This window comes from Blastococcus sp. SYSU DS0828, assembly GCF_054050975.1.
In genome coordinates this window covers 1-56167 of sequence record NZ_JBJHAK010000021.1, presented here as the reverse complement: position 1 = coordinate 56167, position 56167 = coordinate 1, and the positions used below count along the sequence as shown (strand labels likewise).

At 75.5% G+C, this 56167-nt stretch carries 54 protein-coding genes, 1 pseudogene and 1 riboswitch (1 of these 56 cut by a window edge); of the genes and pseudogenes, 30 read left to right on the top strand and 25 right to left on the bottom strand.

Annotated elements, in window-relative coordinates:
* From ACI79Q_RS15895 to ACI79Q_RS15885, 3 genes are all read left to right on the top strand, one after another.
* On the top strand, positions 1-949 hold the 3' portion of the coding sequence (locus ACI79Q_RS15895) for an NlpC/P60 family protein (protein ID WP_456614993.1). The gene continues 131 nt to the left of window position 1, outside the view; the window shows 949 of its 1080 coding nt (coding positions 132-1080); its start codon lies beyond the left edge, outside the window; the stop codon is at positions 947-949.
* Between the two features lie 240 nt (positions 950-1189).
* A complete protein-coding gene (locus ACI79Q_RS15890; RefSeq protein WP_456614992.1) occupies positions 1190-2455 on the top strand; it encodes a M48 family metallopeptidase in 1266 nt (421 codons plus the stop codon).
* Positions 2452-3576 carry a glycosyltransferase family 4 protein gene (locus ACI79Q_RS15885; protein ID WP_456597199.1) on the top strand — a complete coding sequence of 375 codons (1125 nt, stop codon included), beginning with the start codon at positions 2452-2454 and terminating at the stop codon, positions 3574-3576. Before ACI79Q_RS15890 ends, ACI79Q_RS15885 begins: the two co-directional genes overlap by 4 nt.
* A 42-nt stretch (positions 3577-3618) precedes the next feature.
* On the opposite strand, the gene ACI79Q_RS15880 is transcribed toward ACI79Q_RS15885, so the two are convergent.
* Positions 3619-5412 (bottom strand): AMP-dependent synthetase/ligase, encoded by a 1794-nt coding sequence (locus ACI79Q_RS15880; protein ID WP_456589533.1) that lies wholly within the window; start codon positions 5410-5412, stop codon positions 3619-3621.
* A 157-nt stretch (positions 5413-5569) separates the two neighbouring features.
* On the opposite strand from ACI79Q_RS15880, the gene ACI79Q_RS15875 reads away from it, so the two are divergent.
* From ACI79Q_RS15875 to ACI79Q_RS15860, 4 genes are read left to right on the top strand one after another with little or no spacing between them, the layout of a single operon-like run.
* Positions 5570-6001, top strand: coding sequence for an SRPBCC family protein (locus tag ACI79Q_RS15875; RefSeq protein WP_456589532.1), 432 nt, complete (start codon positions 5570-5572; stop codon positions 5999-6001).
* 5 nt (positions 6002-6006) lie between these two features.
* The gene (locus ACI79Q_RS15870) at positions 6007-7155 is read left to right on the top strand and encodes an ArsA family ATPase (RefSeq protein ID WP_456614991.1); all 1149 of its coding nucleotides are present in this window, start codon (positions 6007-6009) and stop codon (positions 7153-7155) included.
* Positions 7152-7499, top strand: coding sequence for a hypothetical protein (locus ACI79Q_RS15865; protein ID WP_456589530.1), 348 nt, complete (start codon positions 7152-7154; stop codon positions 7497-7499). Before ACI79Q_RS15870 ends, ACI79Q_RS15865 begins: the two co-directional genes overlap by 4 nt.
* Positions 7496-8485, top strand: a complete 990-nt coding sequence (locus ACI79Q_RS15860; RefSeq protein WP_456589529.1) for an ROK family glucokinase — start codon at positions 7496-7498, stop codon at positions 8483-8485. Before ACI79Q_RS15865 ends, ACI79Q_RS15860 begins: the two co-directional genes overlap by 4 nt.
* Here the strand turns inward: ACI79Q_RS15860 and ACI79Q_RS15855 are convergent.
* The 3 genes from ACI79Q_RS15855 to ACI79Q_RS15845 are packed head-to-tail and all read right to left on the bottom strand — an operon-like array spanning position 8482 to position 11218.
* A complete protein-coding gene (locus ACI79Q_RS15855; RefSeq protein WP_456589528.1) occupies positions 8482-9720 on the bottom strand; it encodes an ornithine cyclodeaminase, nickel-pincer nucleotide-dependent in 1239 nt (412 codons plus the stop codon). The two genes, ACI79Q_RS15860 and ACI79Q_RS15855, sit on opposite strands and share 4 nt — an antisense overlap.
* Before the next feature lie 2 nt (positions 9721-9722).
* Positions 9723-10403: a hypothetical protein gene (locus ACI79Q_RS15850; protein WP_456589527.1), complete on the bottom strand. Its 681-nt coding sequence runs from the start codon at positions 10401-10403 to the stop codon at positions 9723-9725.
* A complete protein-coding gene (locus tag ACI79Q_RS15845; protein ID WP_456599761.1) occupies positions 10400-11218 on the bottom strand; it encodes an alpha/beta hydrolase in 819 nt (272 codons plus the stop codon). Before ACI79Q_RS15845 ends, ACI79Q_RS15850 begins: the two co-directional genes overlap by 4 nt.
* Positions 11219-11328: 110 nt before the next feature.
* On the opposite strand from ACI79Q_RS15845, the gene ACI79Q_RS15840 reads away from it, so the two are divergent.
* The 5 genes from ACI79Q_RS15840 (at position 11329) to ACI79Q_RS15820 (ending at position 14999) form a co-directional block, all read left to right on the top strand.
* Positions 11329-12090 carry a lysophospholipid acyltransferase family protein gene (locus ACI79Q_RS15840; RefSeq protein WP_456589525.1) on the top strand — a complete coding sequence of 254 codons (762 nt, stop codon included), beginning with the start codon at positions 11329-11331 and terminating at the stop codon, positions 12088-12090.
* A 154-nt stretch (positions 12091-12244) separates the two neighbouring features.
* Entirely contained in the window at positions 12245-12727 is a 483-nt protein-coding gene (locus ACI79Q_RS15835) for a polyadenylate-specific 3'-exoribonuclease AS (protein ID WP_456614990.1), read from the top strand.
* A 55-nt stretch (positions 12728-12782) separates the two neighbouring features.
* A complete protein-coding gene (locus ACI79Q_RS15830; RefSeq protein ID WP_456589523.1) occupies positions 12783-13991 on the top strand; it encodes a PucR family transcriptional regulator in 1209 nt (402 codons plus the stop codon).
* Between the two features lie 107 nt (positions 13992-14098).
* A complete protein-coding gene (locus ACI79Q_RS15825) occupies positions 14099-14572 on the top strand; it encodes an STAS domain-containing protein (protein WP_456589522.1) in 474 nt (157 codons plus the stop codon).
* A gap of 118 nt (positions 14573-14690) precedes the next feature.
* Positions 14691-14999: a GlsB/YeaQ/YmgE family stress response membrane protein gene (locus tag ACI79Q_RS15820; RefSeq protein WP_456589521.1), complete on the top strand. Its 309-nt coding sequence runs from the start codon at positions 14691-14693 to the stop codon at positions 14997-14999.
* A gap of 63 nt (positions 15000-15062) precedes the next feature.
* Here ACI79Q_RS15820 and ACI79Q_RS15815 read toward each other — a convergent pair whose 3' ends face one another.
* Positions 15063-17213: a methyl-accepting chemotaxis protein gene (locus ACI79Q_RS15815; RefSeq protein ID WP_456614989.1), complete on the bottom strand. Its 2151-nt coding sequence runs from the start codon at positions 17211-17213 to the stop codon at positions 15063-15065.
* A 240-nt stretch (positions 17214-17453) separates the two neighbouring features.
* On the opposite strand from ACI79Q_RS15815, the gene ACI79Q_RS15810 reads away from it, so the two are divergent.
* A complete protein-coding gene (locus ACI79Q_RS15810; RefSeq protein WP_456614988.1) occupies positions 17454-18791 on the top strand; it encodes a class II 3-deoxy-7-phosphoheptulonate synthase in 1338 nt (445 codons plus the stop codon).
* A gap of 108 nt (positions 18792-18899) precedes the next feature.
* Positions 18900-19901: a threonine aldolase family protein gene (locus ACI79Q_RS15805; RefSeq protein ID WP_456589518.1), complete on the top strand. Its 1002-nt coding sequence runs from the start codon at positions 18900-18902 to the stop codon at positions 19899-19901.
* A 109-nt stretch (positions 19902-20010) separates the two neighbouring features.
* Here ACI79Q_RS15805 and ACI79Q_RS15800 read toward each other — a convergent pair whose 3' ends face one another.
* From ACI79Q_RS15800 to ACI79Q_RS15785, 4 genes are all read right to left on the bottom strand, one after another.
* A complete protein-coding gene (locus tag ACI79Q_RS15800) occupies positions 20011-20910 on the bottom strand; it encodes a deoxyribonuclease IV (protein ID WP_456589517.1) in 900 nt (299 codons plus the stop codon).
* A gap of 4 nt (positions 20911-20914) precedes the next feature.
* Complete coding sequence (gene pknB / locus ACI79Q_RS15795; RefSeq protein ID WP_456589516.1) at positions 20915-22900, bottom strand: Stk1 family PASTA domain-containing Ser/Thr kinase; 1986 nt, start codon at positions 22898-22900, stop codon at positions 20915-20917.
* Between the two features lie 148 nt (positions 22901-23048).
* On the bottom strand, positions 23049-24515 hold the full coding sequence (locus tag ACI79Q_RS15790; RefSeq protein ID WP_456599767.1) for a glycine hydroxymethyltransferase: 1467 nt from the start codon (positions 24513-24515) through the stop codon (positions 23049-23051).
* Between the two features lie 23 nt (positions 24516-24538).
* Positions 24539-24623: riboswitch (ZMP/ZTP riboswitch) on the bottom strand.
* 4 nt (positions 24624-24627) lie between these two features.
* Positions 24628-25782, bottom strand: coding sequence for an alpha-hydroxy acid oxidase (locus ACI79Q_RS15785; protein WP_456614987.1), 1155 nt, complete (start codon positions 25780-25782; stop codon positions 24628-24630).
* 13 nt (positions 25783-25795) lie between these two features.
* Between ACI79Q_RS15785 and ACI79Q_RS15780 the strand changes: the two genes are divergently transcribed.
* From ACI79Q_RS15780 to ACI79Q_RS15770, 3 genes and pseudogenes are all read left to right on the top strand, one after another.
* Positions 25796-26119 (top strand): Rv2175c family DNA-binding protein, encoded by a 324-nt coding sequence (locus tag ACI79Q_RS15780; protein WP_456589513.1) that lies wholly within the window; start codon positions 25796-25798, stop codon positions 26117-26119.
* 43 nt (positions 26120-26162) lie between these two features.
* On the top strand, positions 26163-26507 hold the full coding sequence (locus tag ACI79Q_RS15775; protein ID WP_456589512.1) for a lycopene cyclase domain-containing protein: 345 nt from the start codon (positions 26163-26165) through the stop codon (positions 26505-26507).
* Positions 26426-26713: pseudogene (locus ACI79Q_RS15770) on the top strand (hypothetical protein); the annotation flags it as partial. The gene ACI79Q_RS15775 and the pseudogene ACI79Q_RS15770, both read left to right, overlap by 82 nt.
* Here the strand turns inward: ACI79Q_RS15770 and ACI79Q_RS15765 are convergent.
* From ACI79Q_RS15765 to ACI79Q_RS15755, 3 genes are read right to left on the bottom strand one after another with little or no spacing between them, the layout of a single operon-like run.
* Positions 26710-27663: a phytoene/squalene synthase family protein gene (locus ACI79Q_RS15765; protein WP_456589511.1), complete on the bottom strand. Its 954-nt coding sequence runs from the start codon at positions 27661-27663 to the stop codon at positions 26710-26712. The pseudogene ACI79Q_RS15770 and the gene ACI79Q_RS15765 sit on opposite strands and share 4 nt — an antisense overlap.
* On the bottom strand, positions 27660-29156 hold the full coding sequence (crtI, locus tag ACI79Q_RS15760; RefSeq protein ID WP_456589510.1) for a phytoene desaturase family protein: 1497 nt from the start codon (positions 29154-29156) through the stop codon (positions 27660-27662). The genes ACI79Q_RS15765 and crtI overlap by 4 nt, the downstream gene beginning before the upstream one ends.
* Entirely contained in the window at positions 29156-30352 is a 1197-nt protein-coding gene (locus ACI79Q_RS15755) for a polyprenyl synthetase family protein (protein ID WP_456589509.1), read from the bottom strand. The genes crtI and ACI79Q_RS15755 overlap by 1 nt, the downstream gene beginning before the upstream one ends.
* A 133-nt stretch (positions 30353-30485) precedes the next feature.
* Here ACI79Q_RS15755 and metF point away from each other — a divergent pair, with 133 nt between their 5' ends.
* Entirely contained in the window at positions 30486-31391 is a 906-nt protein-coding gene (gene metF, locus ACI79Q_RS15750) for a methylenetetrahydrofolate reductase [NAD(P)H] (protein ID WP_456589508.1), read from the top strand.
* 40 nt (positions 31392-31431) lie between these two features.
* A complete protein-coding gene (locus ACI79Q_RS15745) occupies positions 31432-32634 on the top strand; it encodes an AI-2E family transporter (RefSeq protein ID WP_456589507.1) in 1203 nt (400 codons plus the stop codon).
* A 39-nt stretch (positions 32635-32673) separates the two neighbouring features.
* On the opposite strand, the gene ACI79Q_RS15740 is transcribed toward ACI79Q_RS15745, so the two are convergent.
* The 5 genes from ACI79Q_RS15740 to ACI79Q_RS15720 all read right to left on the bottom strand — a co-directional run bounded on the left by ACI79Q_RS15740 (position 32674) and on the right by ACI79Q_RS15720 (position 38122).
* Positions 32674-33309, bottom strand: coding sequence for a hypothetical protein (locus ACI79Q_RS15740; protein WP_456614986.1), 636 nt, complete (start codon positions 33307-33309; stop codon positions 32674-32676).
* Positions 33310-33362: 53 nt separating this feature from the next.
* Positions 33363-34037: an HNH endonuclease signature motif containing protein gene (locus ACI79Q_RS15735; RefSeq protein ID WP_456614985.1), complete on the bottom strand. Its 675-nt coding sequence runs from the start codon at positions 34035-34037 to the stop codon at positions 33363-33365.
* Between the two features lie 163 nt (positions 34038-34200).
* A complete protein-coding gene (locus tag ACI79Q_RS15730; protein ID WP_456614984.1) occupies positions 34201-35691 on the bottom strand; it encodes a DUF222 domain-containing protein in 1491 nt (496 codons plus the stop codon).
* Between the two features lie 125 nt (positions 35692-35816).
* Positions 35817-36584 carry a crotonase/enoyl-CoA hydratase family protein gene (locus ACI79Q_RS15725; protein WP_456614983.1) on the bottom strand — a complete coding sequence of 256 codons (768 nt, stop codon included), beginning with the start codon at positions 36582-36584 and terminating at the stop codon, positions 35817-35819.
* The gene (locus ACI79Q_RS15720; protein ID WP_456614982.1) at positions 36581-38122 is read right to left on the bottom strand and encodes a class I adenylate-forming enzyme family protein; all 1542 of its coding nucleotides are present in this window, start codon (positions 38120-38122) and stop codon (positions 36581-36583) included. Before ACI79Q_RS15720 ends, ACI79Q_RS15725 begins: the two co-directional genes overlap by 4 nt.
* 76 nt (positions 38123-38198) lie before the next feature.
* Here ACI79Q_RS15720 and ACI79Q_RS15715 point away from each other — a divergent pair, with 76 nt between their 5' ends.
* The 4 genes from ACI79Q_RS15715 to ACI79Q_RS15700 all read left to right on the top strand — a co-directional run bounded on the left by ACI79Q_RS15715 (position 38199) and on the right by ACI79Q_RS15700 (position 41695).
* Positions 38199-38795: a TetR/AcrR family transcriptional regulator gene (locus tag ACI79Q_RS15715; protein ID WP_456614981.1), complete on the top strand. Its 597-nt coding sequence runs from the start codon at positions 38199-38201 to the stop codon at positions 38793-38795.
* A 67-nt stretch (positions 38796-38862) separates the two neighbouring features.
* Positions 38863-39972: a LolA family protein gene (locus ACI79Q_RS15710; RefSeq protein ID WP_456614980.1), complete on the top strand. Its 1110-nt coding sequence runs from the start codon at positions 38863-38865 to the stop codon at positions 39970-39972.
* The gene (locus ACI79Q_RS15705) at positions 39969-40889 is read left to right on the top strand and encodes an ATP-binding cassette domain-containing protein (RefSeq protein ID WP_456599769.1); all 921 of its coding nucleotides are present in this window, start codon (positions 39969-39971) and stop codon (positions 40887-40889) included. Before ACI79Q_RS15710 ends, ACI79Q_RS15705 begins: the two co-directional genes overlap by 4 nt.
* A 5-nt stretch (positions 40890-40894) precedes the next feature.
* Positions 40895-41695, top strand: a complete 801-nt coding sequence (locus tag ACI79Q_RS15700) for an ABC transporter permease (protein ID WP_456589499.1) — start codon at positions 40895-40897, stop codon at positions 41693-41695.
* Here ACI79Q_RS15700 and ACI79Q_RS15695 read toward each other — a convergent pair.
* Positions 41692-42498 carry a lipase family alpha/beta hydrolase gene (locus ACI79Q_RS15695; RefSeq protein WP_456589498.1) on the bottom strand — a complete coding sequence of 269 codons (807 nt, stop codon included), beginning with the start codon at positions 42496-42498 and terminating at the stop codon, positions 41692-41694. The genes ACI79Q_RS15700 and ACI79Q_RS15695 overlap by 4 nt on opposite strands.
* 65 nt (positions 42499-42563) lie before the next feature.
* Between ACI79Q_RS15695 and ACI79Q_RS15690 the strand changes: the two genes are divergently transcribed.
* Positions 42564-43259, top strand: a complete 696-nt coding sequence (locus ACI79Q_RS15690; protein ID WP_456614979.1) for a CDP-alcohol phosphatidyltransferase family protein — start codon at positions 42564-42566, stop codon at positions 43257-43259.
* A 137-nt stretch (positions 43260-43396) separates the two neighbouring features.
* Positions 43397-44374 (top strand): carbohydrate kinase family protein, encoded by a 978-nt coding sequence (locus ACI79Q_RS15685; RefSeq protein ID WP_456614978.1) that lies wholly within the window; start codon positions 43397-43399, stop codon positions 44372-44374.
* Between the two features lie 6 nt (positions 44375-44380).
* Here ACI79Q_RS15685 and ACI79Q_RS15680 read toward each other — a convergent pair whose 3' ends face one another.
* Genes ACI79Q_RS15680 through ACI79Q_RS15655 form a run of 6 tightly spaced genes read right to left on the bottom strand, consistent with a single transcriptional unit; the run spans position 44381 to position 49784 of the window.
* Positions 44381-45040 carry a flavin reductase family protein gene (locus ACI79Q_RS15680; RefSeq protein WP_456589495.1) on the bottom strand — a complete coding sequence of 220 codons (660 nt, stop codon included), beginning with the start codon at positions 45038-45040 and terminating at the stop codon, positions 44381-44383.
* Entirely contained in the window at positions 45037-46173 is a 1137-nt protein-coding gene (locus tag ACI79Q_RS15675; protein ID WP_456589494.1) for a glycosyltransferase, read from the bottom strand. The genes ACI79Q_RS15680 and ACI79Q_RS15675 overlap by 4 nt, the downstream gene beginning before the upstream one ends.
* Positions 46170-46982: a carotenoid biosynthesis protein gene (locus ACI79Q_RS15670; RefSeq protein WP_456589493.1), complete on the bottom strand. Its 813-nt coding sequence runs from the start codon at positions 46980-46982 to the stop codon at positions 46170-46172. Before ACI79Q_RS15670 ends, ACI79Q_RS15675 begins: the two co-directional genes overlap by 4 nt.
* The gene (locus tag ACI79Q_RS15665) at positions 46979-48649 is read right to left on the bottom strand and encodes a phytoene desaturase family protein (RefSeq protein ID WP_456614977.1); all 1671 of its coding nucleotides are present in this window, start codon (positions 48647-48649) and stop codon (positions 46979-46981) included. The genes ACI79Q_RS15670 and ACI79Q_RS15665 overlap by 4 nt, the downstream gene beginning before the upstream one ends.
* A complete protein-coding gene (locus ACI79Q_RS15660; protein ID WP_456589491.1) occupies positions 48646-49239 on the bottom strand; it encodes a GNAT family N-acetyltransferase in 594 nt (197 codons plus the stop codon). Before ACI79Q_RS15660 ends, ACI79Q_RS15665 begins: the two co-directional genes overlap by 4 nt.
* Positions 49236-49784 carry a YbaK/EbsC family protein gene (locus ACI79Q_RS15655; protein ID WP_456614976.1) on the bottom strand — a complete coding sequence of 183 codons (549 nt, stop codon included), beginning with the start codon at positions 49782-49784 and terminating at the stop codon, positions 49236-49238. Before ACI79Q_RS15655 ends, ACI79Q_RS15660 begins: the two co-directional genes overlap by 4 nt.
* 235 nt (positions 49785-50019) lie before the next feature.
* On the opposite strand from ACI79Q_RS15655, the gene ACI79Q_RS15650 reads away from it, so the two are divergent.
* Genes ACI79Q_RS15650 through ACI79Q_RS15640 form a run of 3 tightly spaced genes read left to right on the top strand, consistent with a single transcriptional unit; the run spans position 50020 to position 54628 of the window.
* Positions 50020-50343: a DUF6504 family protein gene (locus ACI79Q_RS15650; RefSeq protein ID WP_456589489.1), complete on the top strand. Its 324-nt coding sequence runs from the start codon at positions 50020-50022 to the stop codon at positions 50341-50343.
* Complete coding sequence (locus ACI79Q_RS15645) at positions 50343-50852, top strand: SAV_6107 family HEPN domain-containing protein (RefSeq protein WP_456589488.1); 510 nt, start codon at positions 50343-50345, stop codon at positions 50850-50852. Before ACI79Q_RS15650 ends, ACI79Q_RS15645 begins: the two co-directional genes overlap by 1 nt.
* Entirely contained in the window at positions 50849-54628 is a 3780-nt protein-coding gene (locus tag ACI79Q_RS15640) for a DNA polymerase III subunit alpha (RefSeq protein ID WP_456614975.1), read from the top strand. The genes ACI79Q_RS15645 and ACI79Q_RS15640 overlap by 4 nt, the downstream gene beginning before the upstream one ends.
* Before the next feature lie 13 nt (positions 54629-54641).
* Here ACI79Q_RS15640 and ACI79Q_RS15635 read toward each other — a convergent pair whose 3' ends face one another.
* Positions 54642-54827 carry a hypothetical protein gene (locus tag ACI79Q_RS15635; protein ID WP_456597237.1) on the bottom strand — a complete coding sequence of 62 codons (186 nt, stop codon included), beginning with the start codon at positions 54825-54827 and terminating at the stop codon, positions 54642-54644.
* 134 nt (positions 54828-54961) lie between these two features.
* Here ACI79Q_RS15635 and ACI79Q_RS15630 point away from each other — a divergent pair, with 134 nt between their 5' ends.
* Entirely contained in the window at positions 54962-55573 is a 612-nt protein-coding gene (locus tag ACI79Q_RS15630; RefSeq protein WP_456612974.1) for a GDSL-type esterase/lipase family protein, read from the top strand.
* Positions 55574-55639: 66 nt separating this feature from the next.
* Positions 55640-56125, top strand: coding sequence for a VOC family protein (locus ACI79Q_RS15625; RefSeq protein WP_456589484.1), 486 nt, complete (start codon positions 55640-55642; stop codon positions 56123-56125).
* The last annotated feature ends 42 nt before the right edge of the window (positions 56126-56167 follow it).

The window sequence follows — 56167 nt, the reverse complement described above, 5'->3', positions numbered from 1 at the left end:
GACCGTCACCGTCCTCCCGGGTACCGCGTCGGCGGTCCCCGGCACCGCCGACGAGATCGCCGCCCAGGTGGCCGAGGCCAGCCACGAGCTGGAGGTCGTCTCCGAGCAGCTGAACGAGGCGCGCGTCGTCCTTGAGGGCCACCAGCGCGACGCGCAGGCCGCGAGCGAGGCGGTCGCGGAGGCGGAGGGCCGGCTCGGCTCCCTCGACGGCCACATGCGCCGGCTGGCCCGCAGCGTCTACACCGGCAGCGGCATGTCGCCGCTCGACGTCCTGCTGACCAGCACCTCGGCCGACCAGCTGGTCGACCAGCTGGGCACCCTCGACGCCATCGCCGGGCACACCAGCGAGGTGCTCACCGAGGTGTCGCGCGCGGCCGAGGACGCGGAGCAGGCCCGCGACGCCGCCGAGGAGGCCGCGGCGGACGCCCGGCGGACGGTGGAGCAGATCGCCGCCCAACAGGAGGAGCTCGAGGCGAAGATCGCCGACTACCAGCGCCGGTACGAGGCGCTCACCGCGCCGCAGCAGGAGCAGGTGGCGCAGGCCCACGGTGGTACCGGCCTCCCGGCGCCCACCGGCGCCGTCATCGCGCCGAGCTCGGCCGCCCAGGTGGCGGTGAACACCGCGCTCGCCCAGATCGGCGACCCGTACGTGTGGGGTGCCGGCGGGCCGAACGCCTTCGACTGCTCGGGGCTGACGTCGTACGCCTACGCCGCGGCGGGTGTGATGCTGCCGCACTCCAGCCGGTCGCAGAGCCAGATGGGCAGGCCCGTCGCGCGCGGCGAGCTGCAGCCTGGCGACCTGCTGTTCTTCTACAGCCCGGTGAGCCACGTGGGCATGTACATCGGCAACGGCCAGATGGTGCACGCCTCCACCTCCGGCCAGCCGGTGAAGGTGGCGAGCGTGGACTCGATGGGGAACTACAACAGCGCCCGTCGCATCGCCGGCTGACGGCTCCGGGAGCATCGCAGCGAGGAACGAGGGCCGGTGATCCCGACAGGGGTCGCCGGCCCTCGCGGTCGCTGGCCGGTCAGGTGACCGAGGGCCCGATCCCGAGGATCTCGGGCAGGCCCGGAGGACGGGAACACGGTGAGGGCGGGCCTCGCGACCGGGTCGAGCAGGATGCCGGCCGCCCAGCACGTCCCCGAACCGGGACGGGCCGCTGCGGTTGGCCCGCCTAGGATCGGCCGGGTGAGCGTTCGCCGGGCCGCCCTGGTGGCCGCGGCCCTGCTGGGGATCGCCGTCGTCGTCGTCATCGTCGTCCGCACCCCGTGGGACGTGGTGCCCGAACCGCCCGGAGGGCACACCGAGCCCGACCCGACCGCCGGCCTGGATCCCGCGGCGATCGAGCGCGCGGAGGCCTTCGCCGCCGCCCTGCGACCCGCGTCGCTGCTCTCCCTCGTCCTCGGGCTGGCGGTCTCGGCCGTGCTGGGGCTCACCCCGCTGGGGGCCCGCCTGATGCGGTCGCTGGGGGCGCGGTGGAGGGACCGCTGGGTCGTGCGGGTGGTGCTGGGGGTGCCGGTCCTGCTCCTCCTGGGCCGCGCCGTGACCCTGCCGATCTCCGCCTACGCGGAGTCCGTGCGCACGCGCTACGGCCTGTCCACCCGCGGCTGGGGGCTCTGGCTGCGCGACGTCGCCGTCTCGTGGGCCATCAGCGCGGCGCTGACAGTGGTCGTGGTGCTGGCCTTCCTGTGGCTGGTCCGTCGCGCGCCGCGCACCTGGTGGGCCTGGGGCGGGGCGGCAGTGGCCGGCTTCGTCGTCGTCGGCTCGTTCCTCTACCCGGTGGTCATCGAGCCGGCGTTCAACTCCTTCGAGCCGCTGCCGGCGGGTGAGCTGCGCAGTGACCTGCTGGCGCTCGCCGAGGAGAACGGCACCCCGGTGCAGGACGTGCTGGTCTCCGACGCCTCCCGGCGGACCACGGCGCTGAACGCCTACGTCTCCGGGTTCGGCTCCACCCGGCGCATCGTGGTCTACGACACCGTCCTCGGCGAGCTGCCCGACGCGGAGATCGAGTCGATCTCGGCGCACGAGCTCGGGCACGTCGCCACCGACGACGTCCTCACCGGCACGCTCATGGGCGCGCTCGGCGCGGGCGCGGCGACCGCCCTGCTCGGCTGGTTGCTGACGTGGACGCCGCTGCTGCGCCGCGCCGGGGCGCCCTCGGCCGGCGACCCCCGCGTGGTCCCCCTGCTGCTGTTCCTCGTCGCCGTGGGCAGCCTGCTGGCCACACCCGTGCAGAACCTGGTGTCGCGCCAGGTCGAGGCCCGCGCGGACCTGCACGCCCTCGACCTCACCCGCGATCCGGAGGCCTTCATCGCCATGCAGCAGCGGCTCGCCACGGCCAACCTCGGCGATCCGGACCCGCCGGCGGCCTGGCACTGGTTCTTCGGCAGCCACCCCACGACCGCGCAGCGCATCGCGATGGCCGAGGACTGGGCGCGCCTGGAGGGGCCGTGAGCCGGACGCTCGTCGTCACCAACGACTTCCCGCCCCGGCAAGGGGGCATCCAGACCTTCGTGGCGGCGCTGCTGGAGCGACGGCCGCCGGACTCGCTGGTCGTGCTGGCGTCGGACGCACCGGGCTCGGCCGAGCACGACCGATCCCTGCCCTATCCGGTGGTGCGCCGGCCGACCGGGATGCTCCTCCCGACGCGGGCGACCGCCCGCGCGGCCGTGGAGCTGGTGGAGCGGTACGGCTGCGACACCGCGTTCTTCGGGGCGGCCGCGCCGCTGGGGCTGCTCGCGCCCGCACTGCGCGCCGCCGGGGTCCGGCACCTGGTCGGCGCCACGCACGGCCACGAGACCGGCTGGGTCGCCCTCCCGGGCAGCCGGCAGGTGATGCAGCGGATCGCCACGGGGCTGGACGTCCTCACCTACATCAGCGAGTACACCCGCGAGCGCCTCGCCCCGCCGCTCGGGGGCCGCACCCGGCTGGCCCAGCTCTCGCCCGGGGTCGACGTCGACCGGTTCGCCCCCGGGGTCGACGGGACGGCGGTGCGTGCCCGCCACGGGCTCGGTGACGCACCGGTGGTCGTCTGCGTCTCCCGGCTGGTCGCCCGCAAGGGGCAGGACGTGCTCGTGGCGGGGTGGCCGCGGGTGCTCGCCCGTCACCCGGGGGCCCGGTTGCTGCTGGTCGGTGGTGGGCCGGACGAGGGCAAGCTGCGTCGTGCGATCGCCGCCCGCGGCCTGCAGGGCTCCGTCGTGCTGACCGGCCCGGTGGACCACGACGAGCTGCCGGCGCACTACGCCGCCGGAGACGTGTTCGCCATGCCCTGCCGCACCCGGCGCGGGGGACTCGACGTCGAGGGCCTCGGCATGGTCTTCCTCGAGGCCGCGGCCTGCGCCCGCCCGGTCGTCGCGGGCACCTCGGGCGGTGCGCCGGAGGCGGTGCGCGACGGCGTCACCGGGCACGTGGTGGACCCGCGGTCACCGGAGGCGGTGGCGACGGCGCTGGTGGGGTTGCTCGACGACCCGGGGCGCGCCCGGGCGATGGGCCTGGCCGGGCGGGCCTGGGTGGAGCAGCGGTGGTCCTGGACCTCGATCGCCGCGACGTTCGACGAGCTCCTCACGAAGCACTGAGGCCCGCCGCGCAGGGGCGCGGCGGGCCTCGGTACGCGGCGTTCAGCGGCTGTAGAGCGCGTCCACGTCGGAGCCGAACTCCTTCATGACCACGTTGCGCTTCAGCTTCAGGCTGGGCGTCAGCATCCCGTTGTCCTCGGTGAAGTCAGTGGCCAGCACCGTGAACTTCTTGATCGCCTCGGCCTGGGAGACCGCCTTGTTGGCCTCCTGCACCGCGGCGTCGAGCTCGGCGAGCACGTCGGGGTCCTCCCGCAGCTGGGCCGCGGTGAGGGAGGTGTCCTTGCCCCTGGACTCCAGCCACTGCGGCAGCGCCTCTTCGTCGAGGGTCACCAGCGCGGCGATGTAGGGCCGCTGGTCGCCGACGACGATGCACTGGCTGACCAGCCGGTGGGCGCGCAGCCGGTCCTCCAGCACCGCCGGGGCGACGTTCTTGCCGCCCGCGGTCACCAGGATCTCCTTCTTCCGGCCGGTGATCCTGAGGAAGCCGTCCGAGTCGAGCTCGCCGATGTCACCGGAGTGGAAGAAGCCCTCGGAGTCGATGGCCTCCTTCGTCGCCTCCGGGTTGTTCCAGTAGCCGCGCATGACGATGCCGCCCCGGATGAGCACCTCGCCGTCCTCGGCGATCCGGAACGTGACACCGGGCAGCGGCCGGCCGACGGTGCCGATGCGCAGGGCCGCGTCGTGGTTCACCGAGGCGGCCGCGGTGGTCTCGGTGAGGCCGTAGCCCTCGAAGACGGTGACGCCGATGCCGCGGAAGAAGTGGCCGAGCCGCTCACCCAGCGGGGCACCGCCGGAGATGGCACCCAGGCAGCGCCCGCCCAGGGCGGCCCGCAGCTTGCCGTAGACCAGCTTCTCGAACAGCGCGTGCTGCACGCGCAGGCCCAGCCCCGGGCCGCCGGTGTCCTGGGCGCGGGACCAATCGATGGCCACCTGTGCGGCCCGGTCGAAGATCTTGCCCTTGCCGTCGCCCTCCGCCTTGGCCTTGGCCGAGTTGAAGACCTTCTCGAAGACCCGGGGGACGGCGAGCACGAACGTCGGCCTGAACTCGCCGAGGTCCTCGACGAGGTTCTTCACGTCGGGCGTGTGGCCGATGACGGTGCGGTTCTTGATGGCGCCGACCTGCAGCACGCGGGCGAGCACGTGGGCCAGCGGGATGAACAGCAGGAGCGAGCCCTGCACGTTCATGAACCGGTCGAGCAGCGTGATGCCGTTGCCGATCTCGAACAGGAAGTTGGCGTGCGTCAGCTCGCAGCCCTTGGGGCGGCCCGTGGTGCCGCTGGTGTAGATCAGCGTGGCCGGGCTGTCGGCGTGGAGCGTGGCCCGGCGGGCGTCGAGCTCGCTGTCGGGCACCTCCCGGCCGGTCGCGGTCAGCTGCTCGACCGCGCCGTCGTCGATGACGAAGACGGCCTTCAGCTCGGGCGCCTGGTCCCGGATCGACTCGATGGCGGCGGCGTGCTCGTCGCGCTCGACGACGGCGACCGTGGCCCCGGAGTCGGAGAGGATCCACGCCACCTGGTCGGCACTGGAGGTCTCGTAGACCGGGACGACGACCGCGCCGGCGGTCCAGATGGCGTAGTCGAGGACGGTCCACTCGTAGCGCGTCTTGGCCTGCAGGGCGACGCGGTCGCCGGCGGCCACCCCCGCGGCGATCAGGCCCTTGGCGACGCCGCGGACCTCCTCGCCGAACTGCTGCCAGGTCACGTCGGTCCAGCGGCCGTCCACCCGGCGCCGGAGGCCGACCTCGTTCCCGTGCTCGGCGACGTTGGTCGTGAGCATGTCGGTGAGGGCCTCGTCGGGGCCCACCTCGTGGGTTGCTGGAACGCTGAACTCGCGCACGCCCGGTCCTTTCCTCCCCGACCGTCCGGAGGCACCGTCGCCCGCGGCCCCGGTACGGGGACGTCCGAACAATCTAGCGGCTGGTGCTACCCGGGAGTAGCCGAGTGCCGTGGTGTACGGGGGCCGGGCACGGCGGGGAGCGGCTAGCCTGCTGCCCATGGCCGACCAGTCCACCCAGTCGATCGTCGTCGAGGCGCCTGCGGCCGAGGTCATGGCGGTGATCGCCGACTTCCCCTCGTATCCGCAGTGGGTGACCGCCGCGAAGAAGGTCGAGGTCCTCGAGACCGGCGCGGACGGCCGGGCCCGGCGGGTGCACTTCGTGCTGGACGCCGGCGCGGTGAAGGACGACTACGTCCTCGAGTACACCTGGGACGACGACCGCCGGGTCTCCTGGACGCTGGTCCAGGGACAGATGCAGAAGCGGCAGGAGGGCTCCTACACCCTCGCCGAGACCGGCGGCCGCACCGAGGTCACCTACTCGATCACCATCGACCTCTCCATCCCGATGCTCGGCATGATCAAGCGCAAGGCGGAGAAGGTCATCCTCGACACCGCGCTCAAGGAGCTCAAGAAGCGCGTCGAGGGCTGAGCCGAGTGCGCACCCTCCTGGTCACCGGCCCCGGCGGGACGGGCTCCTCGACGCTGGCGGCCGCCGCGGCCGTCCGCGCCGCCCAGGAGGGCCGGCGCACGCTGCTGCTCTCCCGGCAGCCGCCACCCGTGCCCGGCCTCGACGAGGTCCCGGGGCTGCGCACGCTGCGCGTGCAGGGGCGCCGGGCGGTCGAGGACCTGTGGGGAGCCCACGCCGGTGCGCTCGGTGCGCTGCTGCCGCACCTGGAGCTGCCGCCGGCCAGCTCGGTGGTGCCGCTGCCGGGCGCCGAGGAGCTCGCGCTGATGGCGGCCCTCGGCTCCGCCGACGCCGACCTGGTGGTGGTCGACGCCGGCCCCCTGCGGGACGGCCTCGCGCTGGCGGCCCTGCCCGGCGTCCTGCGCTGGTGGCTGGACCAGGCGCTGCCGCCGACGGCCCGGGCGCTGGCCGCCGTGCGGACGGCGACGGTGGCGGCGGGGGCGGCCCGCCAGGGACCGGTGGACGCGCTGCTCGCCGCGCTGCCCGGGCTCGAGCGGCTGCTCGCGCAGGAGCGGCTGGCCGACCCGACCGCCACGGCGGTCTGGCTGGCCGCCGCCGCCCGCGGCCCCGCCGTGCCGGAGCTGCGGAACGCGGCGACCGTGCTGGCCCTGCACGGGTTGCGGGTCGCCACCGTGCTCGCCCGGGTGCTGCCGGTCGGCGGTCCGGGGGAGTGGTGGGCGGGACGCATCGCCGAGCAGGACGCCGCCCGGTCCCGGCTGGCGGAGGTGGCCGCCGTGCACGACGTCCCCGAGCTGCCGGCCTCACCGGCGGACGTGGCCGGTGCCCGGGCCCTGCTGGACGGGCTGGATCTCCCGGCGTCCGGCGGGCCGGCGAGACCGGCCCCGCACCGGGGCGGGGCCGGGTGGCAGTTGGTCGTCCCGCTGCCCTTCGCCGACCGCGCCGCCGTGGGGCTGACCCGGTGGGGCGATGACCTCGTGCTGTCGGTAGGGGAGGATCGTCGTTCGCTGCGCCTGGACTCGCTGCTGCGCCGGTGCGAGGTGACGGGGGGACGGCTGCTCGCCCCCGGCACCGCCGACGCCCGCCTCGAGGTCAGTTTCCGCCCGGATCCGCAGCAGTGGCCGGCCGACCTCCTGGCGGCCGAGGGGAGGATCAGATGACCACCGGTGCCGACTGGCTCGACCAGGCCCGCCGCCTGTTCGACGTCGTCCGGGCCAGCGCCGAGCGGCCCGCCGCCGCTTCCGGCGACGGGCATGGCGGGGACTGCCGCTGGTGCCCGGTCTGCCAGGCGGCCGCCGTCGTCCGTGGTGAGCGTCCCGAGGTGACCGCCGCGCTGGCCGACGTCCTCACCACCACCGCGGCCGCGCTCCGGGCGTTCGCGGAGGACCAGGGCGCCGGCGGCGCCACCTCGGCGACCGGCGACCGCGCCCCCGAGCAGCCCCCCGAGCAGCCCACCGAGCAGTCCACCGGCCAGCCGGCCGTCCAGCGGATCGACATCGCGTGACCGGGCCGGGGGTGACGGCCCGCCCGGCGCTCGGCATCGACATCGGCGGCACCAAGGTCGCCGGTGGGCTGGTGGCGCCCGACGGCACGATCGTGGCCACCGCGCGGCGGGCGACGCCCGGCGCCTCGGTGAGCGACACCGAGGACGCCATCGCGGCCGTCGTCGACGAGCTCGCCGGGGGGCTGGGGGACGAGGTCGTCGGCGTCGGCGTGGGTGCCGCCGGCTGGTTCGACCGCACGGGGGACACCGTGCTGTTCAGCCCGCACCTGGCGTGGCGGAACTCCACCCTGCGCAAGGACCTGGGCGCGCGGCTGCAGCGCCCGCTGTGGGTGGGCAACGACGCCGACGCCGCGGCGTGGGCCGAGTACCGCTACGGCGCCGCCCGGGGTGCCGACCTGGCGCTGATGATCACCCTCGGCACCGGCATCGGGGGCGGCATCGTGCTCGACGGGCGGCTGCGCCGGGGCTCGCACGGGGTCGCGGGGGAGTGGGGGCACATGCGCGTGGTCCCCGACGGGCGGCTGTGCGCCTGCGGCAACCGGGGCTGCTGGGAGCAGTACGCCAGCGGGACGGCGCTGGGCCAGACCGCGCGGGAGGTGGCCCGCACCTCGCCGGCGGCCGCCGCGCTGCTGCTGGAGCGGGTCGACTGCGAGCCCGACCGGCTGACCGGCGAGCACGTGGCCCGCGCCGCCTACGACGGCGACCCGCTGGCGCTCGAGCTGGTCACCGACGTGGGGTACTGGCTGGGCCAGGGGATCGCCGACCTGGCGGCGGTGCTCGACCCCGAGGTCGTGGTGATCGGCGGCGGGGTCAGCGTGCTCGGCGAGATGGTGCTGCGGCCCGCCCGGGAGCGGCTGGAGCGCGCCCTGCCCGGCCGCGGCTTCCGCCCCGGCCCCCGGGTCGTCGTCGCCGAACTGGGGCCGCAGGCCGGCATCGTGGGCGCGGCCGACCTGGTGCGGAGGGCCGTCGCCGAGGGCGAGGCCTAGTCCGCCGGCGCCAGCTCCCGGGCCAGCTGCTCCAGGAACAGGCCGATGTCGGTGACGATGCCGATCGCCTGTGCGCTGCCCCGGTCGGCCAGCTTGGTGACCGTGGCCGGGTTGATGTCGACGCAGACCAGCGGGATCGACGCCGGCAGGATGTTCCCGGTGGCGATGGAGTGCAGCATCGTCGCCACCATGATCGCGAAGCCGACGTCGTGCAGCTCGGCGCGCATCGCGCGCTGACCCTCGATCACGTCGGTGTGCACGTCGGGCAGCGGCCCGTCGTCGCGCACCGAGCCGACCAGCACGAACGGTCTCCCCGCCTGCACCATCGCGTGCATGACCCCGCCGGTGAGGACGCCGGAGTCGACGGCCGCCGGGATGGAGCCGGCCGCCCGGATCGTGTTGATCGCGCGGATGTGGTGCTCGTGGCCGTGCGGCACCCCCGAGCCCTTCGCGAGGTCGACCCCCAGCGAGGTACCGAACAGCGCCGACTCGATGTCGTGGGTGGCCAGGGCGTTGCCGGCGAAGAGGACGTCGACGTAGCCGGCGCGGATCAGCCGCACCATCGCGGGGGCGGCGCCGGTGTGCACCACGGCCGGCCCGCCCACCCACAGCACCCGCTTCCCGGCGGCCCTGACCTCGCGCATGCGCTCGGCGATCTGCCGGACCAGCAGCGCCTGGGGCTTCTCGCTGGACACCGTGGAGGACATGAACCCGAAGTCGTCCTCCGTGCCGCGTGGGGCCTGCACGGGCAGCTCCACCCGCACCCCCTGGGCCCCGCAGACGACGGTGTCTCCCGCGCGCACGTCGCTCACGGGCACCGTGCGCACGACCGTGCCGGTCTCCTCGGTGGACACCACCAGGCCGCAGTCCATCTCCGGGTTGCGTACCCGCAGCCACTCCCCGTCCAGGCGGACGAGGGTCTCCAGGTTGGTGGTCGAGTAGAAGTCGTCCGGGAAGACCCCGTCCGCGGGGGCGGGGCGGGTCGTCGCCGTCCCCGGGTCGACGGCGTTGGCCCCGTGGACCTGCACCCGCATGAGGATCCGCTCGAGCCGCTCGGCCTCGTCGGCGGTGATCTCGATCAGCGCCGTCGACTCGTCGGCGTGCTCGCGCCCCAGGGCCAGGTCGGCGATCCGGTAGTCCCCGCCGTACTCCAGGACGTCGTCGAGGATGCGGGCGAGGGTGCCGGTGTCCATCAGGTGGCCCGCGACGGTGACGGTGGCGGTGGCGGTGGGCATGCTCAGACCACCGCCCCGTCGTCGCCGTCGTCGGAGCGGTCGCGCATGCGCGAGACCAGCAGCGCCACGCCACCGGCCACCACGCCCACCCCGAGGACGAGGCCGGCGTCGGCCGAGAGGCCGATGATCGAGGGGACGCCGATGAGCAGGATGCCGGCGGCCACCAGCAGCAGGGCGTAGAGGACCGCCGGTGCGGGGACCGGCAGCGGCGGCGGGGCCGGCGGCTCGAAGTGCTCCTCCGGCCGGTCGAGCACCGGCACCTCGTGCGGCGTCGGCGGGGGCGCGTCCGACGGCGCCCCGTCGACGGCCGTGGGGCCGTGCTCGGCCTCGAAGGCGGCCACGATGCGGCGCCACTCGGCGTCCTCGTCGAGGTCGCGCCCGGCGGGCCGGCGGAGCACGCGCGGCTCGGCCGGGTGCTCGTCGGCGTGCTGCTCGACCAGCCCCCGCGCCTCGGCCTGGCGCGACCGGTCGACGAACAGCCGGTCCGACGGCGGGCTGGGGAGGACGACCGACCGGGTGTAGGGGCCGACGTCGGCGGCCGGCTCCAGGTAGGCGGCGATCCCGGCGGCCTCGAGGACGTCGAGGAGGTGCTCGCCCACGCGTGGGTCGACGTCGCGCACCGGGCTCCAGAGCGCGGCGTCCAGGCCGTTGTCGCGGCGGCCCCGGCCGCGCCGCTCGGTCACCGACGCCCGCCCGACGAGGCGCCGGTCTCGTCCACCGGCACGCGCGCGCGGATCCACTCGGCGGACCGGCGGAAGACCAGCGGGGCGTCGTTGTCCAGGGTGGCCACGTGGTAGCTGTCCTCCAGCACGACCTCGGTGGTGTCCGGGCTGGCCACACCGGCCAGCAGCAGGGCGCTGTTCACGGGCTCCACGACGTGGTCCTCGGCGCTGCGGAAGACGATGACCGGCGCCGTGACCAGCCCCAGGTCGGCGCGGGTGGCGGCCCAGAGGCCGCGCAGCTGCAGCATCGCGCGCGTGGGCAGCTTCGGGTAGGCGAGCTCGGTGACGCCGGGCTTCTTGATGTCGCTGGCGATCGGTGCCCAGCTGGGGGTCAGCCGGGCCAGCAGCGGGAGCAGCTTGGCGTCCAGCCGCTGGGTCGTCAGCGCCGGGTTCACCAGCAGCAGTCCGGCGACGTCGCCCGCGCGCACCTCGGCCAGGCGGGTGGCCAGCGTCCCGCCCATCGAGAGGCCGGCGACGAACACCCGGTCGCAGGTGGCGGCGAGCTGGTCGAACGCGTGCTCCACCGTCTGCGTCCACTGGTCGGAGGTGCTGGCGTTGCAGTCCTGCCAGCGGGTGCCGTGGCCGGGCAGCAGCGGGCACCGGACGGCGAAGCCCTCGGCGGCCAGGTGCTCGCCCCAGGGCCGCACGCTCATCGGCGTCGCGGTGAACCCGTGGACGAGGAGCACGCCGGTGCGCCCCGCCGGCCCCTCGCCGCCGGGGAACTCGAACGGCTCGGCGCCGGGCATGACCTCGGGAACGGGGGTCGGTCCGGGCACGGCGCTCCTCCTCGGCATCCGGCGTCGCGCCGGTGTCGGCTACCTCACGACGGGTCCCGGATTGTGATCGGGGCCCCAGGCTCCCTAGTCTGGCAGTCCCCGAGGGAGGCGTGTTGTTCTACTGGTTCCTCAAGTTCGTCGCGATCGGTCCGGCGGTGACCGTGGTCTGCCGCCCGAAGGCCGAGGGCGTCGAGCACGTGCCGGCGACGGGTGCGGCGATCCTGGCGAGCAACCACCTCTCCGCGGCCGACTGGATCTTCATGCCCCTGCAGCTGAAGCGGCGGGTGACCTTCCTGGCGAAGGCGGAGTACTTCACCGGCAAGGGCGTGAAGGGCTTCCTGCAGCGTGCCTTCTTCTCCGGCGCCGGCCAGGTGCCGATCGACCGGTCCAGCGCGTCGGCGGCCGAGAACGCCATCCAGACCGGCCTGCGCATCCTCCGCCAGGGCAAGCTGCTCGGCATCTACCCGGAGGGCACGCGCTCGCCCGACGGCCGGCTCTACCGCGGCAAGATCGGGGTCGCCCGCATGGCGCTGGAGACCGGTGTCCCGGTGATCCCGGTGGCCATGTGCTACAGCTCCCGGAAGCTGCCTTTCGGCAAGGAGCTGATGCGGGTGAAGGTCGTCTTCGGGGAGCCGCTGGACTTCAGCCGATACGAGGGGCTGGCCGGGGACCGGTTCGTCGAACGCTCCATCACCGACGAGATCATGTACGAGATCATGACGTTGTCGGGCCAGGAGTACGTCGACGTCTACGGCGCCACGGTGAAGAAGTCGATGGACGCGACGGGCGCCAGCGCCAACGACGTCATCGCGACCCTGCAGCCGCCGGTCACCGAGGCCGCCGACCGCGCACCCACGACGCTCGCCGGCTGACGGGGCAGCAGCCGGTCGAGCACGTCGCGCAGCAGCGTGAGCAGCGCGGCTCGGAGCATCGTGGGGCTCCCGGACCCACTGGGCGACGAGGTCCTCGGTGACGGAGAAGAACGCGCGCACCAGCTGCCGTCGGCGGCGACCTACGGTGGACGGCGTGCGGCGCTTCTTCTACGACACCGAGTTCATCGAGGACGGCACCACGATCGACCTCGTCTCCATCGGCGTCGTCGACGAGACCGGCCGGGAGTTCTACGCCGTGAGCACGGAGTTCGACCCCGGCAAGGCCATTCCCTGGGTGCGCCGCAACGTGCTCGACCAGCTGCCCCCGCCGGCGGACAAGGCGTGGCGCAGCCGCCAGCGGATCCGCGAGGACCTGCTCTCCTTCCTGACCGCACCGGGGGAGGAGATCGAGCTGTGGGCCTGGTTCGCCGCCTACGACCACGTGGCGCTGTGCCAGCTGTGGGGCGCGATGCCGACGCTGCCCCGGCCCATCCCGCGCTTCACCCGGGAGCTGCGGCAGCGCTGGGACGACCGGGGGCAGCCGCCGCTGCCGCCGAAGCCGCAGGGCACCCACGACGCGCTGGTCGACGCCCGGTACAACCTCGCGCGCTGGCACGCCATCGAGGCCGCGGGCTGACGTGCCCACCACCCGCAGGTGGACCCCGGGGGCGGGAGACGGAACAGTGCCCGGTGTGGGCCGACCCAGCGAGCGCCCGGAGTCCGAGGTGCTGGCGGAGGTGGAGGACGCCTCCGCCCGGGAGCACGGGGTGCCGGCGTCCCTGCTCGACGGGTACCTGACCGCGCTGACCGCCGTGGCGGTGCAGGGGCGCCGGCTGACGGCCGCCGAGGAGGCCCACTGCCGGCAGCTCGGCGCGAGGGCGGCGGAGCAGGGGGTCGGGCTGCCCGCGCTGGTGGACCTGTACATGACCGCGTCGCGCAGGCTCTGGCCGCGCCTCCCGGGCCTCGTGGGTGACTCCCGCGGACGGTCGGGCTCCGTCGACCTGGTGTCCGTCGGCGAGGCGGTGTGGCGCGGGGCGGACACGGCGCTGGCGGCCCTGGCCGCGGGGCACGTCGACGCCGAGCGGGACGTGGTCCGTCGCGAGGAGGCGTTCCGGCGGGAGTTCGTCGACGACCTGCTCACCGGCCGGTCGGAGGTCGGCGCGCTCGTCGAGCGGGCCGCCCGGCTGGGGCTGGCGCTGACCGGCAGCCACACCGTGACGGTGGCGGCGACCGACCGGCCCACCGACTCCGGCATGCCCCTGACCGGGTGGCTGGAGGCGGAGGCGCGCGCCCGCTTCGGCGACCGAGGGCTGCTCGTCGCGGCGAAGGACGGTCGGCTCGTCTGCGTGCTGTCCTCGGTCCCGGCGCCGGGTGGGCGGGCCCCCGACGACGACGCGCTGGCCGAGCTGTCCGGCCAGGCGGTGGGCCGGCTGACCCGCCGTGCGCGGTGGCGGGTGGGCGTGGGGCGCTCGTACCCCGGTCCGCGGGGGGTCCTCCGCTCCTACCGCGAGGCGGTGGACGCCCTCGAGGTCGCGCAGCGGCTGAGCCTCCCCGAACCGGTGGTCCACGCGCGGGACATGCTCGTCTACCGGGTGCTGCTCCGGGACGAGGAGGCGATCGCCGACCTCGTCGGCACGGTGCTCGGTCCGCTGGTGGACGCCCGGGGTGGCCCCGAACCCCTCGTCGCGACGGCAGAGGCGTACTTCGCCGGCGGGCGCAATGCGGCCTCGGCGGCCCGTCGGCTGCACCTGAGCGTGCGTGCGGTGACCTACCGGCTGCAGCGGATCCGGGAGCTCAGCGGGTACGACCCGGCGGATCCGGCCGACCAGCTGCCGCTCCTCGTCGCCGTCACCGGAGCGCGCCTGCTCGACTGGCCGGCGAGGCCCCTCACCCTCCGCTGAGCAGCGGGTTGCCCGGTCGACGCTGCCGGATCTCGGCAACGAGTGGCAGCGGGTGTCGTCCGGCCCGGCCCCTGCCGGCGGCGGGCGCGCCGTCCTAGCGTCGGGACATGGCTCGGACCTCCCACCCGCTCCCGCGGCCCACCGCCTCCCCGGCCACCCCGTCGGTGGCCCGACCCGGCCGATCCGCGCAGCGGCTGCGCGCCGGGCACCCGGCGTCCCGGCACACCGGCGCGGTCGCGGACGGTGCCGAGCTGACCCTGGATATCCGGTGGGGCGGGCGCCGTCCTCTCGTCGAGGTGTCCGGTGAGCTCGACCTGGCGGGCGCTGATCTGTTCGCGGCCCTCCTCGCCCACGTGCGGGCCACCGATCCGGGGCCGATCGCGGTCGACCTCGGCCGCGTCAGCTTCATCGACTCGCACGGGCTCTCCCCGGCGCTCGCCCGCGACGTCGTCCTGGTGGCGGCCTCGCCGGTGGTCGCCCGGGTGCTGCGGCTGCTGGGCCTCCCGATCCCCCCGCCGGGCGAGATCCGGCACGGCGTCGGTCGCCCCCGCCGCGGCCGTCCCCGGTCCGGCGGCGCCTGAGCCGTCGCGGCGAGCCGCTTGCCGCCACCGGGAAGAGACGGCCCCCGGAACGCTGCCCGGTCCCGACCGGGTGCGCTCCCACCGCCCCGGACATCCGCAGCACGTCCGCCACGTCGTCGTGAAGAGGTTCCCCGTGCTCTCCCTGCTCTGGTTGCTCGTCGTCGGTCTGATCGCCGGTTTCCTCGCCCGGGCGCTCGTGCCCGGCAAGGACACCATGAGCCTGGGCGCCACGCTGCTGCTCGGGGTGAGCGGCTCCGTCGTCGGTGGCCTGCTCCTCGGCCTCCTCTTCGGTGGCTTCCGGGACCGCGGCTTCGGTCCCGCCGGGATCATCGGTTCCGTCCTGGGAGCGGTGCTCGTGCTCCTGCTCTACAACCGGTTCTCCGGCCGGCGCCAGGCCGGCTCGGGGGCACGGCGCGGCGTGCGCTGACCTGAAAAGCGCAGAAGGCCCTCTCCCGTCGCCGGGAGAGGGCCTTCCGCCACGCGGCGGCGGCTACACCGTGAAGACGGCGAGCAGCCGGTTGAGCTCCTTGGACAGCCCGTCCAGCTCCTGGGCCGCCGAGCGGGCCCGCTCCACGTCGGTCGCGCTGTCGTCGGCGTCCCGGCTCACCGTGGTCAGCGTGGTGGTTACGGTGCCGGCGCCCTCCGCCGCCGTCGCCACGCTGCGGCTGAGCTCCCGGGTGGTCGCCGTCTGCTCCTCGACGGCGCTGGCGATCGTCGTCTGGTGGTCGTTGATCGCCCGGACCACTTCGGCGATGCGCGAGATCGACCGCACCGCGTCGGTGGTCTCGGACTGGATGCCCTGCACCCGCTGCGCGATCTCCTCGCTGGCCTTCGCCGCCTCCTGCGCGAGCTCCTTGACCTCGTTGGCGACGACGGCGAAGCCCTTGCCCGCATCGCCCGCGCGGGCCGCCTCGATGGTGGCGTTGAGGGCCAGCAGGTTGGTCTGCTCGGCCACCCCGGAGATGACCTTCACGACGTCCCCGATCTCCGCGGAGCTCGCCCCGAGCGCGGCGATCGTCGTCTCGGTCTGCTCGGCGAGGGACGCCGCCTGGCGGCCGACCTCCGCCGCCTCGGCGGCGCTGCGGGCGATCTCGGTGATCGAGACCCCCATCTCCTCGGCGCCGGCGGCCGCGGAGGAGACGCTGCTGCTGATCTCCGCCGCGACGCCGTGGGCCCCCTGCGCCTGGTCCCGGCTGCGGGAGGCCCGCTGCGCCAGGCCGTCGGCGACGGTGGACACCCCTGCGGCGGAGGCGGCGACGTCCTGCGCGCACCGGTGGATGTCGCGCACGGTGCCGGCCACCTTCTCCACGAAGCGGTTGAAGGCGCCGGAGAGCTGCCCGACCTCGTCGTCGCGGGATTCGTCCATCCGCTGGGTCAGGTCGCCCTCCCCGTCGGCGATCTCGGCCATGCGGTCGCGCAGGTGGGTCAGGGGCTGGGTCAGCCGGTGCCCGACCCACCGGGCGAGCACCCCGCCCAGCACGGCGATCACCAGGCCGGCGACCACCATCGCCCACATCATGGACGAGCGGCCGGACGCGAGGGACTCCTGGGCGCCGGCGAAGTCCTCGTCGCGCGCCACGGTGGCGATGATCCAGTCCCAGGGGGCGTAGTACGACACCCGGACGGTCGTGGGCCCGGCCTGGGGGTCGTCGTAGCGCACGGTCGCCTGCTCGCCGCCTTGCAGCTGCAGGGCGGCGTCGACGATCTGCTGCACGTAGGGCGTGCCGTCGGCGTCGGTGGCCGAGAGCATCTGCTCGCCGTCGCGGCTGCCGTCGGGGCTGATCAGCACGGTGCCGGCGCGGTCCCCCGTGCCGCCGTAGATCTCGACGTGGCCGTTCTCCCCGATGGTGGTGGCCTGCAGGCCCTCGCGGAGCGCGGGCAGGTTCTCCTGCTTCACCCCGACGTAGAGGACGCCGACCACGTCACCCGCGGGCCCGAGGATGGGTTCGTAGGCCGACACCAGCCAGGAGTCGACGACGAAGGCGTTGCCGCGGTAGGTCTCGCCCTTGCTCACGGCGGAGGCGACCGGGTTCGGCGCGCCGTCGGGGTTGACGGCGGGGATGTAGGTGCCGATGGCGCGGGCGCCGCTCGCGGCCTGCACGTTCGTGGCCACGCGCAGGAAGTCGCCCGAGGGCGTCTTCTGGAAGATGGTCACGGTGGCCCCGACCATCGTCTTGACGGTGTCGACCACCGGCGTGGGGACGGCGGCGTCGCTGTTCTTCCCCAGCCACTCGCCGCCGACGAGGACGCGGGGGAGGGTCAGCGGCGTGACCTCGCCGGTCAGCTGGTTCTTGGCGTCCCAGGGGACCAACCCGGTGCCGGAGTCGTCGATCGCGAAGCCGCCGGCCTGCTGCAGGACGTACCGGGCGGTGGCGAGGTCGGAGTCGACCTTGGCGGCGGTGGAGGCGCCCTGGGTGGCGACGACGTCGTAGGTGCCGCGGGCCGCCCGGCTGATGTCCTGCTCGACGAGGGCGTCCATGTGCTGCGCGGCGTCGTCGGCGAACCGGCTGCTCTGCCAGGCGCTCACGCCGCCCATGGCCACGCCGGTCGCGGTGACGCTGGCCACCGCGAGGGCCACGACCTTGGTCCGGATGCCCGTGTTCGAGGGAACCGCCCAGGCGGGCAGGTTCGTCCAGCGCATGTTCTGCCTTCCAGGTAGGGGCGGCGATCTGGGTGCCGCCGCTCGACCGGGATATCGGCAGCTCAGCGCGGGGTTCGCCGCGGGAGCGACCGTCTGTGGCCTGATCGTCACCGCGCGGGGCGGGTGGTGCGCCTGGATGGAGTCGCTCCACGGTCCGCCGGCGCCCGCGCCGGGACGCCGTCCCGCTTCGTGGGACGACTCCCTGGCCAGCGCGGAGGGGTCTCGCCGTACCCTCGGGGCGTGAGCCTCCCCGAACCTGCCGAGCTGGTCCCCGGTCTGGACCGGTGGCGGGAACTGCCCGCCGCCCAGCAGCCGCGGTGGCCCGACCGGGCCGCGCTGGACGCCGTGCTGGCGACTCTCTCCTCGGTCCCGCCGATCGTCGCCCCGAGCGAGGTCGACACCCTCCGCGCCCAGCTGGCCGACGTCGCGCAGGGCAAGGCGTTCCTGCTGCAGGGTGGTGACTGCGCGGAGACGTTCGACCTCAACACCGAGCCGCACCTGCAGGCCACCACCCGCACGATGCTGCAGATGGCCATCGTGCTCACCTACGGCGCGAGCGTGCCGGTGGTCAAGGTCGGCCGCGTGGCGGGGCAGTACGCCAAGCCGCGCTCGTCGGACACCGATGCCCTGGGCCTGCCCTCCTACCGGGGCGACATGGTGAACGACCTGGAGCCGGTGCTGGAGAAGCGCATCCCCGACCCGAACCGCCTGGTGCGGGCCTACGCGAACTCCGCCGCCGCCATGAACATGATCCGGGCCTACGCCCGCGGCGGCATGGCCGACCTGCACGCCGTGCACGACTGGAACCGCGACTTCGTCGCCAACTCGCCGGCGGGCGTGCGGTACGAGGTGATCGCCCGGGAGATCGACCGCGCACTGGCGTTCATGCGGGCCTGCGGCATCGACTCCGACGCGCTGCGCGGGGTGGAGCTGTTCAACTCGCACGAGGCGCTGATCCTCGACTACGAGCGCGCACTGCTGCGCATGCACGAGGGCCGGCCGTACGCCCTCTCCGCCCACTTCGTCTGGGTGGGGGAGCGGACCCGCCAGATGGACGGCGCGCACATCGAGTTCGTGTCGCAGCTGGCGAACCCGATCGGCGTGAAGATCGGCCCGACGACGACGCCGGAGCAGGCCGTGGAGCTCGTCGAGCGCCTCGACCCGGACGGCGTGCCGGGCCGGCTCACCCTGATCAGCCGGATGGGCAACGGGAAGATCCGCGACGTCCTGCCGGGCATCGTGGAGAAGGTCACCGCCAGCGGGCACACCGTCGTCTGGCAGTGCGACCCGATGCACGGCAACACCCACGAGTCCTCGACCGGCTACAAGACCCGGCACTTCGACCGCGTGGTCGACGAGGTGCTCGGCTTCTTCGACGTGCACCGGGCGCTGGGCACCTGGCCGGGCGGCATCCACGTGGAGCTGACCGGTGAGGACGTCACCGAGTGCCTCGGCGGGGCGATGGAGATCAGCGACGAGGACCTCAACAGCCGGTACGAGACCGCCTGCGACCCGCGGCTGAACACCGGTCAGTCGCTGGAGCTGGCATTCCTCGTGGCGGAGATGCTGCGTGGGTAAGGACCCCCAGAAGGACCCCATCCTCCCCACCGCTCGCACGCTCGCGGCGGTGCCCTGGACGGGGCCACCGACCCTTGGCATGCTCGGGACGAGCCTCTGGACGGGGCCGTGATCGACCTCCGCTCGGACACCGTCACCCGGCCCACCGCGGCGATGCGCCGCGTCATGGCCGAGGCCGAGGTGGGCGACGACGTCTACCGCGAGGACCCGTCGATCACCGCGCTCGAGGAGCGGGTGGCGGCGATGTTCGGGCACGAGGCCGGCCTGTTCGTCCCCTCGGGGACCATGGGCAACCAGATCGGCATGCGGCTGGTCTGCGAGCCCGGCCAGGAGGTGCTCTGCGACGCCGACGCGCACGTGGTCACCTACGAGATGGGTGCCGCGGCGGCGGTCTTCGGCATCTCCACCCGCACCGTGGTCTCTGACCGGGGTCGGCTGGACGCGGACCAGGTCATCGCGCAGGTGCGGCCGAAGGACGACTGGCACCTCACCGCCACCGCGGCCGTCGCCGTGGAGAACACCCACAACCGCGGCTTCGGCCGGGTGCAGCCGCTCGACCAGCTCCAGCGGCTGTGGGACTGGTCGCGCGGCGCCGACGTCGCCGTCCACCTCGACGGCGCCCGCATCTGGAACGCGCACGTCGCCTCCGGCGTCGACCTGGCGACCTACGGCCGGCTCGCCGACACCGCCTCGGTGTGCCTGTCCAAGGGCCTGGGGGCGCCGGTGGGGTCGGTGCTGGTCGCGTCGGCGGAGCGGATCGCGGCCGCCCGGCTGTGGCGCAAGCGGCTGGGCGGTGGCATGCGGCAGGCCGGGGTGCTGGCCGCGGCGGGCCTGCACGCCCTCGACCACCACCTGCCGCGGCTGGGCGAGGACCACGAGCAGGCGCAGCTGCTGGCCAAGCGGCTGGGGGTCGACCCGGCGTCGGTGGAGACCAACATGGTGGTCGTCGACGAGGTGCCGGCCCCGATGATCGCCGAGGCGGCCAGGGCGCGGGGCGTGCTGGTCGGGCAGGTCGGCCCGCGCCGGATCAGGCTGGTGACCCACCTGGACGTCGACCGCGTCGCGGTCGACCACGCCGCCGACGTCCTCGCGGACCTCCTCGACCGCTAGCGGCCGGGCGGACCGGTGAGAGCGGCCGGCACCGCCAGATCTGCGATGTGGCCCGCATCGGGCGGCTGATGGGGGCGAGTGTGCAGATCTCGCCCGGGTCCGGCCGGGGTCAGTCGCCGATCAGGGAGTTCAGCAGCTTGATGTCCGCGGCGTGGCCGCCGCACGGGTCGCCGTCGCGCAGGCTCGGCGTCTCCACGACCATGGGCACCCCGGCGGTGGTGCGGTGGCGCAGCAGCTCGGCGAACGGGCCGGTGCCGTACTCGCCCGACCCGATCAGCCCCTCGCCGATGGTCGTGTGCCGGTCGCGCTTGGAACCGCAGGCGTCGAGCGAGTCGTTCACGTGCACCAGGCCCAGCCGGCCGGGGCCCACGGTGGCCTCCAGCGCCTCGAGGGTGGCCGACATCCCGCCGGGGGCCGCGAGGTCGTGGCCGGCGGCCCAGGCGTGGCAGGTGTCGAAGCACACGCCCAGCAGCGGGTGGTGCTCCAGCGCGGCGAAGTAGGGGCCGAGCTCCTCGACCGTGGCGGCGAGGGCCTTGCCGCCGCCGGCCGTCGGCTCGATCAGCAGCCGCGGCCCGTCGGGGTCGGCGGCCTCCAGCACGGGCAGCAGCTGCTCGTGGAGCTGGCGCAGGGCCGGTTCGTACCGGTCCTCCCCGACGGCGGACCCGGCGTGGACGACGACGCCCTGGCAGCCCAGCTGCGCGCCGCGCCGCAGGTTGTGCGCGATCGAGGCGACCGACTGCGTCACGGTCGCCTCGGTCGGCGAGCCGACGTTCACCAGGAACGGGGTGTGGATGAACGAGGGCACGCCGCGCTCGGCGCAGCCGGCGGTGAACCTCGCGTCCTGCGCCGGGTCGCCGTCGGTGAGCTTCCAGCCGCGGGGGTTGCCCACGAAGACCTGGACGGCGCGGGCGGCGACGGCGTCGGTGTAGGCGAGCCCGCCCGTGGCCAGGCCGCCCTTGATCTGGATGTGCGCGCCGATGGCGGGCACACCGGGGGAGGTGTGCGACAAGGACCTATCCGAAGGTGAGCAGGATGGTGACGGGGGTGCCGCGCTCCACGGTCTCGCCGGCAGCGGGGCTCTGCCGCAGCACCCGGTTGCCGAAGAACCGGGTGGCCTCCACCTGCAGGCCGGCGGCCCGCAGGATCGCGGTGGCCTCGTCGCCGCTCTTGCCGACGACGTCGGGCACGGTGACCAGCGGGACGCCCGCCGAGACCTGGATGCGCACGGTGCTGCCGTAGGGGACGGGGCCCGCGCCGGGACCTGGTTCGACGGCCATGACCTCGCCCTTGTCGACCTGGTCGCTGCGCCCGTCCTCGTCGCGCTCGACGGTGAAGCCCTGCGCCTCGAGGTTGGCCCGCGCCTGCTCCGGGGTCTGCCCGGTCACGTCGGGGACGGCGACCGGTGCCCGGCCCTGGCTGACCACGACCGTCACGACCTGGTCGCGCTTGAGCGCGGTGCCCGCGGGCGGGTCGAAGCCGATCACATTGCCCGGGGGCACGGCGTCGTCGTAGGCCTGGCCCCGGGTGATCTGGATCGGCAGGTCGGCCTGCAGGCGCGCCTCGACGTCGTCGACCGGCTGGCCCACGAGCTCCGGCGGCACGGTGTAGCGCTCGGGCCCCTTGGAGACGACGACGCGGACGTCGGTGCCGCGGATGAGCTCGCCCGACGACGGGTCGGTCGAGATGACCACGCCCTCCGGCACCGACTCGCTCCACTCCCGCACGACCGGGTCGGGGTCGAGCCCGGCGTCCTGCAGCAGGTCGATGGCCGCGGCCTCCTGCTTGCCGGTCAGCGCGGGGACGTCGGTCCAGCGGCCGGAGCCCAGCCACCAGCCGACCGCGCCGACCGTGATCGCCATGAGCAGGACGACGGCGACCAGCAGCCGGGCGCGGCGCCGCCGGATGTGGTCGGGGACGCCGGGACGCGGCCGCGCCGGCCCGGGGCGACGGCCCTGCACGTCGGTCGTGGGACCGGCGCCCATCCCCGGCAGCATGCTGGTGCGCCCGGCGCGCGAGCCGCGGCCGCCGAGCACCTCGGTGCCGGGATCGCTGGGGTGGCCGGGCCGGGGCCGGGTCGGGCGGTTGGTGGGCCGCAGCGTGGCCGGGCCGGCCGTGCTCTGCCCGGTCGGCACGGGGACCGGGTCGATGCCGAGGTCGGTGCGGACGTCGTGCAGCTCGGCGAGGAACGCACCGGCGTCCAGGGGTCGCCCGGCCGGGTCGCGGCGGGTGGTCCGGGCCACCAGCTCGTCGACCTGCCAGGGCAGGCCGGGAACCTCCGCGGACGGTGCGGGCACGTCGTGGTGGACGTGCTGGTAGGCCACCGCGAGCGGGGTGTCACCGCCGAACGGCGGATGCCCGGTGAGCATCTCGTACAGCACGATGCCGGCGGCGTAGATGTCGCTGCGGGCATCGGCGCGGCCGCGCTCGAGCTGCTCGGGGGAGAGGTAGGCGACGGTGCCGATGAGCACCCCGCCGGTCTGGCTGGTCTGGCCGGTGCCGACGACGGCGCGCGCCAGGCCGAAGTCGGCCACCTTGACCACGCCGTCGACGCCGATGAGCACGTTCTCCGGCTTGATGTCGCGGTGCACGATCCCGGCCCGGTGCGCGGCGGTGAGCCCGGCGAGCACCGGCTCCAGGACGGCGAAGGCCTCGCCGACGGTGAGCCGGCCGCGGGCGCTGAGCAGGTCGCGCAGCGTCCGCCCGCGCACGAGCTCCATGACCAGGAAGACCAGCCCCTGGTCGCTGCCCTGGTCGCTGACCCCGACGACGTTGACGTGGCTGAGCATCGCCGCCGCCCGCGCCTCGCGGGTGAACCGGTCGACGAACGTGGGGTCGTGGGCCAGGTGCTCGGCCATGACCTTGACCGCGACGGTCTTGTGCAGCCGGAGGTCGGTGGCCGCGTAGACGGTGGACATGCCGCCCCGCGCCACCCGCTCCTCGAGGCGGTAGCGCCCCTCGAGAACGAGGCCGACCACGGGGTCGGTCACGGCGGTGTCCACACGGCCGAGTGTAGGAGCGGGGAGGGGCCTGGTCGCTCCACGACGCGGCGACGGGGATCACCGGGGCGCCTGTGACGGATGGAGAAGGACCTCCCCGCAGGGGCCCGGCGCTCGCGAGCTCGCGCCGGGCCCCTGCGGGGAGGCCGCATCAGGCGAGGTCGAGGCCGGGGTACAGCGGGTGCGCGGCCAGCAGCTCGGCGGCCGCCGCCCGGGTGCGGTCGGCGACGCCGTCGGCCACCACGTACCTCGCCTGCGAGGCCGCGCCGTCGCGGGTCGCCGCCGGGGTGGTGGCGGAGAGGACGTCGACGATCAGCTCCGCCGTCCGGTCGAACTCGGCCGGACCGAAGCCGCGGCTGGTCAGCGCCGGGGTGCCCAGCCGGACGCCGGAGGTGTACCAGGCGCCGTTGGGGTCGGCCGGCACTGCGTTGCGGTTGGTGACGATGCCGGCGTCCAGCAGCGCGGACTCGGCCTGGCGGCCGGTCAGGCCGAAGCCGGTGACGTCGATGAGCACCAGGTGGTTGTCGGTGCCGCCGGTGACCAGCCGGGCGCCGCGCTTCGTCAGCCCCTCGGCGAGGGTCTGCGCGTTGTCGGCGACCGCCTGGGCGTAGCCGGCGAACTCGGGGCGGCGGGCCTCGGCGAAGGCGACCGCCTTCGCGGCCATCACGTGCGGCAGCGGGCCACCGAGCACCATGGGGCAGCCGCGGTCGACGGCGTCGGCGAACTCCGGCTGGGCCAGCACGAATCCGCCGCGCGGGCCGCGCAGCGACTTGTGGCTGGTGCTGGTGACGACGTGCGCGTGCGGCACCGGGTCGAAGTCGCCGGTGAGCACCTTGCCCGCGACCAGGCCGGCGAAGTGCGCCATGTCGACGACCAGGGTGGCGCCCACCTCGTCGGCGATCTCGCGCATCGCCGCGAAGTCCACCCGCCGCGGGTAGGCGGAGTAGCCGGCCATGAGGATCAGCGGCCGGAACTCGCGGGCCCGGGCGCGGACGGCGGCGTAGTCGAGCAGCCCGGTCGACGGATCGGTGCCGTAGGACGACTGCTCGAACATCTTGCCGCTGATGTTGGGGCGGAAGCCGTGGGTGAGGTGACCGCCGGCGTCCAGCGACATCCCGAGCATCCGCTGGTCGCCCAGGGCGCGGCGCAGCTGCGCCCAGTCGGTGTCGGTGAGGTCGTTCACGTGCCGGGCGCCGGCCTCCTGCAGGGCGGGCAGCTCGACCCGCTGGGCGAGCACGGCCCAGAAGGCGACCAGGTTGGCGTCGATGCCCGAGTGCGGCTGCACGTAAGCGTACGGCGCGCCGAACAGCTCGCGGGCGTGCTCGGCGGCGAGCGCCTCGACGGAGTCCACGTTCTGGCAGCCGGCGTAGAAGCGGTGCCCGACGGTGCCCTCGGCGTACTTGTCGCTGAACCAGCTGCCCATGGTGAGCAGCACGGCGGGGCTGGCGTAGTTCTCGCTGGCGATCAGCTTCAGCGAGGCGCGCTGGTCGGTCAGCTCCTGGCTGATCGCGTCGGCGACCCGGGGCTCGACGGCGCCGATCACGGCCAGGGCGTTGCGGTAGGCGGCCGAGGCGGCGGTGCCGTCGAAGGAGTGGGTGATGCGGGGGGCGGTGGTCATGAGGGCTCCTGCGCTGAACGACGGTGAGGTGCCCAGGCGCACGGCGACGGTGGTGCGGGCCGCTCCCCGGTGGTGGCCCACCTCGACGCGCCAGTCACGGCCCTCCGGGAGGTTATCGCGCCGCCACCACCGTGTCGGCGGGTACCGACCGGACGTCGTCGAGCCCGCACAGGACCATCGTGTGCTCGAGCTCCTCGGCGAGGCCGCCGAGGACCCGCGTCACGCCCTGCTCGCCCCCGGCGGCGAGCCCCCAGACGACCGGCCGGCCGAGGAAGACCGCCGAGGCCCCCAGGGCGAGCGCGGTGAGCACGTCCGACCCGGAACGGATGCCGCCGTCGGCGTAGACCTCCACGTCCTCGCCGACGGCGTCGACGATCTCGGGGAGCGCCTGGGCGCTGCTCACCGCGGGGTCGACCTGCCGGCCACCGTGCGTGGTGACCCACACGGCGGCGGCGCCGGCCTGCACGCAGCGGACGGCGTCGTCGCCCCGGAGCACGCCCTTGACCACCACCGGCAGGCCGGAGAGTTCTCCGAAGCGGGCGATCTCGTCGAAGGTCCAGGTGGCGGTGGCCAGGCCGTCGAGGGTCGGCTCCTCGCCCTCCGGGGGCCGGTTGGCCATCCGCACGCCGGCGCGGTGCACGAAGTCGTGGCGCAGGTCGCGCCGGCGGCGCCCCAGCAGCGGGACGTCGACGGTCATGACCAGCGCCCGGTAGCCGGCGTCCCCGGCGCGGCGGGCGAGGTCGTCGGTGTGCCGCTCGGAGTGCATCCGGTAGAGCTGGAACCACTTCGGGCTGCCGGGCTCGACGGCGGCGACCTCCTCCAGGCTGTGGGTCGCGCTGGTGGACACGGTCATCAGGGCACCGGTGGCGGCGGCGGCCCGGGCGGTGGCGAGCTCGCCGTCGGGGTGCGCCATGGCCTGGTAGGCCCAGGGGGCGATGCCGATCGGGGTGCCCACCGGCGTGCCCAGCAGCTCGGTGGCGAGCGAGGCGGTGGTGGTGCCGCGCAGCACCCGGGGCCGGAGCCGCCAGGTGCGCCAGGCCGCCGTCGCCTCGCCCATCGTCGTCTCGGTCTCGGCGCCGCCGGCGTAGTAGTCGTAGACCGGCCGGGGCAGCAGCTCCCGGGACCGGGCCTCGAGGTCGACGAGGTCGACGAACGGCGGCTCCGGGCGGGGGTCCTCGGCAACCTCGGTGACCTCGGCGGCCTCCGCCCCGTCGTGCCGGCCGGTCGGTCCCGGCACCGGGCTGCCCGCTGGTCCGCTGTTCGCCATAGGCTGACACTCTATGGAGACGCTCACCCCCGCGGAGGTCGCCCAGCTGCTGGGCACCTCCCCGAACCGGGTCCGGCAGCTGCTGCGCGACGGGAAGCTGATGGCCGTCCCCGGCAGCGGGAACGGCAAGATCCCCGCCGACTTCGTGCAGGACGGGGTGGTCCTCAAGCACCTGCCCGGGCTGCTGACGGTCCTCCGGGACGGCGGCTTCAGCGACGAGGAGGCCTTCGAGTGGCTGTTCCGGGAGGACGAGTCGCTGCCCGGCACCCCGGTGCAGGCGCTGCGGGACGACCGGCACACCGAGGTCACCCGGCGGGCGCAGGCGCTGGCGCTCTGAGCCGGGTGCATCCGGGGGCGGGCCGGGGACGGAAGCGGGTTCCGTGGAGCGGCTGACGTACCTGGGCCTGCTGGTCGGCTGCCTGGTGGTGACCGCACCGCTGGAGCTGCTGCTGGGCGTGCGCGTCTACGCGCGCTGGCGGCGGTTCCTCCTCGCCGTCCTCCCGATGTTCGTCGTCTTCGTCGGCTGGGTGCTCTACGCCATCGCGCAGGGCCACTGGGACTACTCGGCGGCGCGCACCGTCGGCGTCCGGCTGCCCGGGGGGATCCCGGTGGAGGAGGTCCTGTTCTTCCTCGTCGTCCCGCTGTGCTCGGTGCTCGCGCTCGAGGCGGTGCGGAAGGTGACCGGCTGGGATGCGGGCTATCCGGCGAGGGAGGCCGAGAGGTGAGCTACAGCGCCCTGGCGGTGACCGCGGTCGCCGCCGTCCTCGTGGTGGACCTGGCGGTCCTCCGCACCCGCATGGTCACCCGGCGGGTGTTCTGGGTCGCCTACGCGATCATCGTGTTCTTCCAGCTGCTGATGAACGGCGTGCTCACCGGGCTGGACGTGGTGACCTACGACCCGGCCACGATCTGGGGGCCGCGGATCGCCTACGCGCCGGTGGAGGACCTGCTCTTCGGCTTCGCCATGGTCACCCTCACCCTCGCCACCTGGGCGGCGGTCAACCGCCGGGCGAACACGGCCAGGCGGCGCGGCCTGGAGACCGACACCCGCCGGTCGAGCACCCGGTAGTCGGCCCGCTCGATCTCGGTGAGGATCCCGCCGTAGAGGGCGGTGGCCGCGCGCACGCAGTCGCGCGACTCCGGCGCCAGCATCGGGGTGCCGGGCGCGGCGTCGTCGTACCGGCGGCGCACGATCGCCACCATCTCCCGCATCAGCTGCCGGAACCGGTCGTCGAACCGCTTGGCCGCCAGCTGCTCCCGGGTCACCCCGTGCGCGGCCATCAGGTCGGCGGGCAGGTAGACCCGGCCGCGGTCGACGTCCTCGCCGACGTCGCGCAGGAAGTTCGTCAGCTGGAACGCCTCGCCGAGGGCGACGGCGTGCGGTGCCGCCTCCTCGCGGGCGATGCCCGGAGCGGTGCCCAGCACGGGGAGCACCTGCAGGCCGATGACCGACGCCGACCCCCACATGTAGCGGTCCAGCGCGTCGAGGTCGGCGTAGCCGGTGACGTCGAGGTCGCTGGTCATGGCGGCGAGGAAGTCGACCAGGTGCTCGACCGGGATGCCGTAGCGCCGGTAGGTGTGCACCAGCGCGAGCCGCACCGGGTCGTCGGACCAGCCCGTCTCCAGCTCGGTGAGCAGCGCCGCCGACCAGGTCATCAGGTCGCCGGCCGGGTCGGCGCCGGGGTGGTCGACGAAGTCGTCGGCGACCCGCGCCGCGGCGTAGAGGGCGTGCACCGCCGGCCGCCGCTCGGGGGTGAGCAGGCGGGTGGCCAGGTGGTAGCTCTTGCCGTGCTCCGCGGCGATGGCGGCGCAGTGCCGGTAGGCGGCCGCCAGCTGCGCCTGCCGGGCGGCCTGGGTACCCGGCGGCCGGAGCGGGCTCACCGCGCCACCGGCCCGGTGATCCGCTCGGCGGCCAGCCGGCCGCTGATCAGCACCATGGGGACCCCGACGCCCGGCTGCACCGACGACCCGGCGAGCACCACGTTCTCGGGGCCGCGGCGGGGCAGCGTCGGGGTGCGGAACGGGCCGGTCTGGCCGAAGGTGTGCGCCAGCGCGAACGGCGTCCCGGCCGCCATGCCCTGGGCGGCCCAGGTGGCCGGGGTGTCCATGTGCTCCACCTCGATCGCGCCGGTGACGCCGGTGAACCCGCGGGCCTCCAGGGTGGCCAGCAGCTCGTCCCGGTAGCGGGGCCCGAGGGCCGCCCAGTCCAGGTCCGGGTTGCCGCCGCTGCGCGGGTCCAGGTTCGGGGTGGGCGCGACGACGCTGAGCACCTGCCCGCCCTCGGGGGCCAGGGACCGGTCGGTGACCGAGGGCATGCTGATCAGCAGGCTGGGGTCGCTCATCGGCCGGCCGTCGCGGGTGAGCTCGTCGAACACCCCGCGCCAGGAGTGCCCGAAGCTGATCGTGTGGTGCGCCTGCCCCGGCAGCTCGGCCCGCACGCCGAGGTGCAGCGCGACGCAGGAGGGCGAGTAGACCGGGCGGCGGGGGCCGCGCAGCCCCGGCACCAGCGCGTGCGGCGCGTCGGTGGTGACGACGACGGCGTCGGCGGGCAGCCGATCGCCGTCGGCCAGGACCACGCCGGTCACCCGGTTGCCGAGCGTCTCCAGCTCGCCGACGGCGGTGTCGTACCGGAGGACCACCCCGGCGTCGGCGGCGGCGCCGGCCAGCGCGCGCGGCACCGCGCCGATCCCACCCACCGGGTGCCACACGCCGGCACCGATGTCGAGCTGCGCGATCACCGCGTAGGCGGCGATGGCGCGGAATGGGGAGACCCCGGCGTAGAGGGCCTGGAAGCTGAACAGCCGGCGCAGCCGGTCGTCGGCGAAGTACCGCGCGACGTGCCGGGACAACCGGCCGAAGCCACCCCGGCGGGCGAGCGCCAGGAGCTCGGGGCCCAGCAGGTCCAGCGGCGAGTCCAGGTTGCGGTCGATGAACGTGGTGAGCTGCAGCCGGTACAGCTCGGCGAGGTCGGCGAGGTAGCGCCGCAGGGCGGCGGCCTCGGCCGGCCCGCACAGCGCGGCCACCTCGGCGGCGAACGCCGCGGGGTCGGCGTGCACGTCGAGCGAGGTGCCGTCGGCGAACTGCGCCCGGTAGCTCGTCCGCAGCGCGCGCAGCTCGAGCCGGTCCTCCAGCCGCTCGCCGACGGCGGCGAGGGTCTCGGCCACGATCTCCGGCGCGGTGAACACCGACGGCCCGGTGTCGAGCGCGTAACCGCGGCGCTCGATGCGCCCGGCCCGCCCGCCGGGCCCCCCGGCGCGCTCGACGACGGTGACCTCGCGGCCGGCCCCGCGCAGGCGCAGCGCCGCGGCCAACCCCGCGAGCCCCGCCCCGACGACGACGACGCGGTCGGTGCGACCCGGAACGGTGCGCACCATCAGGCGGTGCGTGACGTCGCGGCGACCGCGAGCGCGTCCAGCGCCGCGCGGGCGTCCTCGGCGAGGGGTGCCTCGGCGATGGCCTGGCGGGCCCGGGCGGTGCTGGCGGCGATGCGCTCCTCCACCCGGTCGCGGGCGCCGGTGGTGACCAGCAGCGCGCGCAGCGCCTCGAACTCGTCGGGCCCGGCCGCGGGGTTGCCGAGCAGGTCGCCGAGCAGCCGGCGCCCGGCGTCGTCGGCGGCCTCCTCGGCCAGCGCGACCAGCAGCGTCTGCTTGCCCTCGCGCAGGTCGTCGTCGACGGACTTCCCGGTGACCTCGGGGTCGCCGAAGACCCCGAGCAGGTCGTCGCGGAGCTGGAACGCCTCGCCCAGGGGCAGCCCGATGGCCGAGCAGGCCTCGACCACGGCCGGGCCGGCCCCGGCGATGGCGGCGCCCAGCTGCAGCGGGCGCTGCACCGTGTACCCCGCGCTCTTGTAGCGGGCCACGGTGAGCGCGCCGTCGGGCCCGGGCAGCCCACCGGCGGCGCGCAGCAGGTCCAGGTACTGGCCGGCGGTGACCTCGGTGCGCATGGCGTCCCAGACGGCGCGCGCCCGGCCCAGGGCCGGCTCCGAGATGCCCGAGCAGCGCAGCATCTCGTCGGACCAGACCAGCGCCAGGTCGCCGACGAGGATCGCCGCGCCGACGCCGAAGAGGTCCTGGTCGCCGGAGAAGCCGTGGGTGGTGTGCCGGTCGGCGAAGCCGATGTGGGTGGTGGGGCGGCCGCGCCGGGTGCCGGCGGCGTCCATGACGTCGTCGTGCACCAGCGCGCTGGCGTGCACGAACTCCAGGGCCGCGACCGCGCGCAGGACGGCGTCCTCGTCCTCGCCGGCGCCCGGGCCCTGTCCGCGCGCTCCCCGCCATCCCCAGTAGGCGAACGAGGGGCGCAGCTTCTTGCCACCCGCGGCGACGGCGCAGACCTCGTCGACCACCGGGACGAGGCTGGCGTCCATCGCGGCGAGCGTGCTGCGCTGCTGGTCGAGGAAGCGGGTGAGCGCCTCGGCGACCGCGGCGCGCACCCGGTCCAGGTCGGCCACCGACAGCGGAGGTGCGGGGCGGGCGGACTCGCGCGGCTGCGCCCCGACGATCATCTGGTCAGTATCGCCCGATCCGGTGGGGTGCCGCCGCACCAGCAGGGCGGCGGGGGTGCTCCGCTGCATCGTTCCTCCGTCGCTCGGTGGTCGGGACACGCGCTCTTCCGGGCGCGGGAGCGCTGCGGATGCACCTGCCGGGGGAGTTCTCCGACAGGACGGTCGCGGGCGGGCTGCCGCACCGCCCGTACCCTCGGGTGCCGTGACACCCACCGTCCGTGAGCTCCTGGCCACCGAGCGCCCGACGTGGTCGTTCGAGTTCTTCCCGCCGAAGACCCCGGCGGGTGAGGAGCTCCTCTGGACGGCGCTGCGCGAACTCGAGCGGTTGCACCCCTCGTTCGTGTCGGTCACCTACGGCGCCGGCGGCTCGACCCGCGAGGGCACCGTGGCGATGACCGAGCGGATCGCGGCGGACACCACGATGACGCCGCTGGCGCACCTGACCGCGGTCGACCACAGCGTCGCGGAGCTGCGGCACGTGATCAGCCGCCTGGCGGCGGCAGGGGTCCGCAACATCATGGCCCTGCGGGGTGACCCACCGGGTGCCGATCCGCAGGCGGAGTGGGTGGCCCACCCGGAGGGGCTGCGCTACGCCGCCGAGCTGGTGGAGCTGATCCGCTCGGTCGGCGACTTCTCGGTGGGCGTCGCCGCCTTCCCCGAGCGCCACCCGCGCTCGCCGGACTTCGACACCGACGTCGAGATGTTCGTGGCGAAGTGCCGGGCCGGTGCCGACTTCGCCATCACCCAGATGTTCTTCCGGGCCGAGGACTACCTGCGGATGCGGGACCGGGTCGTCGCCCGCGGGTGCGACGTCCCGGTCATCGCCGGGGTCATGCCGGTCACCAACGTCCGGCAGATCACCCGGATCGTCCAGCTGTCCGGTCAGGCGTTCCCGGCGGAGCTCGCCGACCGGTTCGCTGCGCTGGACGGCGACCGGCCGGAGGACAAGGCCGCGGTGCGGGCGCTGGGCGTGGAGGTGGCCACCGACCTGTGCCGGCGGCTGCTCGACGAGGGGGTGCCGGGGATCCACTTCATCACCATGAACCGGTCCACCGCCACGCGTGAGGTCTTCGCCAACCTGGCCGGGAGCGCACCGGCCGTCCGCTGACCAGGGTCTGCCCGGGCGCGCGACGGGGCATGGAGGCCCCATGGTCGCGGAAGAGGAGCAGGTGGATCGGTACTCCTGGCTGGTGCGCGCCGGGCGGCGGGCCTGGGCCGCGCTCGGCGTGCTCGCCCTGGCGGTGCTGGCGTACCTGCTGCTGCGCGAGGTCAGCGTCGTCGCCACCCCGCTGGCGATCGCCCTGTTCCCGGCCGCCGTGCTCTGGCCGGTCGCGGCCTGGCTGAAGCGGAAGGGGCTGCCCTCCACCGTCGTCGCGCTGCTGCTGCTGATCTCCCTCCTCGGGCTGCTGGGGCTGGCGATCTGGTTCGTGGTGCCGCGCTTCGCCGACGAGATCCCGGCGCTGGCGGAGAGCGTCGAGGAGGCGCTCAGCGACCTGGCGGAGCTGGTCGCTGACACGCCCTTCTCGCTGCCCTTCGACGTCGGCGACGGTGGGCTCGCCGACATGGCCCAGCAGGCAGCCGGTGCGCTCGGCGGCGGCGGCAGCGACGTCGTCGACCGCGGGCTGCAGGTGGCGCGGACGCTCGGCGACGTCGCCACCGCCGTCGTCCTGTTCCTGGTGGCCCTGTTCTTCTACCTGCGCGACGGGGGGCGCATCTGGTCGGGGATCATCAGCCTGCTGCCCGAGCGCACCCGGCAGCACGTCGGTCGGGTGTCCGGGCAGCTGTTCTGGACCCTCGGCGCCTACTTCCGCGGCCAGCTGATCGTCGCCCTCGTGGACGCCGTGGCGATCGGGATCGGGCTGGTCCTCCTCGGCGTCCCGCTGGCCATGCCGCTGGCGGTGCTGGTCTTCCTGGGCGGGTTCTTCCCCATCGTGGGGGCCTTCGTCTCGGGGCTGCTGGCCGTCCTCGTCGCGCTGGCCGACCAGGGGCTGACGACGGCGCTGCTGGTGCTGGCCCTCGTCGTGGTGGTGCAGCAGGCCGAGGGGAACCTGCTCGAACCGCTGATCCTGAGCCCTGTGCTGCGGCTGCACCCGTTCGCGATCATCCTCGCGGTCACGGTGGGGGGCGTGACCTACGGCGTCCTCGGCGCCTTCCTGGCGGTGCCGATCGCCGCCTGCGTGGCCCGGGTCGTGGACTACCTGCGCGGCCGGGAGCCTGCTGCCGGGCCGGGCTGGCGCGACCCGGAGCGGGACGACGCGCAGGACGAGAGCCGGGACGAGGACCGGGACGAGGGCCGGGGCGGTGCCCGGGACGCCGCCCCCGCGGAACCGGCGAGCGCCCGCACCGGGTAGGGCGGACTGCCGGGGCGGCCGGCCCGCACCACCCGGGCGTCAGCCCTGCCGCGTCCCCTCCAGCAGGTCGGCGGCGCGGGCAGCCGCCCGCCGCAGCCCCTCGCGCTCGGAGGCGTACCCGCCGGCCACACCGACGACCGGCAGGTTCGACAGGGCGCGGGCGAACAGCTTCCCCTTCGGGCGGGCGTCCAGCGCGTCGTCGATTCGGCCGAGCAGCCGAGCCGCCCGCCACAGCGTGCGGACGGCGCCCTTCGCCCCGCGGCGCTCGTCCCGGGGGCCGAACGCGCCCTCCACGTAGGTGCCCTTGCTCCGGGTGAGCAGCGGCTCGACCTGGGTCGGCGTGAGCTCCCGGCGCAGCAGGACCCGCGCCAGCAGCGACACCCGGTCGGCCGGGGCGGTCACCCCGTGCTCCCCGGCGACACCGAGCACCACCAACGACTGCACCGCGGTGCCGACGCTGTTCTGCAGCGGCAGCAGATCGGCGAGTTTGCCGGCGAAGCGGGGGACCGCCGACACGCCCGCGGCCACCCGGGACACCCGGTCGGCCCACCAGCGGTCGCGCTCCTCGTGCGGCAGCTCCGGCGGCCGGCCCATCCGGTCCGCCAGCGGGGTCAGCAGCCGGTCGAGCCGGCGGAGGACGTCGACGACGACGGCGTCGCTGATCTGAGCAGCCATGGGCACGGGGTGCCCCGTACCCGGTTTCTCGATGCGTGGCGGTGGTGTGGCGCTCAGTACGGCGGCGGCGAGGTGGTGGCGACCAGACCGCTCGGGGTGGTGACCGTGAGGGTCCCGTCGCTGCCGAGGTCGTGGCGCCACCCCGGGGCCTGGTGCTTGCCCCGGTGGTCGGTGGTGCAGTAGCCGGCGAGGTTGCCGGCGCTGGTGGGACCGTCCGGATACGGGCGGTGGTGGTCGAGCTCGCCGCCGCGGGGCACCCGTCGACGGCAGCCGGGGAACCGGCAGCGACGATCCCGCGCCCGCACCCACCGATCCAGCTCGCCCGAAGGGCGGTAGCCGGTGCTGGGCCCCGGGGCGCCGAGGCCGGGCCGGTCGGAGAGGTCGTGGGTGCAGCGACCGGTGCTCCGACGGCAGCTCGGACGGTCGCAGCCGCCCGCGCGGCGCAGACGGGGCAGGTCGGTCAGGGCCAGCAGCGTGCCGGACAACGCGTCGGTCAGAGCGATCCTCGGCCGCTCGGCCAGCCCGCCGCCACCGGTGCTCCCCAGCAGGTCGGCGAGCCACGCCCGTCGCCCGTCGGAGGCCGACCGCAGCGCGGCCAAGGCGTCCTCCGCTGCGGTGAGCCGCCCTCCGGGGCCGGCCCGCCAGGTGGCCTCGTCGTCGGCGTCGGCCGTGACTGCCGTGCGGACCAGTCGACCGGCGCGGGAGAGTTCTTGCTCCGCGCGGAGCACGGCGAGGCCGGCGGTCTCGACCGCCTCGTCGGCCAGCGTCCACCAGCCGGTTCCAGGCGAGGTGGCCGCCGGCCCGGGAGGTACCGCCCCGGCCGTGGTCGCTGCTGCCGGTGAGGAATTGCCGGCATCCGGTGGGGTGTCCTCCGGTTCCGGCGCCGGAGGATCACCGCGCCGCCGGTCCGGCCCTCGCGACGTCGGTGAGGCTGCGGTGCACCCCCGGCGCTCCTGGGCCACGGCGGCGTCGGTACCGGTGTCGGCGCGGGGCGCGTCCTCGATCTCGGCGCCCTCGATCTCGGCGTCCTCGATCGCGTCGCCCGGGAGTGCGTCGTGGGTGGTGGCGGGGTCGCCGGCGACGTCCCGGGGAAGGGCGGGGGGGGGGCGGGGGGGCCGGGGGGGGGCGGGGGGGGGGGGCGCCGCCCCCGGGGGGGGGGCGGGCGCCCCTGCCCGACGCGTCCGGGGGAAGGGCGGGGTCGCCGGCGACGTCCGGGGGAGGGGCGAGGTCGCCGTTGCCGTCGGGGTCGGGATCGACCAGTTCACCGCTGAGCAGCCGGCGCTCCGTCTCGGCCAGCCACCACTCCAGCTCGGCCTGCTCCTGCGCCTGCCACGACATCGAGCCGGACGGCTGCCCCGGGGCCGGCTCCGCGGAGTCGGACCCCAGCGGCCGGCCGGTGAGCGCTGTCAGGAAGTGGCGGATCATCTCGGCCGGCACGACCTGCCCGTCGATCTCCCCGGAACCGTCTCCGCCGGCGAGGGTGGCCAGCGAGGCGACGACGGTGAGCAGCACCTGCACCGGCGGCAGATCGGTCTCGCCCGGGCGCAGCACCAGGTCGAGCAGGCAGTCGACCATCTTCTGGCCCCGCGTGCGCTGATCGTCGTCGTCGTCGAGCGCCTCCGCGCAGGCGGTCAGTGCCCGGTACAGCGCCTGGGCCTCCGGCATGGTGGCGTACACGCTCACGGTCGCCATGCCGTCGACGGCGTCCGGGCGGATGTGGACCCCGCGCCGCTTCAGCGCCTCCTGCAGCGTGCGGGCCGCGGCGCGGGCGTCCCGCTGGGCCACCTCGCGGCGCGCCTTGTCGTTCAGCTGCGCAGGCGTCACCACCCGGCCCGCGGCCCAGCGCAGCAGCTCGGCCTCGACCTCGGCACGCACCCGGTCGTCGGCGATGGGAGCGACCTTCTCGAGCATGGTCCAGAGGTGCCCGGGGTGCAGGGCCCCCGCCTCCAGGGCGGCCAGCGTGCCGGGCAGCCGCTCCACGAGCGTCAGCGAGCGGACCAGCAACGCTTCCGCGGCCCGGGCGGAGAGCGAGAGGGCGATCATGAGCTCCTGCGTCGCCCACTCGCTCACCCCGCGCAGCACCTCGGGACGCGCGGCCCACCGCTCCGGGCTCATCGCGCCCGGCTCACCCTGGGCACGGTCGCCGTCGGCGGGCCGGTCCGCGGCGAACCTGGCGACCGCGCGGGCGCGCAGCGCGGTCTGCCGGGCGATCTCGCGGTCCGCGGCCTGCACCTCGCCGAGCGGGCCGGCGGCCAGCCTCACCGGCGGGGCGAACTCGGGCCACTCGGTGGACGCCTCGCGGGCTCGCCGGCGCCGTCCGGCGGCCACCGCCCGGGCGCGGGCGGTGGCGTACCAGTCGCTCACCGCCCCGACGTCCGCCATGCATCGAACATACGTTCGATCGCCCCGGAGAGCAAGACGGATTTGTGCGAAGGTGCTGCTCAGCGCGGTGCGGCCCCGGGCGCGGAGTCGTGTCGTCCCGCGCCGCGGTGGCCACCCGGACCGGGTCAGACGCCGCTGCCGTGCCTGCCCTCCCCGGCGGCGAAGCGTGCGGCCCCCGGCAGCGCGTCGACGGCGAGGGAGGCCATGCCGTGGTGGAACTCGTTGGCCATGGCCGCCTCCTCGTCGAGGCCGTCCTGCTCCAGCAGGGAGGCCCGGTCCTCCCGCAGGCAGGTCTGGGGGAAGGCGGCGATCCGGGCGGCCAGCGCCCGGGCCTCGGTCAGCGCCTGCCCGGCGGGCACGACCCGGTTGACCAATCCGATCTGTAGCGCCTCGGCGGCGTCCACCCCTCGCCCGGTGAGCACCAGGTCCATGGCCCGGGAGGTGCCGATCAGTCGCGGCAGCCGCACGGTGCCGCCGTCGACCAGTGGCACGCCCCAGCGGCGGCAGTAGACCCCGAGAATCGCCGTCTCGTCGGCGACCCGCAGGTCGCACCACAGCGCGAGCTCCAGGCCGCCGGCGACCGCGTGCCCGGCGATCGCGGCGATGACGGGCTTGCGCAGCCGCATCCGTGTGGGGCCCATGGGCCCGTCCCCGTCGGTCTCGGTGCGGTTGCCGCGGTCGGTCCCGATGGCCCGCAGGTCCGCGCCGGCGCAGAAGGTGCCGCCCTCGCCGTGCAGCACCGCCACGGCGGCCTCGTCGTCGGCGTCGAAGGCCCGGAACGCGTCGGCGAGCGCGGCGGCGGTGGGCCCGTCGACGGCGTTGCGTGCCGCCGGGCGGGACAGTCGCACCGTCGTCACCGGACCGTTCCGCTCGACGGTCACCGTCTCGCTCACGACGAGCGCCCCGCGGCGTCGGCCCACAGCGGCTCGCGCAGGGCCTGGCGGAGGATCTTCCCGACGGGGGAGAGGGGGAGCTGGTCGACGACGTGCACGGTCTTGGGGACCTTGTAACCGGCGAGCGCGCCGCGCACCGCGTCCCGCAGCTCGTTGGGGGTGGCGCTCGACCCGGGGCGGAGCGTGACGAAGGCGGTCACCGCCTCCACCCACGTCGGGTCGGGTGCGGCGACGACGGCCGCACCGGACACCGCCGGGTGGGCCATGAGCACCTCCTCGACCTCCCGCGGGTACACGTTGTAGCCGCCGGTGATGATCATGTCGCTGGTCCGGTCGACAAGCGTGAGGTAGCCGCGGTCGTCCAGCCGGGCCAGGTCGCGGGTGGCGATCCAGCCGTCCCCGCTGATCGTCTCGGCGGTGAGGGTGGGCGCGTCGTGGTAGCCGGCCATGCCGAAGGGGGCACGCACCTGGAGCTCGCCGATCTCGCCGGCCGGCAGGGCGCCGCCGTCGCTGCCGACGACCCGGACCTCGGCGTCGACCGAGGGGTGGCCGCACGAGCCGGCCAGGGACGGGTCGGTGTGGTCGAGGGCGTCGAGCACGGTGATCGCCAGGGGTGCCTCCGTCTGCCCGTAGTACTGCACCAGGCGTGGACCCCACACGTCGAGGGCCTGCGCCAGCACCGGGCCGGGCATGGGGCTGGCGCCGTACACCGCCGTGCGAAGGCTGGAGACGTCGGCGCGCTCGGCGGCGCCGGAGGACAGCAGCATGCCGAGCATGGTGGGTACCAGGTTGATCTCGGTGGCCCGGTAGCGGGCGAGTGAGTCCAGGTAGCTGGCGGGGTCGAAGCCCGGCAGGACGGCGGCCGCGCCGCCGCGGATCCAGTAGGGGAGCACGAACGTGCCGCTGGCGTGGATCAGCGACGCCGCGTGCAGCATGACCGAGTCCCGGCCGGGGGAGACCAGGTTCGCCAGGATGTTGGCGCAGATGGCGGCGTAGCTGGCCTGGGTGTGCACCACCGCCTTGAGCGCGCCGGTCGTGCCCGAGGTGTAGAGGATCAGCACCGGGTCGGTGGGCTCGGCGGGCAACCGCGGGTCGGCGGCGCTCGCGTCGGCCATCTCGTCGAGCAGGTCGAGTGCCTCGACGTCGGAGGTCTGGCCCAGGCTGACCAGCCGGAGGCCGTCCACCCGCCCGGCGAGCTCCGCCGCCCGGTCGGCGAGCGCCGCACCGTGGATGAGCATCCGGACGCCGGTGGCGGCGAGCATCCGCGCCTGCTCGTCGGCCGACAGCCGGGCGTTGAGCGGCACGCGCGCGGCGCCGGCCTTGAGGCAGGCGAAGTCGATCGGCACCGACCACAGCCCGTTCTCGACCAGGAGGCCGACCCGGTCCCCACGGGCCACCCCCAGCCCGATCAGCACGTGCGCCATCCGGTTGGCGGTCTCGTCCACCTCCCGGAAGGTCAGCGACGCATCGCCGCTCATCACTGCCGTGCGGTCCGCGAACCGCCGGGCGCCCCTCCGCACCAGCTCCACCGTCAACACCGGTCACCACTCCCTCTCGAGTCGGACGGCAACTTACAGTCCGTTCGGACGGTTTGTCAGTACCTATCCTGACGCGGTGACGGAGCGACGTACCCAGGAGCAGCGCCGGGCGGACACCCGGGCGCGGCTGCTCTCCGCGACCATCGACTGCCTGGTCGAGCACGGCTACGCCGGGACGACGACGCAGCGGGTGCAGGAGCGGGCGGGGCTGTCCCGCGGGGCGCTGCTGCACCACTTCGCCACCAAGGAGGCGCTGCTGGTCGCCGCCGTCTCGCACGTCGCCGACGCGCAGATCCAGCAGGTGCGCGCCGATGCCGCGACCGGCCGGGTGGCCAGCGAGGTGGACCTCCTGCACCGGGTGATGTCCGGCCCGCTGTTCCTGGCCGGGCTGGAGCTGTGGGCCGCCGCACGCACCGAGCCGGTGCTGCGCGCCGCGCTGCTCCCCGCCGAGCGGCGGGTGGGGGCGGCCGTCCGCGACCTGGTCGCCGAGCTGTTCCCCGGCTCCTCCCGGGACCGGACCGAGATCGACGGCCTGCTCGCCCTCTACCGCGGGCTGGCTCTCACCAGTGTCCTGCGCGAGGACGGCGACCGCGACCGGCGCGTGCTGCAGCTGTGGGTCGGCCGGGTGCTCGGCGCCGCGCCCGGGGTGTCCGTGGACCGAGCCGCCCGATAGCCCTCCCGGTGAGTTCCCGGTGAGGATCGCCGCGGGACCCACCGGGGGCCGGGGCTACGGTGACCGCATGGCGTCCGGACCGCGGGCGGCGGCTCCGCGCTGGGCCGTCGTGGGGGCGGTCGTCGCGGTCCTCGTCGCGCTCCCGGCGCTGGTGGGCGCGCTCCCGGTCAAAGACTCGGCGGTGCCCGCGGCCGAGCTGCGTGCGGCGGTCCTGGCCTCGCGGGACGTGCAGTACTCCGGGTACGCCGAATCGGCCGGCGGGCTGGCCCTGCCGGTGACCGACCAGCTGGACTCCCTCGCGGACCTGTTCAGCGACCGCACGGAGATGCGCGTGTGGTGGCGGGGCCCCGACGACCATCGGGTCGCCGTCATCACCACGGCCGGTGAGACGGGCATCCACCGCGATGCCCGGGGCACCTGGACCTGGGAGTACGAGCGCGCCACCGCGACGTGGGCGGACGCCACGCCGTTCGCCCTCCCCGCCCCACCGGACCTGCTGCCCGCCACCCTGGGCCGCCGCTTGCTGTCCGAGGCCGCCGACGAGGAGCTGACCCGCATCGGGGCCCGGCGGATCGCCGGGCGTGATGCCCTCGGGCTGCGCTCGACCCCGGCGGACCCCGCCTCGTCGGTGCGGCAGGTCGACGTGTGGGTGGACCGGGCCAGCGGCCTGCCGGTGCAGGTGGTGGTCCTCGGCAAGACCTCCGAGGTGCCGGCGCTGGACACCCGCTTCCTGGACCTGGAGCTGGCGGTCCCGGATGCCGCGACCACGTCCTTCGCCCCGCCCCCGGACGCCCACCTGCGCACCGCCGACCAGGCCGAGATCGTGCTCGAGGCGGGGCGGCGGCTCCCGCCGGTGCGCTTCCTCCCCACGCTGGCCGGGCTGCCGCGCCGGACGCTCGACGGCGCTCCGCCCGGCATCGGGCTCTACGGGCGCGGTGTCACCCTGCTCGCCGTCGCCCCCGTGCCGCGGCTGGTGGCGGAAGCCTTGCGCCGCACGCTGGCGCAGAGCCCGGACGCCGTCACCGACGAGACGAGCACCCGCATCGCGGCCGGCCCCGTCGCACTCATGCTCGTGGACCCGCAGGACGCGGAACCGTACCTGCTCACCGGGACGGTCACCCTCGACGCACTGGTCGAGGCCGCCGCGGAGCTGCCGGTGCTGGGGCGGCAGCGGTGAGCACGGTCATCGCCACCCGCGGTCTGGCCAAGCAGTACGGGCGGGTGCGCGCCGTCGACGGCATCGACCTGGACGTGCGCGCCGGCGACGTCTACGGCTTCCTCGGCGCCAACGGCTCGGGGAAGACGACCACCGTGCGGATGCTGCTCGGCCTCGTCCTGCCGACCCGCGGGGAGATCGACCTGCTCGGCGGGCGGATGCCGCGCGCCGGCCGCCGCGTGCTGCCCCGGGTGGGAGCGCTGATCGAGTCGCCTGCCGCCTACGGCCACCTCTCCGGCAGGGAGAACCTCGCGCTGCTCGACGCCGCTGGCCCCGGTGGACCGCGCCGCGACCGGCGCCGGCGCGTCGCCGAGGTGCTCGACCAGGTCGGGCTGGGGGGCGTGGGACGCCGGCCGGTGAAGGCCTATTCGCTCGGCATGCGGCAGCGCCTCGGCCTGGCCGGCGCGCTGCTCCGCCGTCCCGAGCTCCTGGTGCTCGACGAGCCGACCAACGGGCTCGACCCGCAGGGCATCTCCGAGATCCGCGAGCTGCTGCTGGAGCTGCACCGCGGCGGGACGACGGTCTTCCTCTCCAGCCACCTGCTGGCCGAGGTCGAGCAGCTCTGCACCCGCGTGGGCGTGCTCGACCGCGGCCGCCTCGTGCTGCAGGACGACCTGGCCACCCTCACCGCCCCGACCGGCGCCACCGTCGTCCGCACGCCCGCGCCCGGGCAGGTGCGCGCGGTGCTCGACGGCCGCGTCACCGCCGTGGACGGCGAGCGGGTGGTGGTGCGCGGCGGCGACCCCGCCGAGGTCAACGCGCTGCTGGTGCGCGCCGGCGTACCGGTCACCGGCCTCGCGGCCGATCGCCCGACGCTCGAGGAGGTGGTGCTGGCGGCCGCGGCCACCAGCGCCGACCGGGTGGAGCGCGCACGGTGATCGCCGTGGAGCTGCGCAAGCTGTTCCGGCGGCCGCGCACCTGGGCGACGATCGCCGTGCTCAACGCGCTGCCGGTGCTCGTGGCCGTGCTGCTCGTGCTCACCGACCTGGCCCCGCGGCCGGGCGAGGGCCCGCCGTTCCTCTCTGCCGTCCTCACCAACGGCGCGCTGTACCCGCTCGCCGCGCTGGCGATCGTGCTGCCGCTGTTCCTGCCCATCGCGGTGGCGGTGGTCGCCGGCGACTCGATCGCCGGCGAGGCGCAGGCGGGCACGCTGCGCTACCTGCTGGCCCGGCCGGCGGGGCGGACCCGGCTGCTGGTGGCCAAGCTCGTGGCCGTCTTGGCCTTCGTGCTGGTCACCGTGGTCGTGGTCGCGGCCGTCGGGTACCTCGTGGGGACGACGCTGTTCGAGGCGCGGCCGGGTACGGGGACGTCGGTGTCGGGGACGTCGCTCAGCGCGGAGGAGCTGGGCATGCGCACCGTGCTGGCCGTCGGCTACGTCGGGATGTCCATGCTCGGCGTCGCAGCGTTCGCGCTGTTCTTCTCGACCCTCACCGACTCACCGCTCGGCGCGACGATGGGCGCGCTCGCCGTGCTGGTCACGTCCTCGCTGCTGTTCACCCTCGACGCCGCCTCGCCGATCGCGCCCTACCTCCCGACGCGCTACTGGCTGGCGTTCGTCGACCTGTTCCGCGACCCGATCCTGTGGCGGGACATCACCCGCGGGCTCGCGCTGCAGGCGGTCTACGTCGGCGTGCTGCTCGCCGCCGCCTGGGCGAACTTCACCACCAAGGACGTCACCAGCTAACCGCTCAGGCGGGCGCAGTCGGCGGCGTCCAGCGCCACCGGCTCCCCGGCGGTGAGCTGCTCGAGCACGATCGACTGCACCAGCGGGTCGCCGGGCAGCTGCCCGTGCCCGACCCGGCTCTCCGCGCACACCGACTGCACGGTCAGGTTGAGCGCACCGTCGAGCCGGGCCGAGTCCGGCGGGGTGACCGTGCGGTCGAGCGTGGTCCAGACCGACACCCAGCCCACGTCACCCGGCGTCTCGTCGCCCGCGTTGAGCCGGGCGAGGACCGGGCTGTCGGTGGCCAGCTGCCGGCACCCCTCCGGGCAGGAAGACGGCGCCACCTGCCCGGCCAGGTCCGCGAGCCCCGTGCCGTGGTGCGGCGAGCCGAGCGTCACGACGCGGCGGGTCACCTCCGCGCCGCCGTCGGCGACCCACAGCCGGGCGATCACCCCGCCGGCCGAGTACCCGACGACGTCCACGCTCTCCTCGCCGGTGCGATCCAGGGCCGCGCGGGCGGCCTCGTCGAGCGCCGCGGCAGCCTCGCCCAGGTCGCCCGTGCCGTTCCCGGGCAGCGGCACCACGGTGGCGTCGCGGCCGGCCTGCTCCAGCCGGTCGGCCAGCGTCACCAGAGACGCCGTCCCTCCGCCGTACCCGGGCACCAGCAGCACCGGCCCCGGCCGCGCCTGCGGACCCGGGCCCGGGCCCTCGACGTCGGTGGTCCGGGTGGCCAGCAGCACGCCGAGGCCCACGACCGCGGCGGTGACGAGGACGAGCACCGCGACGACCAGACGGCGGCGGGCGGGGGAGAGACCGGCGAGCACTCACCTACTGTCCCTGGCGGAGGGGCCGGCGTCACCGGAGGGCGCCGGTCGCGGGAGGGGGCGCCGTGCTGAGCCGTGACGAGTACCTCGAGGCCTGGTCGCGCTGGCACGGCGGCGCCGACACACAGGCACCGATCGTGCGGGGCTGGCTGACCCTCGCGCACGCGCTCGCCCGCCCCCTCGCGGCGCTGCCCCCGTCGCTCGCCACGGCCGCCGGCGTGGTCGTCGCGGTCGCGGCCGTGCCCCCGGCGGCCGCGGGCGGCGCCTGGCTCCTCCTGGCCGGCGTGCTGGTGGGGCTCTCCGGCCTGCTGGACAGCCTCGACGGGGCGTTGGCGATCGGTACCGGGCGCGCCTCCCAGCGCGGCTTCGTCCTGGACTCCGTGGTCGACCGGCTCACCGAGGCCGCCTACGCGGCGGCGCTGTGGGTCGCCGGGGCGCCCGGCTGGCTGGCGGTCGTCTTCGGGGCGCTGTGCTGGCTGCCCGACTACCTGCGCGCCCGCGCCGGGCAGGCCGGTGTGGACCGGACCGGCCCGATCTCGCTGTGGGAGCGGCCCACCCGGGTGGCCATGGCGGGACTGACGCTCGGCGGTGCCGGGGTGGTCAGCGGGCTGGAGGTCGCGGGGGTCGACGGCGCCACCCTGGCCGTCACCGCCGGCGCCGCCGCGGGCCTCCTCCTCGGCGTCGTGGGCACGGTGCAGCTCGGCCGGTGGCTGGGGGCCGAGCTGGCCGGTCCCGGTGAGGACGTCGCACCGCCGCACTGACGGCCCTCGGGGCGGCGGCGTCCGTGCGCGGCACCTAGGGTGTGCGGTGCCCGACCCTCGCCGTTCCTCTCCCGTTCCCCGCCCGGTACCCGCGGCGCAGCGGGCCGGAGGCAGCCCGACCCGGAGGAGCGCCTCTCGTGCCCGTCGTCGTCACCGGATCCATCGCCACCGACCACCTGATGACCTTCCCCGGTCGGTTCACCGAGCAGTTCGTCGAGGGGCAGATGGAGAACGTCTCCCTCTCCTTCCTCGTCGACGACCTGGTGCAGCACCGCGGCGGCGCCGGGGCCAACATGGCCTACGGGCTCGGCCTGCTGGGGCTCGCACCCGTCCTGGTGGGGGCGGTCGGCAGCGACTTCGCCGACTACGACGCCTGGCTGTCGCGCCACGGGGTGGACACCGGCAGCGTGCACTGGTCGGAGCTCAAGCACACCGCCCGCTTCGTGTGCACCACCGACGAGGCCAACAACCAGATCGCGTCGTTCTACTCGGGCGCGATGGCCGAGGCCGCGCAGATCGAGCTCGCACCGGTCGTCGACCGGGTGGGCGGTCCCGACCTCGTCGTGGTCGGGCCGAACGACCCCACCGCGATGGTGCGCCACACGCAGGAGTGCCGGCAGCGCGGCTACGCCTTCGCCGCGGACCCCAGCCAGCAGCTGGCCTGGGCCGACGGCGAGATGATCCGCGAGCTGGTGCACGGCGCGGAGGTGCTGTTCACCAACGAGTACGAGTCGGCGCTGCTCCTGCAGAAGACCGGCTGGACGGCCGACGAGGTGCTCGCCCGCGTGGGCATCTGGGTGACCACCCGCGCCGCCGACGGCGTCCTGGTGCGGCGGGCCGGCGAGGAGCCGCTGTCGGTGATCGCGGTGCCCGAGACCAAGCCGGTGGAGCCCACCGGGGGTGGCGACGCGCTGCGCGCCGGGTTCATCGCCGGACGGACGTGGGGGCTGGGCCTGGAGCGCGCCACCCAGCTGGGCTCCGCCGTCGCCACCGCCGCGGTCGAGGTCATCGGCACGCAGGAGTACGACCTGCCATGGGAGAGCTTCCTGGCCCGCTTCGCCGAGGCGTTCGGGGCCGAGGCCGCCGACGAGGTCGCCGCCCACCTGCCGGGCTGACCGCGGTCACTCCCCGCGGACGGCCTCCCCGATCGCGGGGTCCTCGGCCCACCGGCGGTAGGGGATGCGCGCGATCTCGCGGATCTCGCCCACCGTCGTCCACTCGTTGCCGCCGAGCCGGGCCAGCGGCTTGAGGTGCTCGATCCGCGGCCGCCCGTCCCGCACGGCGTCGGCCCACACGCTGATGTGCCGGACCCGGCCGAGGACGACGGTGCTGTCGCCCAGCCGCAGGGTCGAGTGCAGGACGCACTCGATGGACACGGGGGACTCCGCCACGCGCATCGCGGCGACCGTGTCCGCGGGCTCGAGCCGCACCCCGGCCTGCTCGGCCTCGCTGGTGTCCGGCGGGAAGTCGGTGGCGGTGGCGTTGACCTGCTCGAAGAGGGCCTCGGGCGTCAGGTTCACGGTGAACTCGCCGGTGGCCTCCACGTTGCGCAGCGAGTCCTTGCGGCCCACCGAGGTGAACTGGACGACCGGCGGGTCGACGCAGGCGACGGTGTAGAAGGAGTGCGGGGCGAGGTTGTGCACGCCGGCGGCGGAGCGGCTGCACACCCACGCGATCGGGCGGGGCACGACGACGGAGTTCAGCACCCGGTAGAAGGCGCCGGCGTCCATCGCGGCCGGGTCGAACGAGGTGCGTGGGCGCTGCTGCTCGGCGGAGGTCACCGGCTCATCGTCGCCGACGCCGCCGGCCGGGTCGCGCCGACGGGTCGGCCGCGCCAGCGCAGGGTGCCCCGCCGACGCCCCCGGACCGACCGGATCATCAGGACGTCCAGGGCCAGCACCGACACCGGGTGCGCGAGGGCGTCCGGCCAGGCGCGCGCTCCGCTGGCCCGTGCACCGGCGAGGCGGCCGGCCATCCCGGCCAGGTAGCCCACCAGCCCGGCGGGCGAGCCACGGAGGGCAGCCAGGGGCGGGACGACGTAGACGGCGGTCAGCGTGGCCGCGGCCGCCAGCCCGGCCACCGGCGTCCCGCCCACGGAGGCCCACAGCGACTTCGCGTAGCCGTCGCGGACCGCTGCCCACCCGTCGTACATCCGGCAGGCGGCGAGGCACGAACCGTCGATCGGCACGCCCCGCCCGCCGGCGCGCTTGACCGCCCGCAGCAGGGCGATGTCCTCGAGCACCTCCCCGCGCACGGCCGCATGGCCCCCGGCGCGCTCGTACGCCGAGCGCCGCACCACGAGGAACTGGCCGTTGGCGGCGGCCAGCGACGGGCGGGGCGAGCGCTCGGCGAGCCGCAGGGGCAGGGTCGTCAGCCAGAGCCACGGGGCCAGGGGCTGCACCAGGCGCTCCGCCGGGCCCACCGCCAACGGCCGCGGCCACGGCGAGACCAGGTCCAGGCGGTGGGCGTCGAGCACCGCCACGGCCGCGGCGACGGCGTCGGGGAAGAGGCGGACGTCGGCGTCGACGAACACCAGCACCTCGGCGTCCCCGGCCTCGGCCGCCCCCACCGCGCAGGCGTGCGGCTTGCCCAGCCACCCGGCCGGCAGGGTCGGGGCGGTCACCAGCCGCACCCGCGGGTCGCCCACGGCCCGGACGACGTCGGCGGTGCCGTCGGTGGAGCCGTCGTCGACCACGACGACCCGGAGCCGCTCGGCGCCGCGCTGGTCGAGCAGCGCCGCCAGGCAGCCGGCGACCTGCTCGGCCTCGTCGCGCACCGGCAGCACGACGGTGACCGGCCGGTCCACCGCCGGGGGATCCGCCGGCGGGCGGCGCAGCAGCGCGGTGTTGACGGCAGCGTGCACGGCGCCGGCGACCGAGACACCGGCCAGCGTGCGCAGCAGGCGCCCGCTCACGGCCGCCCCGCGCGCCGGCGCTGCAGCGCCAGGACGGCCAGGACGCAGGCGCCCAGCGCCGCCCCCCAGGCCGCCGAGCCGGGCAGGCCCAGCCAGCCGGCGTGCGCGAGGGCGCCGCCGAGGGTCATCCACGCCAGCGCGAACAACGGGGCGCCCGGGCCGACGCGTGGTTCGCTCGCGGTGCGGGCGACCAGCACGTCGAGCAGCGTCATCAGCACCAGCCCGGCCAGCAGCCACCCGGCGAGGTTGGTCAGCGGCACGGTCTCGATGCCCGGCAGGCCGGGGGAGGGGTGCTCCCACGTCCAGTAGCCGGCCTGCACCAGCTGCGGGTCGAGGACGACGTCCCACGCCGCGAAGACCGCCGCCGCCCAGGCGACCCGCGCCGGCCGGCGGCGGCTCGCGCGTACCGGGCGGGCCAGCACCTCGCCGAGCAACCAGCTGGGCCAGGCCATCATCAGCCAGGCCAGCGGCACCAGGAACGGGACGCCGAGCAGGGTGGGGCCGAGGACGTCGCTGTAGCGGTAGCTGCCGTAGGGGAACCCGGTGGCCACCCCGACCGACTCGAACGCGATGGCGACCGACGCGACCAGCACGAGCACGCCCAGCCCGGTGCGGGCACCCCGGCTCAGCCCCGCGTGCGCGACCGACAGCGCCGAGCCGAGCAGCACGATGCCCCAGGAGACGACGTCCCGGTCGGGGCCCGAGGTGAGCGGGTAGGCGATCGCCGTGGCGACCAGCGCCGCGACCAGCAGGACGGGGACCACGCGCGCCGCGGTCGGTGCCGGCGGTGCCGCGGTGGTGGTCGTCACGCCCTTCCCGCTCCGTCCCGGATCCGGCGGACCGCGCGGCCGGCCGCCGCCCGCGCACGGGGCAGCGCCCGGCGGTCGGCGAGGACCGTGCGGGCCGCCGTCCGCCCGGAGTTGCCCGAGACCCCGCCGCCGGGGTGGGTGGAGGCGCCGGAGAGGTACAGGCCGGGGAGCCCGGGCACGCGGTAGCCCGACAGGCCAGGGGCCGGGCGCAGGGCGAACATGCTGGCCAGGCCCATCTCCACGTGCATGACGTTGCCACGGGGGAGGGACAGCTCCCGCTCGAGGGCCAGCGGGGTCTGCACGTACGTCTCCCGGACCGAGGCGGCGAACCCGGGGGCGTGGCGGTCGACGGCCTCGATCAGCCGCCGGGCCTCGGTGTCGGCCAGGGCGTCCCAGTCGCCGCCGTCGGCCAGTGCGTACGGGTACCACTGGCCCCAGATCGTGACCACGTGCCGCCCGGGCGGGGCCAGGGTGTCGTCGCTCGCGGAGAACGACATGGCCAGCGGCACCGGCTCGCGGGGCAGCTGCCCGGCACCCCAGTCGCCGTGCGCGGCGGCCAGCTGCGCCCGGTCGGTGCAGAGCAGCTGGAGGCCCTGCAGCGCCTCCGGCCCGGCACCGGGGTAGGACGGCGGGGCGTCGGTCAGGGCACGGACCACCAGGCCGAAGCCGTTGCCGACCGGTGGGGCGGCGTCGGCCAGGACCGGCGGGGCCGCGTCGCCGGCCAGCTCCCGGGTGACGCCGATGTGGCAGGCGGCCACCACCGCCGGGGCCCGGACCACCCGGCCGGCGCGGGTCTCGACGCCGGCGACCCGGCCGTCCTCCACGAGCAGCCGCGCGGCGCCGTCGCCGAGCACGACCCGGCCGCCGTCGGACTCCAGCCGCCGGCGCAGCGCCTGGGTCAGCCCGCCGGAGCCGCCCACGGGGTGCCCGGGTGGGACGTCGTGCAGCAGCGCCACCCAGCCGACCATCGCCGCGGTGCCGGGCTCGGACATCGGTGGGCCCGACTGGGCGCCGAACCACGCCAGCGCCGCCTTGAGCCGCTCGCTGCCGAACCACTTGTCCAGCAGGGCGTCGCCGGAGCCGAGGAAGTCGACCGCCAGCTCACCGCCCGGGGTGCGCGGCCGTCCCTCGGTGGGCGCACCCAGCGGCCAGAACGACCGCACCAGGCCACCGGCCGACGGTGCGCGGCCGAAGGAGGCGACCACGGCCCGGCTGCGGGGACCCCAGACCTCGACGAACCGGCGGTAGGCCGCGGCGTCGGCCGGTCCGCAGGCGGCCGCGATCGAGGCGCAGGTGGCGTCGAGGTCCACGGCGAAGACAAGCGGCCGGCCGGCCGGCCCGGGATCGCCGGGCGAGGGGGCCGGCGCGAAGCCCCACGGGTCGCAGTCGACGTAGCGCAGCCCGTAGGCGGCGAGGTCGAGCTCCTCGACGATGCCGCTGTGCCGGACGATGACGTGCGCGCTGGACCCGCGGTCCACGCGGACCCCGGGCCAGCGCTCCACGGTGGAGACCGCCCCGCCGAGGACGTCGTCGGACTCGACGACCTCCACGGACAGGCCCTCCCGGGCGAGGTAGCAGGCGGCCACGAGGCCGTTGTGGCCGGAGCCGACGACGACGACGTCCACGGGTGCGGCGTCCACGGGTACGGCGGGTTCGGGGGCGGTCACGACCGGGAGTTCGTCGCGGAGGGGTCGCGCGGATGCAGCGGCAGCCGTGCGCCCAGGATCGCGAAGGGGCGGGAGTCGCCGGGGAAGTGGTAGCCGCGGGCCAGGTCGACGAACCCGTCGGCGCGGTACAGCCGGAACGCCTTGGTGTCGGCGTCCGGTGTGGAGAGCAGGGCGACCGGGTGCGGCAGGCCCTCGACCAGCGCGTGCAGCAGCCGCCGGCCCAGCCCCTGGCTCTGCGCGTCGGGGTGGACGTGCAGCTCGCAGACCTCGAAGGCGCCGGGCAGCCACTTCTTCGCCGTGCGGCGGTCCAGCGCCGCGCGCACCTGGTCGTGCCACCACTGCCCGGGGGCGATGAGGTAGCCGTACCCGAAGCCGACCAGCCGCTCGCCCTCCGGGGTCTGCGCGAAGGCCCCGACGGCGCGGAAGCCGGGCCGTTCGGTGTGCTGGATCGCGTAGCCGTACCGGCCGGCGACGATGCCGGAGTCGTAGCCCATGGCCAGCCCGTAGATGGCCAGCACCTCGTGCATGTGCTCCCGCATCCAGGGGACGGGGAGCTCGAGGATCCGGGTGGCCGGGCGGGTGCCCGTCACGGCGCGACCCCGGTGGCGTCCGGCAGGTCGCCGCCGCCGACCGTCGTGGCGGTCCCGTCGAGCGGACCGCCGCCCACCTCGGCCGCGGTGCCGGCGGTGATGCGGAGCAGCTCGTCGTAGCTGGTCGGGAAGACCGCCGTCGGGTGCCCCGCCGCGGCCCACAGCCGGTCGTACCGGGCGAGCTCCACGTCGACGAGGGTGCCGAGGGGGGCCGGATGCCCCACCGGGGCCACCCCGCCGATGGGCTGGCCGGTGTGCTCGCGGACGACGTCCGCGGGGGCGGGCGCCAGGGAGCCGACGCCGAGCAGCGCCGCGACCTGGACGACGTCGACGCGGTGCGCGCCGCTGGTGAGGACGAGCAGGGGCGCGCCGTCGGCGAGGAAGAGCAGGCTGTTGACGATCGCACCGACCGGCACGCCCAGCGCGGCGGCGGCTGCGGCCGCGGTGCGGACCTCGGCGGGGAGGACTCTCACCTCACCCTCGGCGCCGGCCGCGGCGAGGGCCCGGGCGACGGCGGCCACCCGGGGGTGCGGGGGTGGGCTCATGCACTGATCCTGCCACCGCCCGGAAAGAGGCGCGCCCGGTGTGTCCCGTCCGGCGGGGGGTGCGGGCGCGGTCGACGGACACGCCGTGGCCCGGCTTGACGAGGGGTGGGCGCTCGGGTCTACTGGACGTCGTTCGAACGCGTGTTCGAACGACGTCCGGCCCGTCCTTCCCGGCTCTCTTCCCCGCCGGTGGGGTGGCGGGCGTGCGCGCGGGGTGAGGCGTGGGGAGGCTGTCATGAGCCGGGTGCTCGGTGAGGTCGTCGGTCGGGCCGGCGAAGAGGTGCAGGTCGAGCGCGGCCCGCTGGGGCCGGTGCAGTTCTGGCGCGGGCAGTCCCGGTACGTCGTGGGCGAGCTGCTCGACTCCTGGCTGGAGACCGCGCCGTGGTGGCTGCGGGACGCGGAGGCGGGCGGTGCGTCCGACGACCTGGTGGCGCCCCGTGAGGTCTGGCGGGTGGAGGCGGTGCGGGCCGGGCGGTCCCGGATGAGCTTCGCCGGCGTCTACGACCTGACGTGGGACGCCGCCGGCAACCGCTGGTGGCTCGTCCGGGTGCACGACTGATGGGCGCCGCACGAGCCGTGCCGGCCGGCCAGCTGCCGCTGCCGCCCGCGTTGCCCGCCGCGGCCGCCGGGCTGCTCCGCCAGGCGCACCGCGGCCTGGCCGAGGCGGCCGCGGCCACCGATCCGCGGGAGCGGTACGCCACCGCGCACCTGGCGGCGCTCCGGGCCGCCGCCGCGGTGCTGGCCGCCCGCACCCGTCCCGAGGGCGGCCGCCGGCGGCCGCGCAGCGCCTGGGTCCTGCTGGGGCAGGTCGCCCCCGAACTGGGGGAGTGGGCCACCTTCTTCGCCGCCGGTGCGGCCAAACGCGCCGCGGCGGAGGCGGGGCTGTCCCGGGCGGTCACCGAGCGGGAGGCCGACGACCTGGTCCGTGACGTGCGGGGCTTCCTCGCCGTGGTCGAGGCCGGGCTCGGGGTCGACGCACCGCCCGAGCCGCCCCGCTACCCGAGGCCGCACGTGGTCGGCGGGGCGCCGTCCCGGTCGGGGTCCCGGTCCACCGGGTCCCGGACGTGAGTGACCCCTTCGTCCACCTGCACGTCGCCTCCGGCTACTCCATGCGGTACGGGGCCAACCACCCCGCCGATCTGGTGGCCCGGGCCGCCGAGCACGGCATGCCGGCGCTGGCCCTGACCGACCGGGACGGGCTCTACGGCGCGGTGAAGTTCGCGCTGGCCTGCCGGTCGGTCGGGGTGCGGCCGATCTTCGGGGTCGACCTGGCGGTGGCGCCGGCGCTGGGTACCAGCGTGCCGCCGGCGCTCGCGCACGTGCTGGGGGAGGAGCCCTCCGCAGCCCGGTCCCCGCGGTCGCGGGCCGCGGCGCCCCCGCGCCGGACCCCGGCCCGGGGCGGGGTGAACGTCGACCCGCGGCTGCCCCGGGTCACCTTCCTCGCGCGGAACGGGGCCGGCTGGCGGTCGCTGTGCCGGCTGACCAGCGCCACCCACCTGCGCGGCACCCGCGGCGAGCCGGTGAGCTCGCTGGCGATCGCCGCCGAGCACGCCTCCGGGCTGGTCCCCCTGCTCGGTCCCGACTCCCCGGTGGGCCGGGCGCTGCTGGCGGGTCGGGCAGACCTGGCCGGCCAGCAGCTGGACGCCTGGCGGGCGGTCTTCGGGCCGGGGCTGGCGCTGGAGGTGGTGCACCACCGGGGCCGGGGCGACCGGCAGCGCGCCCAGGCGCTGCTCCGGTTCGCCGCCGAGCAGCAGGTGCCGGTGGTCCTGAGCAACGCGGTCCGGTACGTCGACGCCCTCGACGCCCCGACCGCCGACGTGCTGGACGCCGCCCGGCGGCTGGTCCCGCTCGGCGCCCGGCACGTCGACCGCACCACGGCCGAGGGCTACCTGAAGTCGGGCAAGGAGATGGCCGAGGTCGCCGAGGACCTGACCGGCCCCGACCGGGACGCCGCCCTGCGGCTGCTCGAGCGCACCGCCCGGCTGGCCGAGCAGTGCGCCGTGGACCCCGCGGGCGACCTGGGCATCGGCAGCGTGCGGTACCCCGAGCTGGACGTCGTCACCACGCCGGCGGAGCGGGGGATGGGCCCGGCGCAGGTGCTGCGCGCCCGGTGCGAGGCGGGGCTCGGGCGGCGGGGCGTGGTGCCCACGACCCGGGTGCGGCAGCGGCTGGAGGAGGAGCTCGGGGTCATCGACTCCCTCGGCTACCCGTCCTACTTCCTCACCGTCGCGGACGTGGTCGACCTCATCAAGAGCTTAAGGGTTCGCGCGGCGGCTCGCGGCTCGGGCGCCGGCAGCCTGGTCACCTACCTGCTGGGCATCTCCGACGTCGACCCGCTGCGCTACGGGCTGCTGATGGAGCGGTTCCTCTCGCCGCTGCGCCACCAGTTGCCCGACATCGACATCGACGTGGAGTCCGCGCGCCGGATGGAGGTCTACGACGCGGTGATCGACCGCTTCGGCGCCGACCGGGTCAGCTGCATCTCGATGATGGACACCTACCGGGTGCGCCACGCGATCCGCGACGTCGGGGCCGCGCTGGGCCTGCCGCAGGCGGAGGTCGACGCCGTCGCCAAGGCGTTCCCGCACATCCGGGCCAATCAGGTGCACGCCGCGCTGCGCGACCTCCCCGAGCTGCGGGCCAGCCGGTACGGCTCGCGCCGCGCCGGCGGCACCGGCGACCTCGACCTGCTGTTCGACCTCGTGTCCCGGCTCGACGGGCTGCCCCGGCACATCGCCCTGCACCCGTGCGGGGTGCTGCTCTCCGACGCCACGCTGCTGGACCGCACCCCGGTGGAGAGCAGCTACCTCGGCTACCCGATGAGCCAGTTCGACAAGGACGACGTCGAGGAGCTGGGGCTGCTCAAGCTGGACCTGCTCGGCATCCGGATGCAGTCGGCGATCGCGCACGCCCTCGACGAGATCGAGCGGGTCGACGAGGAGGCGGTCGACATCGACGCCGTCCCGCGGGACGACCCGACGACCTTCGAGCTGATCCGCAGCACCCGCACGCTCGGCATGTTCCAGATCGAGTCGCCGGGGCAGCGCGAGCTGGTCGGCAAGTTCGGGCCGCGGACGTTCGAGGACATCATCATCGACATCTCGCTGTTCCGGCCCGGACCGGTGAAGAGCGACATGGTCACCCCCTTCCTCATGGCCCGGAACGGCTGGCGCGAGGTGGAGTACCCCCATCCGGACCTGGAGTTCGCGCTCGCCGAGACCGCCGGGGTGGTCGTCTTCCACGAGCAGGTGCTGCAGGTGGTGGCCCGGATGGCCGGCTGCACGCTGGCCGAGGCCGACGAGGTGCGCCGCGCCCTGGGGGAGAAGGACGCCCACCCGGAGGTGCGGGCGTGGTTCGTGCCGCGGGCGCTGGCTGCCGGCTACCCGGTGGAGGTGGCCGAGCGGGTGTGGGAGGTGCTGGCGTCCTTCGGGTCGTTCGGTTTCTGCAAGGCCCACGCCGCGGCGTTCGCGCTCCCCACCTACCAGTCGGCCTGGCTGAAGACCCACCACCCGGCGGCCTTCCTGGCCGGGGTCCTCACCCACGACCCCGGCATGTACCCGAAGCGGCTGATCCTCGACGACGCCCGCAACTTCGGCATCCGGGTGCTCGGCCTGGACGTCAACGCCTCGACCGGCAGCTACCGCGTCGAACGGCTGGCCGCCGACGACGACGTGGACGACGACGCGACGAGCCCTGACCGTGAGGTGGAGGCTGAGAGTTCGGGCTGGCGGCGTCCGGAGTGGATGCCCGCGGCGATGCCCGACCCGACGCGGTATGGCATCCGGCTGTCGCTGGCCGACGTGAAGGGCATCTCCGACGACGAGGTGGCGCGGGTCGTCGCCGGCCAGCCCTATCGGTCACTGACGGATTTCTGGGCGCGGGCGTCGGTGTCCCGCCCGGTGGTCGAGCGGCTGGTGCTGGCCGGTGGTTTCGACTCGCTCTACGGCTTCGGCATGCGGGACCGGGAGGCCGGCCGGCCGACCCGCCGGCGCCGGCAGGTGACCCGGCGCGACCTGCTGCTGCAGATCAGCGAGCTCGACCGGTGGAGCCGCAGCGGCGCGCGGGCGACGTCCGACGGGCAGCTGAGCCTGGACCTCATGGGGCTGGAGCTGTCCGAAGAGTCCGCCGGGGAGCCGGCCGGCCCGGAGTGGGCAGAGAGCAGCGGATTGCCCGAGTTCACCGACGCCGAGCTGGTGCGGGCAGAGCTGGAGGTGCTCGGGCTGGACGCCAGCCGGCACGTGATCGACTTCTACCGGCCGTTCCTGTCGGCGCTCGGCGCGGTGCCGGCCGGTGAGCTCCTCGGCTGCCGCAGCGGCGCGGAGGTGCTGGTGGCCGGCGTCAAGGTGGCCACCCAGACCCCGCCGATCCGGTCCGGGCGCCGGGTGGTGTTCGTGACCCTCGACGACGGCACCGGCTGCACCGACTCGACCTTCTTCGAGGACGCGCAGGGCCCCTACGCCGCGACGGTCTTCCACTCGTGGCTGCTGGTCATCCGCGGGGTGCTGCGCCGGACGGGGCCGCGCGGGGTGTCGCTGCGGGCCACCGGGGCGTGGGAGCTCCCGGCGCTGCACGAGGCCTGGGAGGCCGGCGGGCTCGAGTCGGTCGCCGAGCTGATGGCGGCTCCGGGGGAGTACACCGAGCAGGCGATCGCGGGGGCCGCGGCCTCGCACGGCTCCCGGCCGGTGGTCGTGCGGCCGGTCCTGGTCCACCCGACCGGGTTCCGGATGTCGCCCTACGCCGACATCAAGCCCGCCGGCGACGAGACCAAGGGCGCCGCCCGGCGGGCCGCGGCCGCGCCACCCCGCAAGCTCTGGCACTCCAGCCCGGGCAGCTCCGGTCACTGAGGAACCAGTGCGCTCAGCCCTCGCCGTCGGTGGCGTCCTCGACCTCCTGCTCGACGTCGTCGACGCCCTGCTCGATGTTCTGCTCCACGTCGTCGTCGACCACGTCGTCCCCGCAGGCGACCGTCGTGAGGGACGCGGCGGTGATGGCGAACGCGGCCGCGGTCCGGCGGACCAGGCGGGGGCGGGGGGCCCTGACCATGGGAATTCCTCGCGAGGGTTCGACGGTGCTGACGACGGGTCCGTGCCCCCGGGGGCCGGCCCGGTAAACGACGGGCGATCCGGTCGGCGGGTGCCCCGCCGCCGGCCGGGAGGTGGATCGGCACGATGGGCCCGGTGAGCCGTGATCTGCGCGTCTGCTTCATCGGTGACTCCTTCGTCGCCGGGGTCGGCGATCCCGAGCACCGGGGCTGGGTCGGCCGGCTGTGCGCCCGCAGCCACGGCGCCGGCCTGCCGCTGGCCGCGTACAACCTCGGCGTCCGCCGCGAGACGAGCGCCGACGTCCTCGCCCGGTGGTCCGCGGAGTGCCGGCCGCGGCTGTCGGCCGGGGACGACCGCCGGGTCGTCGTGGCCTTCGGCGTGAACGACACCACCGTCGAGGCCGGGGGCCCGCGCGTGCCCGAGGACGCGTCCGTCGCCGTGCTCGCGGAGCTGCTGGCCGCGGCCGCGGACGCCGGGTGGCCGGTGCTGGTCGTGGGGCCGCCCCCGGTCGCCGACGCCGGCCAGAACCACCGCATCGCCGCGCTCGACGTCCGCTTCGGCGAACTCTGCGCCGCCCGCGGAGTGCCCTACGCCGGCGTGCTGGCGTCCCTGACCGGCAGCGCCACCTGGCGCCGGGAGGTCGCCGAGGGCGACGGCGCGCATCCCGGCGCCGCCGGCTACCAGCGCTACGCCGACCTCCTCTGGCCCGCATGGGCGGCCTGGACCGGCCTGCGCGACGACCGATGAGTCAGGGCGCCGGCGGCAGTCCCACCACCGACGTCGGCATCCGGCCGGCGCGAAGGAGGACCGGCCATGCCCAAACAGATCCCGTGCCTGTGGTTCGACGGCACCGCCGAGGAGGCCGCGGCGCTCTACACCTCGGTCTTCCCGAACTCCGGCATCGGGAAGGTCACCCGCTATGGGCCCGGCCTGCCCCCACCGATGAAGGAGGGCGACGTCGTGACCGTGGACTTCACCCTCGACGGCCAGGAGTACACCGCGCTCAACGGGGGCCCGGAGTTCTCGTTCACCGAGGCGGTCTCCTTCCAGATCATGTGCGCCGACCAGCAGGAGGCCGACCACTACTGGCACCGGCTCACCGAGGGCGGCGAGGAGAGCATGTGCGGGTGGCTCAAGGACCGCTTCGGTGTCTCCTGGCAGGTGATCCCGGCGGAGCTCATGACGCTGCTCGGTGACCCCGACCCCGGCCGCGCCCAGCGTGCCACCCAGGCGATGCTGCAGATGCGCCGCATCGACCTGGCCGAGATCCGGCGGGCCGCCGACGGCGCGGACGCGTAGCCCGGGCCCGCGGCGCCCACCGGCGGGGAAGCGGTGGGCGCC

Bases quoted from the DNA above. Each gene is read 5' to 3' on its own strand.
- ACI79Q_RS15875 (WP_456589532.1), top strand. From the start codon at position 5,570: ATGGCCGACCAGTCCACCCAGTCGATCGTCGTCGAGGCGCCTGCGGCC.
- ACI79Q_RS15730 (WP_456614984.1), bottom strand. From the start codon at position 35,691: ATGGCGGACGTCGGGGCGGTGAGCGACTGGTACGCCACCGCCCGCGCC.
- ACI79Q_RS15655 (WP_456614976.1), bottom strand. From the start codon at position 49,784: ATGAGCCCACCCCCGCACCCCCGGGTGGCCGCCGTCGCCCGGGCCCTC.
- ACI79Q_RS15855 (WP_456589528.1), bottom strand. From the start codon at position 9,720: ATGCCCACCGCCACCGCCACCGTCACCGTCGCGGGCCACCTGATGGAC.
- ACI79Q_RS15865 (WP_456589530.1), top strand. From the start codon at position 7,152: ATGACCACCGGTGCCGACTGGCTCGACCAGGCCCGCCGCCTGTTCGAC.
- ACI79Q_RS15625 (WP_456589484.1), top strand. From the start codon at position 55,640: ATGCCCAAACAGATCCCGTGCCTGTGGTTCGACGGCACCGCCGAGGAG.
- crtI (WP_456589510.1), bottom strand. From the start codon at position 29,156: ATGGTGCGCACCGTTCCGGGTCGCACCGACCGCGTCGTCGTCGTCGGG.
- ACI79Q_RS15645 (WP_456589488.1), top strand. From the start codon at position 50,343: ATGGGCGCCGCACGAGCCGTGCCGGCCGGCCAGCTGCCGCTGCCGCCC.
- ACI79Q_RS15650 (WP_456589489.1), top strand. From the start codon at position 50,020: ATGAGCCGGGTGCTCGGTGAGGTCGTCGGTCGGGCCGGCGAAGAGGTG.
- ACI79Q_RS15790 (WP_456599767.1), bottom strand. From the start codon at position 24,515: ATGACCACCGCCCCCCGCATCACCCACTCCTTCGACGGCACCGCCGCC.
- ACI79Q_RS15755 (WP_456589509.1), bottom strand. From the start codon at position 30,352: ATGCAGCGGAGCACCCCCGCCGCCCTGCTGGTGCGGCGGCACCCCACC.
- ACI79Q_RS15815 (WP_456614989.1), bottom strand. From the start codon at position 17,213: ATGCGCTGGACGAACCTGCCCGCCTGGGCGGTTCCCTCGAACACGGGC.
- ACI79Q_RS15635 (WP_456597237.1), bottom strand. From the start codon at position 54,827: ATGGTCAGGGCCCCCCGCCCCCGCCTGGTCCGCCGGACCGCGGCCGCG.
- ACI79Q_RS15740 (WP_456614986.1), bottom strand. From the start codon at position 33,309: ATGGCTGCTCAGATCAGCGACGCCGTCGTCGTCGACGTCCTCCGCCGG.
- ACI79Q_RS15710 (WP_456614980.1), top strand. From the start codon at position 38,863: ATGGCGTCCGGACCGCGGGCGGCGGCTCCGCGCTGGGCCGTCGTGGGG.
- ACI79Q_RS15745 (WP_456589507.1), top strand. From the start codon at position 31,432: ATGGTCGCGGAAGAGGAGCAGGTGGATCGGTACTCCTGGCTGGTGCGC.
- ACI79Q_RS15825 (WP_456589522.1), top strand. From the start codon at position 14,099: ATGGCTCGGACCTCCCACCCGCTCCCGCGGCCCACCGCCTCCCCGGCC.
- ACI79Q_RS15780 (WP_456589513.1), top strand. From the start codon at position 25,796: ATGGAGACGCTCACCCCCGCGGAGGTCGCCCAGCTGCTGGGCACCTCC.
- ACI79Q_RS15785 (WP_456614987.1), bottom strand. From the start codon at position 25,782: ATGGCGAACAGCGGACCAGCGGGCAGCCCGGTGCCGGGACCGACCGGC.